The sequence below is a fragment of the Sphingomonas rhamnosi genome (assembly GCF_036663615.1).
GTDB lineage: Bacteria > Pseudomonadota > Alphaproteobacteria > Sphingomonadales > Sphingomonadaceae > Sphingomonas.
This window is the reverse complement of sequence record NZ_JAXOJJ010000001.1, coordinates 901,769-957,106: the sequence shown is the minus strand read 5'-3', so window position 1 is coordinate 957,106 and position 55,338 is coordinate 901,769. Positions and strand designations below refer to the sequence as shown.

The following is a 55,338-nucleotide window of genomic DNA, read 5'->3' as shown; positions in this document are numbered from 1 at the left end:
GCCAGGCGAGCGCCGAGGGCGACGTGCTGACAGGCACCGTCGGCGCCGGCGCGTTCGGCAGCTTCCCGATGTCGGGGACGCGCCAAGCGTAAGCTTGTCGTCCGTCCGACATGACGGATAGTTACAAAAGGCTCGTCCTCTCGATCCGAGGGCGGGCCTTTTGCATGTCCATAGACCCGTAACGGGTTTTTAGGATGCGTTGACTTAAGACGGCGATCACAAGATTTGGATCGCCCGATGAACCATCTTCCCTTGATTGCCCCGAACCCGCCGCGACTGAGCGAGCATTTGAATGCGTTGCGGCGCGTCGAGGCATCGGGCACGTTCAGCAACAACGGCCCCGAAGTCCAGCGGTTCGAGGCGGAGGCGACGCGCGACCTGTTCGGCGGGCATGGTGCGAGCCTGGCGGTGGGCAATGCCACGCTGGGGCTGATGATCGCGATCCGTGCAGCGGCGGGGATGAACCCGAAGCCGGGAACGCTGGCGCTGATGCCCGCAATGACCTTTGCCGCGACCGCGCATGCCGCCGCCTGGGCGGGGCTGACGCCGCTGATCTGCGACATCGACTCCGACGACTGGGGCGTCTGCGCCGCCGCCGAGGAACGGCTGTTGCAGGCGCATGGCGACCGCATCGGCGTCGTCGTTCCCTATGCGACGTTCGGCAACGCGATCGACCTGGAGCGCTATGCGGACTATCGGCGGCGGTTCGGGGTCGGCGTGGTGGTCGACGCGGCTTCGTCGCTCGGCACGCGCGACGCCGCGGGCGAGGGGTTCGGCGCACGCGCGCCGTTCGCGGTGGTCCATTCGATGCACGCTACGAAGACCTTCGCGGTCGCCGAGGGCGGGCTGATCCACAGCGGCGACGAAGCACTGATCGCGACGCTGCGCGCGATGGCGAATTTCGGGTTCGACGGCAACCGCAGCGCGGCCCTGCCCGGGATCAACGCCAAGCTGCCCGAAGTGTTGGCGGTGATGGCGCAGGCCAAGCTCGCCGAGATCGAACGTGTGGCCGACCATCGCGCCGCGCTGGAGGTCGCGTATCGTGCGGCGCTGGATGGCCTGCAACTGCAGCGTGTAGCGGGCACGCGCCGCGCGACTCAGTTCATGGCGGTGCTGCTGCCGCCGCACCTGGCGCACGCGCGCGACGCGGTCGCGGCGCGGATGGACGACGAGGGCGTGGCGACCGGCCGGTATTTCAGTCCGCATCTCGGCGAACAGCCGTGGTTCAAGGCTACCGCGACGATCGATCCTACGCCGGTCGCGGATGCGGTCAGCGCGCGGATGATGTCGCTGCCGATCACCGACGCGATGACGATCGACGACGCCGTGCGCGCCGCCGAGACGCTGCAGCGAGCCTGCCGCATGGTGGAGGGCCGCGCTCCGGCGCGCGCGGCAGCACCGGGCATCGCCTCGGTGATCGTCATCGGCGGCGGGCCCGCGGGCACGGCGATGCTTACGTCAGCGACCAAACGCGGTCAGTTGCCCGCGCTCGCCGCGTCGGGACTCGTCATGGTCGAGCGCGGCGATGCGATCGGCGGCGGGCAGCTCGGCCGCTACGCGATCACCTCCGATTCCACCGCGCAGACCTTCCTCACCGCGGTTCGCGACAATGCACATCCCGAACTCGCAGGGCTGGTCGAGCATCCGGCCGGGCGCGCGGTCATGGCACACGCCGATTCGCTCGGCGTGCCGCTGACCGAGGTCGGGCCGTTGCTGCGCGCGACGGGCGACCGGCTCGCCGATATCGTCCGCGCGAACGGCGGGACCGTGCTCACCGGCCACGAGGCGATCGCGGCGCGGCGTGTCGGCGGCTTGTGGAGCGTGCAGCTGCGGCGATTGTCCGACGACCATGTCTTCGACCAGATCGCGCATCATGTCGTCGTCGCGACGGGCGGGCACCAGCCGATCGATCGGCTCGCCGCGCAGCAGGTCGGCGGCGGCGTGCTGGCCGAACTGGCCGAGGGACGGCTGCTGCAGTCGGACGAAGTGCTGACGCTGGGCGGGTTCGAGCGCGTCACCGATCTGCTGGCGACCACGCGCGCGCCGCGCATCGCGGTGGTCGGCGGATCGACCAGCGCGCTGACGACGATCGCGCTGTTGCTGAAGAGCCGCCCTGCCCTGCCGCTCGGCGCCGGCGCGGTCACCCTGCTGCACCGCCGGCCGCTGCGGCCGTTCTACCCCTCGGTCGAGGCCGCGCACGCAGAGGGGTTCACCGACTTCGGACCCGACGATATCTGCCCGGTCTCGGGGTTCGTGTATCGGCTCGCGGGATTCCGGCTCGAGGCGCGCGATCTGGTGGTGCGGATGCTGGGGATCGACGGGCGCGTTCCCGATCCGCGGGTCGCGCTGCACCGGATCGTGGGCGACGACGATCCCGCGGCACGCGCGATCATCCGCGACGCCGATCTGGTGATCGCGGCGCTCGGCTACCGCCCGCGCGCGTTGCCGATCCTCGACGCCGCCGGCGCCCCGCTGGTGCTCGCCGCGGACCAGGGCCTGCCGATGGTCGACCGGCACTGCCGAGTCGTCGATGCCGAGGGCACCGCGATCCCCGGGCTGTTCGGGATCGGGCTGGCGGCGGGGTTCGTACCGTGGGGCGCGCTTGGCGGTGAGACGAGTTTTTCGGGGCAGGCCAATGGCTTGTGGCTCTGGCAGAACGATGTCGGACAGATGATCGTTGACCAAGTGCTGGCGCAGGAGGCACGAGCGGCGGCGTGACCGCCCCGACCATCAGCGTTATCATCGCCGCGTACAACGGCGCTGCCCTGATCCGCGAGACGCTGGCGACGCTTGACGCACAGACGTTCGCCGATTTCGAAGTGATCGTCGTCGACGATTGTTCAACCGATACGACGCGCGAAGTGGTCGCGGCCTGGCCCGATCCGCGCGTCCGGCTGGTCGCGCTCGAACAGAATGGCGGCCCGGTCCGCGCGCGCAACCGGGCGGTTGCCGAGGCGCGCGGGCGCTATATCGCCGCGCTCGACCATGACGATCTATGCCACCCGCAGCGGTTCGCGCGGCAGCTCGCGTATCTCGACGCCCATCCCGACACCGTCCTGCTCGGCACCGCCGCCGACATCCTGGAGGATGGCGTCACCACGCCGTCGAGTTATGCGCCGGTGACCACGCCGCATCTGATCGCCTGGCTGACCCGGATCGAGAACCCGCTGGTCTGGTCGTCGGTGATGGTCCGCGCGGACGCCGCGCGGCGGCTCGATCCGTTCACCCGGCCCGACATTCTCTATGCCGAGGACTTCGATCTCTACCACCGCATCCAGCCGCTCGGCCGGATCGCGCGACTCGACACGCCGCTGATCGTCTATCGCAGCCATCCCGGTGGCATCTCGAAGCGCTTCATGGACACGATGGAGGCGAACACGCTGCGTGTGCTCACCGACGCCTATGCGCCGCTGTTCGGCGACCGGGCGGGTGCGACCGCGGCATTGATCGCGCAGCATATGATGGCGAAGCGGCCGGTCCCGGACCGCGCCACGCTCGCCGCGCTGGGCCAGGCACTCGCCGCGCTGCAGGCCAATTACCTCGCCACCCATGACTGCGACGCGCAGGATCGGCGACTGATCAAATGGGAAACCGCGCGGCGCTGGGCGCAGGTCGGGCGGACCGCGCTGCGGGCCGGGACGATCGGCGTTGCCGACGTGGTCGCGGTGCGGCCCGAGCATCTCGGGCTCGGCTATGCCGGGGTCGAGGCGCTGATGTGGTCGGGGCTGGTCGGCGGCGCGCGGCGGTTGGGTGCTCAGACCTTGGCGGCGAAGATCATCCGGCCCGGTCCCAGTCGCGCGAAGACCTGATCGAGGTCACGCTCGCCGACCGCGAAACAGCCCTGGCTGCGGCCGAGCATGCCGTGCGTCGCGATCATGTCCTTGTTGGCATACCACGCCGCATGCACGACGATCGCACGGCCGAGTGCGTTGTCGTTGGTCGGATCGAGCCCGATCAATCGCTGCGACCGGCCATGCTTGCCGACATAATAATCGTCGGTGACGAACGCGCCCTGCGACGAGGCGTTCGAGCCGAAATCGTTCGAGAAGCGGCGCAGATAGCCGCTGTGAGCAGGATCGGACCCGCTGCCGTGCGAGACCAGCAGCGACGTGCTGCGGCCGCTGACGAGATCGACGAAGTGGAAGCGCGGTTGGGAGGACGAGGCGGAGAAATCGGCGATCGCGATCCGGTCATGCCGGGCGACGCGGCTGCCATGGCGGCTCAGCGAGGCCAGCGCCTGACGAAGCAGTTCGGGGCGGACGACCCGCGAGGAAACGATCGGTTCGGCGGCAACACGCGGCAGCGGCGGCTGGGTCAGCGGGCGCAGATCGCGCGAGGTGAGGCGCGGGGTTGCCGAGACGACGCCGGGGATCACGAGGGCACCGGCAAGGATCAGACCGTTCTTCAACATCGCGCGGCGGTCGCGTGTGGTGTCATACTCGTCGTTCATCGAAATTCCCGAAAAGCCCCTGCCCTCACGTCTTCGTATAGCGTGTTTTTGATGAAAATTCCGCAACCATCTCTACCAGTTCCGGCCGCCACGTGTCGTTCCGGCGCGAGTCCCGCCCGGTTCGTCGAGACTCGACAGCACCGGCTCCTTTGACGATCATACCCGCCTCAGCCGCCGGAACCGGAGATTCCATGAATCGCGCAACGTCTTTCGCCTTCGCATTGATGCTCGTGGCCGCCGCGCCACCGGCTGCTGTGTCGGAGACGATCGAGGAGGACGCGACCGCGCTGCCCCGCAACCGGTTCGTCTGGAACGACACCGGCACCGGCGAGCCGCTGAGCATCGTCATCAGCCTGTCGGCACAGCGCGCGTTCGTTTATCGCGGGGCGCAGATGATCGGCGCTACCACCATCTCCAGCGGCCGGGACGGCAAGGTCACGCCGCTCGGCACCTATCCCATCCTGCAGAAGAATGCCGTGCATCGCTCCACGATCTACGGGTCGTCGATGCCGTACATGCAGCGGCTGACCTGGGACGGGATCGCGATCCATGCGGGCAACAATCCGGGGTTTCCCGATTCGCACGGATGCATCCGCGTGCCGGCGGCGTTTGCGAAGAAGTTGTTTGCGGTGACCGGGCTGGGCACGCCCGTGACCGTGACGAACGATTTCGAAGATCGTCCAGCCGGGGCGGACGTGCCGTGGGTGGGCCCGTCAGGCTGACGGGGCAGCCGCGATCGGCAGGCCAAGCTCCACCAGGCGCGCACGAAAGGCGGTGGCATCGGTGAACAGGATCGCGTGCATCCCCACGGCGTCGGCGCCCGCGACATTGTCCGCATTGTCGTCGACGAACACCGCGTGCTCGGCCCGCAACCCGAATCGGTCCAGCGCGAGATGGTAGATCGCCGCATCCGGCTTCACCATCTTCTCTTCGCCCGACACGACGACGTCGCGGAACCGGTCGAACAGCGCGGCTTCGCGCGCGCGGAACGGTGGCCAGAATTCGTGGCTGAAATTGGTGATCGCGAACAGCGGTACGCCGGCCGCGTCCAGCTCGCGGACGATCTCCTGCATGCCGGGCACCGCCCCGCCGATGCTGTCGACGAAGCGCGGGCCCCATAGGGCGATCAGATCGGCATGCTGTGGATACAACGCGGCCAGCTCCGCCGAGGTCTCGGCGAAGTCGCGACCAGCATCATGCTGGAAATGCCAGTCGACCGTGACGACATCGCGCAGGAACGCATCGAGCGCCCGATCGTCCTCGATCAGGCGCTCGTAGAGAATCCGCGGATCCCAGTCGTACAGGACGCGACCGACGTCGAAGACGACGGCGGTCGGCGCGGGGCTGCTCAGCCCTGGCGCGCCTTGAAGCGACGGTTCGTCTTGTTGATGACGTAGGTACGGCCACGACGACGGATCACGCGGTTATCGCGGTGACGATCCTTGAGCGACTTCAGGGAATTGCGGATCTTCATGATCGATTCGCTTCTTTTCAATTCTAGGTGTGCGGAAAGACGGGATCGCCTAATGGCGGGGGGTGTTCAAGTCAAGCAAACGGACGCGAGAGCCGCCAACGGAACCCTCCGCGGCGATTCGAGCGTTACCGATGCGCAACAATAGAATGGGAACCGCCCGATGACCATGCGTTCAATCCTCGCTCTGGCCCTGACCGGAGCCGGTCTGGCGGCTTGCTCAACCGTATCGCTGCCGCCGACCGAGGTGCTGCGCTATCATCTGGGCAACCCGATCGACCGCGGCACGGTGGCGGTGCAGCCCCTGTCGGCGGGTCCGGCGAGCCTGGAGTTCAAGAGCTATGCCGCCGCGGTGCAGGGCGAGTTGCTCAAGTCGGGCTACGGCGTGCCTGCCACCGGCGCCAAGCCGCAGTTCATCGCGACGGTCGCGTTCACGCGGACGACGCAGGCCGGCCCGCCGCGCCAGTCGCCGATCAGCATCGGCATCGGCGGCGGCGGGTTCAGCGGCGGGCGGCGCGGCGGCGGCGTGGGCCTGGGGGGCGGGGTCGGCTTCCCGATCGGCGGCGGCGGGCGCAGTGCGATCCTCGTCACCGAGCTATCGGTGACGATCAAGCGCGCCGCCGATCAGTCGCCGGTATGGGAAGGCCGCGCCCAGAGCTTCGCCGATGCGCGCAAGGCCGACGCCACGACCGATATCCAGGCCGGAAAGCTGGCGCGCGCGCTGTTCACGGGGTTCCCCGGCGAGTCCGGGCGCACTATCCAGGTGAAATGACCATCACGCTCAACGCCGCGTTCGACAGCGGCAACATCCGACTGCTCAAGATCGACGGCGATGCCGTCGATCTCGAGATCGTGCGCGACCGCGATTCGGACTTTTTCCAGTGGTTCTATTTCCGCGTCGCGGGTGCGGTCGGGCGATCGGTCACCTACCGGATCGTCAATGCGGGCAGCTCGGCCTATCCCTTCGGCTGGCCGGGCTATCGGGTGCGAGCAAGCGCCGATCGGCTCGACTGGCGAATGATACCCACGCGCTATGTCGACGGCGTGCTGGAGTTCGAGTGGACCGGCAGCACGGACCTGGTCTGGTTCGCCTATTTCGCGCCCTACACGATGGAGATGCACGAGGCGCTCGTCGCGCGCACCGCGCTGTCGCCGGTAGCCACGCACCGCGAACTGGGCACCTCGCTCGACGGGCAGGCGATCGATTGCTTCACGATCGGATCGGGCCCCAAGCAGGTCTGGATCTATGGCCGCCAGCATCCCGGCGAATCGATGACCGAATGGTGGATGGAAGGCGCGCTGGAGCGGCTGACCGACACGTCCGATGCAGTCACCGCGATGTTGCTGGAGAAGGCGACCTTCCACGTCGTGCCGAACATGAATCCCGACGGCACGCGGCGCGGGCATCTGCGCACCAATGCGGCGGGCGTGAACCTCAACCGCGAATGGCATACGCCGACCGCCGAGCGCAGCCCCGAAGTGCTGTGCGTGCGCAATGCGATGGACGCGACCGGAGTCACTGTGGCGATGGACGTGCACGGCGACGAGGCGATCCCGGCGAACTTCCTGGCGGGGTTCGAGGGGATCCCGTCCTGGACCGACGCGCTCGGCGAGAAATATTACGAGTATGGCCGGCGGCTCGCGGCGCACACGCCCGACTTCCAGACCGAGAAGGGCTATCCCAAGTCCGCGCCCGGCACCGCCAATCTGTCGATGTCGACCAACCAGCTCGCCGAACGCTTCGGCGCGGTATCGATGACGCTGGAAATGCCGTTCAAGGATCACGATCCCAACCCCGATCCCGAATTCGGCTGGTCACCCGAACGCTCGAAGCAGCTCGCGCATGCGATGCTCGAGACGCTCGCCGACATGATCGACACCTTCTGATTTTCCTGGAGTTCCGATGCCCAAGCTCGTCCTGATTCGCCACGGCCAGTCCACCTGGAACCTCGAGAACCGTTTCACCGGATGGTGGGACGTCGACATGACCGCCAAAGGCGAGGCCGAGGCCAAGGCCGCTGGCGAGCTGATGGCCGCCAAGGGCCTGGATTTCGACCAGAGCTTCGTCAGCCTGCAGACGCGCGCGATCAAGACGCTGAACATCGCGCTGGAGGCGATGGGCCGGCTGTGGCTGCCGGTCGAGAAGGACTGGCGGCTGAACGAGCGGCATTATGGCGGGCTGACCGGGCTCGACAAGGCCGAGACCGCGGCCAAGCACGGCGAAGCGCAGGTCCATACCTGGCGGCGCAGCTTCGACATCCCGCCGCCGGTGATGGAGGACGGGTCGGCGTTCGATCTGTCGCAGGACCGGCGCTATGCGGGGATCGCGATCCCCAAGACCGAAAGCCTGAAGGACACGATCGCCCGCGTCCTGCCCTATTGGGACGCGCGGATCGCGCCGGCGCTGAAGGACGGGCAGCGCGTGCTGATTTCCGCGCACGGCAATTCGCTGCGCGCGCTGGTCAAGCATCTGTCGGGGATTCCGGACGACGAGATCACCGGGCTTGAGATCCCGACCGGGCAGCCGATCGTGTACGAGCTGGATCAGGATTTGAAGGCGCTCGATCGCTATTATCTGAGCGAGCGCTAAGCCTTCCACCACCCCGGCGAAGGCCGGGGCCCAACTGGGGGACGGCAGTGACGACCGACGCCCCTCTGCTACTGCGACCTTCCCAATTGGGCCCCGGCCTTCGCCGGGGTGGAGACGCTGCGGACGCAACAGGCGTTGCCCTCCCTCCCTCGCCTCGCTAGGCACGGGCGTTTCTCGACTTCAGGGGGCGAAATGGCGCTGGTCGGCATCATCATGGGTAGCACCTCCGACTGGGAGACGATGCGCCACGCCGCCGAGACGCTCGACGCGCTGGGCGTGGCGTACGAGACCAAAGTGGTGTCCGCGCACCGCACACCGCAGCGGCTCTACGACTATGCCACCACCGCTGCGGACCGTGGCCTGAAGGTCGTGATCGCGGGCGCGGGCGGCGCCGCGCATCTGCCCGGCATGGCCGCCGCGATGACGCATCTGCCGGTGCTGGGGGTGCCCGTCGAATCCAAAGCGCTGAAGGGCATGGATAGCCTGCTCTCGATCGTGCAGATGCCAGGCGGTATTCCGGTCGGCACGCTGGCGATCGGCAAGCCCGGGGCGATCAATGCGGGGCTGTTGGCCGCGGCGATTCTCGCGACGTCGGACGATGCGCTGGCCGAGCGGCTGAAGGCGTGGCGCGCGGCGCAGACCGACGCCGTCACGGACGAACCCACATGATGCTCCCCCCCGGCTCGACGATCGGTATTCTGGGGGGCGGACAGCTCGGCAGGATGCTGGCGATCGCAGCGGCGCAGCTCGGCTATCGCAGCCATGTCTATGCGCCCGAGGCGACCGGCCCCGCGACCGAGGTCGCCGCGGAGTGGACGCAAGGGCGGTTCGAAGACGCCGATGCGATGCGCACATTCGCCGCGCGCGTCGACATCGCGACCTATGAGTTCGAGAATATCGACCCTGCTGCGGTCGCGTTCCTGTCGGGCCGGGTCGCGGTGCATCCGCCGGTCCGCGCGCTGGACGTCGCGCGCTATCGCCCGAACGAGAAGGCGCTGGTCGTCGAACTCGGCGGCCGGACCGCACCGTACCGCGAAGTCGCGAGCGCCGCGGACCTGGCGCGTGCGCTTGGCGAGATCGGCGCGCCGGCGATCCTGAAGACGACCCTGTTCGGCTATGACGGCAAAGGCCAGGTGCGGATCGACGACGCGGGCGATGCCGAGGCGGCGTGGGACGCGCTGGGCAAGCCCCCTGCCCTGTCCGCCGGCGCGGTGCCGGCGATCGTCGAGGGTCGGGTCGACTTCCTCGCCGAATTCTCGGTGCTTCTCGCGCGCGGGCGCGATGGCCAGACGGTGGCCTGGGATACGCCCGAGAACGTGCACCATGACGGCATCCTCGCGACCTCGACGGTGCCGGCGCGTGGCGTGATCGTCGAGCAGGCCGCCGAGGCGATCGGCGTAGCGCGCCAGATCGCCGAACGGCTCGACTATGTCGGCGTGATGGCGGCGGAGTTTTTCGCGACGGCGGACGGACCGGTGTTCAACGAGATCGCGCCGCGGGTGCACAATTCGGGGCATTGGACGATCCAGGGCGCCGAATGCTCGCAGTTCGAGAACCATATCCGCGCGATCTGCGGGCTGCCGCTGGGGTCCACCGCGCTCACCGGGAGCCGCGTGACGATGCAGAACCTGATCGGCGACGAGGCCGATGCCTGGCCGCAACTGCTCGCCGAACCGGGCGCGCACCTGCACCTCTACGGCAAGGGCGATTCGCGGCCGGGGCGCAAGATGGGCCATGTCACGCGGGTCATGCGCTGACGCCCGTCACGAACCGCTCCCATGCCTTTCACGTGCGCCCGATATCGGCGCCCGCACGTTTGCGCGTTGCAGATAAAAGGAGGGAACGGCCATGACGACATATCCATTGAGCGAGCCGGCGACGATCCATGGTGGCGACGCGCAGGACGGCGCGTCCGGGCGCGGCACGTTGGCCGACTGCGTGGAGATCCTCCAGGGTTTGCCTGACGCCAAGCGGGCCTCCGCGAGTATCGTCATGGACGAGTTGGACCTCCGCTTCGGTCCTGGCGAGATCGACGAGCTGCTGCGCTTCCTGCATGAGGAAAGCGCGGGTCTATCGAACAATGAGATATCGGCGATCGCGGATTCCGACCGCTGATCGGGCCGGCGACGATCACGCATTGCGGCAATAGGCGACGTCTAACGCGAGGTTGAGGGAATGGTGCCCGGAGACGGGGTCGAACCGCCGACACTGCGATTTTCAGTCGCATGCTCTACCAACTGAGCTATCCGGGCATCGTCCGACCGGGGTCGGAACAGCGCCGATCTTTCGACCGGAGGTGCGCGTTTAGTCGGCGTCCTCGTCGCTGTCCAGCCCGCTTGGCGAAATCGGTCGGCCGGGAATGCGATAGCCTTCGCCGAGCCATTGCAGCAGGTCGCGGTCGCGGTGGCGGCTAGTGCAGAAGGGAGTGGTGTCGGGCGCGGCGGGCTTGCCGCAGATCGGGCATTTGACAGGCATTATGCGCTCTCCAGTTCGTGGACGACGCCCGTACGCCGGGCGAGCTCCGCCAGCCAGTCCGGCTGCGCCATCAGGCGGGCGTGGACCGCCGCGGTCACGCGGTGGCGGCGCGAGGCGGTGGGGGGCGTGCGCTCGAGGCTGCGCAGCGCAGCGCGGGCGGAGGCGCCGACCGGATCGGCGCGGAGCTGTTCGGGCAGCGAGGCGCGCGGGCGGGGGCGGACGATCTGGAGGAAGCCGAAGCCGTTCATCGCGGTGCGCTCGAACGGCGGCGGCAGCGCGTCGTCGATCGCGGTGGCGACGGCCTGGCGCTGCGCCTTGCCCTGCAGCGTCGGGAAGTCGATGCCGATCGAGCCGCCGATGCCGTGGCGGCGGATCGCGGCGGCGACTTCGTGCGCCGCGGCGATGGCAAGCGCGTCGAGCGGGGGGGCGCCGTCGACGTCGAACAGCGTCATCGCCGGGGTCGGCGACATCCGCAGCGCGCCAGCGGGGAAGAGGATCTCGCCGGTCAGCGCCTCGTCGAGCAGTTCGGACCAGCCGGCGGCCTCTAGCGCGTCGGGTTCGTGGGGGCGGAGCTTGCGCACTGGGTGGCCGGTGGCGGCGAGGCGGGCGAGCAGGTCGGGGGCGGCGGCGGGTACTGCGTCGGTGGCGACGGCCTTGGCGAGTTTCGCGCGGCCGGATTCGGGGATGGCTTCGCGGACGATCTCGACGGTGAGCGCCGCGCCTTCGGTGATGCCGGCGGGGAGTTGCATCAGCGCCTCGCCGCCCTCCAGGGCCACGCGGCCGCGGCGACCGGGGAGCAGGGCGACGAGGCGGGCTCTGGCGACTGTGCCGACGCGGAGGGTGGCGTCGGCCAGTTCGATCGCGGCTTCGATGATGCGGTCGTTATCGACCAGCGCCGCGCGGGCCTCGCCGATACCGGCTTCGTAGAGCCATTCAGGCAAGCGGCACGCCTGCGGTCTTCAGAAGCGCGCGGGTTTCGAACAGGGGGAGGCCGATGACGCCCGAATGACTGCCCGACAGGAAGCGGACGAACGCCTCTGCCCTGCCCTGGATCGCGTAGCCGCCGGCTTTGCCGAGGCCTTCGCCGCATTCGATGTACGCGTCGATCTCGGCTTCGGAGAGCGGCTTGAACGCGACGATGGTGTCGGCGATGCGGGTGCGGGCCTTGCCGGTCGTGTCGATCACGCAGACCGCGGACAGCGCGTGGTGGCGGCGGCCCGAGAGTTTGGCCAGCAGGTCGCGCTGCACCGCCTCGGTCTCTGCCGGGGGCAGGATGCGGCGACCCAGCGCGATGCAGGTGTCGCCGGCGAGGACGATCTCGCCCGCGCCACGCTCCACCGCTTGCGCCTTTTCGACCGCCAGGCGCAGCGCATAGTCGCGGGGCGGCTCGGCCTTGCGGGGGGTCTCGTCGATGGCGGGGGCGGCGACGCGGGTCGGCACGACCCCGAGCCGGGCGAGCAGGTCGCGGCGGCGGGGCGAGGAAGAGGCGAGTACGAGCATGACTGCCTCGAGATTCGAACGGGTTACTTGAAGCGGTAGGTGATGCGACCCTTGGTCAGGTCGTAGGGCGTGAGTTCGCACAGCACTTCGTCGCCGACGAGCACGCGGATGCGGTTCTTGCGCATCTTGCCGGCGGTGTGGCCGAGGATCTCGTGGTCGTTTTCGAGCTGGACCCGGAACATCGCGTTGGGGAGCAATTCCACCACGCGGCCGCGCATCTCGAGCAGTTCTTCCTTGGCCAAACAAAACCTCTGATCTTTTGGGATTAGCGAACGCGGGCCCTTAGCCGCAAAGCGGCGAAAAGGGAAGCGTTGCCCGGATATGGGGCGTGGAGGCGCGGGTTTCCAGCGGGGTGGAAGGTCACGAAGGTCGTGCCCGAGAGGGTGTTTTTGGGGGCGGCGGGGTGGGGCGAATGTTGTGAATGTTGAGACGCTGGCGCGATTTTGCGGGAGTCTCAACTTTCGACGATGGCCGCTCAGTGGCGGTGTCGCGCGATCGCGAGCCGGATGTGGACGTTTCAAAGAGCGAGTCGGGCGGGAACATAGTGCGAACGAGGTTTGTAGGACAGGGATTTATGTGACCCAGAGTTGCGATGCTGCCTTTGTGTAAGCTCCCGGTCGGCTGTGGTCCAATCTCCGTGATCCGAATGGCCGCGACATTACCAGAAGCGTCATGCGTTCGGAATAATGCCGCTCACTTAGCTTGCAGATGTCGAGTTAATTCCCACGCCAGCCATACGATCGATTATCGGACGCAGCGAAGGCATGCCACGGATGTCCACCTCGTGTTCGTTCGCCGCGATCAAATCACGATTGTCGTTCGCGACATATCCTTTCCACTTGGCGGGCAATCTTCGTCGATCAGTAAGAAGGTAAAATTCGAACTCGTGCAGCACAAAACGCCATGCCGTTAACCCCATGAATTTCACACGGTATGGGTTCAGGGCCATGTTGATCGGTCCAAGCTCTCGCAGCATCATGCCGGATCGCGCCACGATGGCCTGAAAATCATAAGGCCCGCTGTTCATTAGCCGAGCTTGTAATTCGTCCCGATAGGGCCCGAGCTTCAAAGGCTCGCCGCGACGTGCGCCACTTACGACATGGCGCCATACCGTACCGTAGATGAAATGGAGAAGAAGATTTGGGTGAGGATTATTCACCTTAACTGCCCGCCCATTCATTATGATAGGGGCTTCGGGCGCGCGCTTGAGAAGCTTTACGGCGTAGTCATCGCCAAGCCCAACTTGCTTCTCGTGCGCATCACAGAGAATCAGGTCATCCCAATCTCCGTTCTGCGGCAGGCGAATGCCGTCTTCAAACCGATCGCCTTGGACCAGTGATCTTGCATCTCCTCGCATTGCGAGCATAAGTGCGCGCGGAAACAAGTGCGACTTTACGGTGGGCCCCGCCCCGCAAACAACACACCGCCCTTTAACGTTCGCCATGCTTATGAGTATCGCTGACCTGAACGATATCACAAGCTGAGCTGCCATTACCCCTCGACGACAGCTTACCAGCCCCGACCCCGCCTGGCCGCATACGCCGGTGCGCGGGCGTCGACCCACCCCCGACCCCTCCCTTTCAGGGAGGGGAGCTGAGGGTCCGCTTTCCACTAGGTGGCGTCTTCCTGACGAGCGTCGGGAACCAGAGTTTTGGGCGACACCTCTGCCGCTATTCGCTCCCCTCCCTGAAAGGGAGGGGTTGGGGGTGGGTGGACGCTTGCGAACCGCCAATTATGGTGGCGATCGATGCAGCGCATTCCGCCCGAGCTGACCTTGAACGCGCGACGGCTTCGGCGTGAGGCTACGCAGGAGGAACGCGATCTCTGGGGCGTGCTGAAGGCGGTGCGGCCGCGGTTCACGCGGCAGTTCGTCGTTGATCGGTACATTCTCGATTTCGCGTGTCGGAGCTTGCGGCTGGGGGTCGAGCTGGATGGTGGGCATCATGCGGTGCAGGTGGAGGAGGATGCTATCCGGACGGCGTATCTGGAGCGTTGCGGCTGGACGGTCATGCGGTTCTGGAATGGTGATGTTCGGGAGAATATCGATGGGGTGTTCGAGGTGATACTCGCCGGCGTTGCGCGGGCGTCGACCCACCCCCGACCCCTCCCTTTCAGGGAGGGGAGCTGAGGTCGGCGGTTCGCCTAGTCCTCGTCATCCCGGCGAAAGCCGGGACCCATGGACTTGGCGAAAGCGAGGTCAGCATACTCCCCTGACCGCCCGCAACCATGGGTCCCGGCTTTCGCTGGGATGACGGATGTGGGGGCGAATCAGCCTACCCCTGCCCCGGCCAGTGCTGCGAGCAGCAGCAGCGCGACGATATTCGTGATCTTGATCATCGGGTTCACCGCCGGGCCGGCGGTGTCCTTGTACGGGTCGCCGACGGTGTCGCCGGTCACCGCGGCCTTGTGCGCTTCGGATCCCTTGCCGCCGTGATGGCCGTCCTCGATGTATTTCTTCGCATTGTCCCAGGCGCCGCCGCCGCTGGTCATCGAGATCGCGACGAAGAGCCCCGAGACGATCACGCCCAAGAGCATCGCGCCGAGGCTGGCGAAGCCGCTTGCCTGGCCGGCGACCGCAGTGATGATAAAATAGACCGCGATCGGGCTGAGCACCGGCAGCAGGCTGGGCACGATCATCTCGCGGATCGCGGCCTTGGTGACGAGGTCGACGGTGCGGCCGTAATTGGGGCGGCTGGTGCCGAGCATGATGCCGGGGTTTTCGCGGAACTGGGTGCGGACTTCCTCCACCACCGCGCCGGCGGCGCGGCCGACGGCGGTCATGCCGAACGCGCCAAAGAGGTAGGGGAGCAGCGCGCCCAGGAGCAGCCCGACGATGACATAGGGGTTGGAGAGGCTGAAATCGACCGTCACGTCGGGGAAATAGGTGGCGAGATCGGTGGTGTAGGCGCCGAACAGCACGAGGGCTGCGAGCCCGGCCGAGCCGATCGCATAACCCTTGGTCACCGCCTTGGTGGTGTTGCCGACCGCGTCCAGCGCGTCGGTGCGCAAGCGGACGTCGTCGGGGAGGCCCGCCATCTCGGCGATGCCGCCGGCATTGTCGGTGACAGGACCATAAGCATCCAGCGCGACGACCATGCCGGCCTGGGCGAGCATCGCGGTGGCGGCAAAGGCGATGCCGATAATGCCGGCGAGCTGATAGGCGACGATCACCGCGACGACGATGACGAGGGTGGGGAGCGCGGTCGATTCGAGGCTGATCGCCAGCCCCTGGATGACGTTGGTGCCGTGGCCGGTCTCCGACGCCTTGGCGATGCTCTGGACCGGGCGGTGGTTGGTGCCGGTGTAATATTCGGTGATCCAGACCAGCAACGCGGTGACGACCAGGCCGATCATCATCGACCAGAACAGGTCCATGCCGGTGAAGCTCTGCGTCAGCGAGGGAGCGGTTTGCGTGGTCAGGTCGTCGGTGGCGGGGTCGAGGAAGCCGGCGCCGCCGATCGTCGCGTTCAGGTCGCCGAGCACATATTTGGTGGCGAGCCAGATGCCGGGGATCGAGAGGATCGCCGAGGTGAAGAAGCCCTTGTAGAGCGCGCCCATGATGCTGCCGCGACCAAGCCGGACCATATAGGTGCCGATGATGCTGGTGACGATGCAGACGCCGCCGACGAGCAGGGGGAGGCTCATCAGGCGCATGAGGTCGGCGGGGTTCGCCTGGATCAGCAGCGCGATCGAGATCATCGTCACGCCCAGCGTCACGACGTAGGTCTCGAACAGGTCGGCAGCCATGCCGGCGCAGTCGCCGACATTGTCGCCGACGTTATCGGCGATGACCGCGGGGTTGCGGGGGTCGTCCTCGGGGATGCCGGCCTCGACCTTGCCGACGAGGTCGGCGCCGACGTCCGCCGCCTTGGTGAAGATGCCGCCGCCGAGACGCGCGAAGATCGAGATCAGCGACGCGCCGAACGCGAGCGCGGTGAGCGCCTCGACGATGATGCGGTCGTTGGGGGCGTGGCCGGCGGGACCGGTGAGGTACCAGAAGAAGGACGCGATCGCGAGCAGGCCGAGTCCCGCGACGAGCATGCCGGTGACCGCGCCCGAGCGGAACGCCATGGTGAGGCCGGCCTGCAGCGAGGTGCGCGCGGCCTCTGCGGTGCGGACGTTGGCGCGGACCGAGATGTTCATGCCGACATAGCCGGCTACCCCCGAGAGCACCGCGCCGATGACGAAGCCGATCGTCGAGGTCAGGCCCAGGGTGACGGCGAGGATCGCGGCGACGATGACGCCGACGATCGCGATGGTGGTGTACTGGCGGCCGAGATAGGCCTTTGCGCCTTCCTGGATGGCGGCGGCGATGTCCTGCATCTTGGCGTTGCCGGGGCTGGCGGCGAGGACCTGTCTGCTGGTGATGAACCCGTACAGCACGGCGATGACGCCGCAGAGCATCGACAGATAGACGGTCGTCATAGGCCCGCGATCCCTTTTCCAGTTCCTCTCGCGCCCGCGCTTTGTCGGGTCACGGGGGCGAGCGTAACAGCCTGTCGCGGTTGCGCAAGTTATCGCGCGTGGGCGTAACCGAGGCGCGCGGGAAGCGGGACGGGCGCGCCGTTGCGGGTGAGCGTGAGGCCGCCTCCGGGGGCGAAGCCGCCGATCCGGCTCGCGGGGAAATCGCCATCGGCGGGAGCGGCGAACAGGAGCTCGTAATCGTCGCCCGCGGTCGCGGCGGCGAGGATGTCGTCCGAAAAGGCGCGACAGGCTGGCGAGAGGGGGATTTGGTCCAGGTTTATGGTGACGCTGAGGCTGCTCGCGGCGGCCATGCGCTGCGTGTCGATGAGCAAGCCGTCGGACACGTCCATCATCGCATGGGCGTGGCGGGCGATCGCCCGGCCCTCGGCGAGACGCGGCTGCGGACGGCGATAGGCGGCGAGAAGCTCGGCCGGGCCGGTCGCGCCGAGCGCGATCACGAGGCCTGCGGGATCGCCGGCCAATCGCTGCGCGATCGCCAATCCAGCTCCCCCGTCGCCGATCGTACCGGTGACCCACAGCGCGTCCCCTGCCCGCGCTCCGCTGCGCGGCGGGGCGGCGGCGTCGCTGCCGAACGCGGTGACGGTCAGGATCCGCGGCGCCCGCGGCGGCAGCGTGACGGTGTCGCCGCCGAGCAGCGGGGTGTCGAACGCGGCCAGCACGGCGCGCAGGCCCTCGAGGAACGCGGCGTCCCAGTCGTCGTTGCCGAGCGGGTAGTTGAGCAGGATGCCTGCCGGGACCGCGCCCTTGGCGGCGAGATCCGACAGGTTGGTCGCGACCAGCTTCCATGCGACGTCTGCCGGCGCGTCCGAGGACAGGAAATGCACGCCCTCGACCAGCGTGTCGGTGGTGACGACGTGGCCGCCGAGGGTCGCGGTGTCGTCGCCAAGCCCGTGCGCGCCGGGATGGAGCGGAAGCGTGCGCAGCGCGGCGAGGAATTGGTCTTCGGTCACCCCGATCGGGTAGCGCGCGACGCGGCGCGTGTCGCGTCTAGTCGAGCGGTCGCCAGGGATCGGGCTTGGTCGCCGGCCGGGAGCCGGCGGTGCGCAGATGTTCGAGCCCGGCATAATTCTCGCGCACCACCGCGAGCGGATTGACCGCGCGGAGGAACCGCACCCCGACGCCGCGCGCCGCGGCGCGCACGACGATCGCGACGACATCGAGCGAGCGTGCCTGGACGACGAACTCCTGCCCCTTCGCCAACGATGGCAACCCGCGGATCATCGCGCCCTCCGCCGAGATGTCGGCGATGACGATCGGATAGCGCATGCTGTGGACGATGGCGGTGCCGTCGATGTGAGTCGGATAGCGCTGCGACTTGCGCTGGTCGATCGGCGACGGTGGGTCCCTGGTGGCCATTATTCGGTATCCCTCCCCTGGTTACCGCGCCCGGCGTATGAGACGCGATAGGGTATGGGAAGGGATAAAAGCGGTTAACCCGGCGGACAGACCGCGCGGGATCGCCCTATGCAAGCGTTTGGATGCGCACCGAATTTCGTGCAGCGCCTCAAATGTCGCGCTTGGCGCCGTCGAGCGTGCGGTCGTGGCGGGCGGCCTCGGCCTTGGCGACGTCCTTCTCGGCCTTGGTGCGGCCGAACGCGGCGCGGTTGGCGTCGGCGGTGGTTTCCGCGGTGGCGCGGGCCTTGGCCTTGCGGGCGCGGCGGAGGTTGACGATCTCCGCCATGCGCGTCAGCCGCGCACGTCCTTGGCGATCGCGTCGAGCAGGCCGTTGACGAAGCCCGATTCGCGCTTGTCGTAGAAGGCGTGCGCGACGTCGACATATTCGCTGATGACCGCGCCGACGGGGACGTCCGCGCGCGCGAGCAGTTCGTAGGTGCCGACGCGGAGGATCGCCTTCATCGGCTTGTCGAGGCGTGCGAGGCTCCAGCCTTTGGCGAGCTTGGCGGCGACGAGGGTGTCGATCTCGTCGGCGCGAGCCTGCGCGCCACTGACCAGATCGTCGAAGAAATCGACGTCGGCCTCGGCATATTCGACGTCCTCGATTGTGGCGCCGAGGCGATGCTGGTGGAATTCATTGAGCAGCACGGGGATGGCGGTGCCCTCCATCTCGTGCTGGTACATCGCCTGGACGGCGGCGAGTCGGGCGGCGGCGCGCGCCTTGGTGCGGGGGGCTGTGCGAGACATAAGCGGTTGCCCTTAGGCTCTGGGGGGGCGCGTGTCAGCCCTTTGAAGGGGGAAGGGGGTTTTCACGCTAAGACGCTAAGGCGCGAAGAGAAGGAGTTTGGTTCGCGCAGAGGCGCGGAGACGCTGAGATGTCGCGTGCGGCGCAGCCGCTTTGACTCGATCGGCCGGTGCGTGCGGGACGGTCGAGATGGGAGGCCGCTGCGCGGCAGGCGCTACATCTCTGCGTCCTCTGCGCCTCTGCGCGCCCCCCCTTCTTCTTCTCTTCGCGTCTTCGCGGCTTTGCGTGAATCCTATCAGGTGTTGAGGCGAAGGCGGAGCGCGACCGAGCGGGCGTGGGCGGGCAGCCCCTCCGCCTTGGCCAGCGCCACCGTCGCCGGGCCGAGTTCGCGCAAGCTGTCCTCGTTGAGTTGCAGGAAGCTGGTGCGCTTCATGAAGTCGAGCACCGAGAGGCCGCTGGCGAAGCGGGCGCGGCGGCCTGTGGGGAGGACGTGGTTGGGGCCGGCGACGTAATCGCCGATCGCTTCCGGCGTGTAGCGGCCGAGGAAGACCGAGCCGGCGTGGCGGATGCGGTCGAAGAACGCCTGCGGATCGTCGATCGCGAGTTGAAGGTGTTCCGGCGCGAGGCGGTCGACCAGCGGGACTGCGTCCTCCAGACGTTCGACGACGATGATCGCGCCGTTGGTGTCCCAGGCGACGCGGGCGACGGCTTCGGTGGCGAGCGTGGACAGCTGGCGCTCGACCGCGGCGGTGACCGCGTCGGCATAGGCGGCGTCGTCGGTGAACAGGATCGACTGCGTCGTGGTGTCGTGCTCGGCCTGGCTGAGCAGGTCGGCGGCGGTCCATTCGGGGTCGTTCTGCGCATCGGCGACGACGACGATCTCGGATGGCCCGGCGACCATGTCGATGCCGACGACGCCGAACAGCTGGCGCTTGGCCTCCGCGACCCAGGCGTTGCCGGGGCCGGTGATGACGTCGACCGGGGCGATCCGCCCTGCCCCGTACGCGAGCGCCGCGACGCCCTGCGCGCCGCCGACGCGCCAGATCTCGTCGATGCCGGCGAGGTGCGCGGCGGCGAGGACGAGGTCGTTGATCGCGCCGTCGGGGGTTGGCGTGACCATCGCGAGGCGCTTCACGCCCGCGACCTTGGCGGGGATCGCGTTCATCAGCAACGACGACGGATAGGCCGCGCGGCCGCCGGGGACGTAGAGGCCGGCGGCATCCACCGGGGTCCAGCGCGCGCCGAGACGGACGCCGGCGGAATCGACGCCGTCGGTGTCGAGCGGCTTCTGCTTTTCGTGATACGCCCGGATCCGCGCGGCGGCGAGTTCGAGCGCGGTGCGCAGATCGGGGTCGAGCGCCTCGAACGCTGCCGCGCAGACCGCGGGGTCGATGCGCCAGCCGGTTTGTTCCAGGTCGTGGCGGTCGAGGCGGAGCGTGAGGTCGCGCAGACCCGCCTCGCCGCGGGTGCGGACGTCGGCGATGATCGCGGCGACGTCGCGGGTGACGTCGGCGGAGGATTCGCGGCGCGCGTTGACGAGGGTGTCGAACGCGTCGGCGAAGGATGCGTCGGTGGTGGTAAGGCGGATCATGCGGCCAGCTCCACGGCGCGGCGGAAGGCTTCGACGAGGGGTACGACCTGCGGGCGGGTCTTCATCGCGGCGCGGTTGACGATGAGGCGGCTGGTGACCTGCATGATTTCCTCGACCTCGACGAGCCCGTTTTCCTTGAGCGTGCGGCCCGACGAGACCAGGTCGACGATGCGCGGCGCGAGACCAAGCGTCGGGGCGAGTTCCATCGCGCCGTTGAGCTTGACGCATTCGGCCTGGACCCCGCGCGCAGCGAAATGCGCGGCGGTGACGTGCGGGTATTTGGTGGCGACGCGGACATGGCTCCAGCCGCGCGGGTCGTCATGCTCGGCCATTTCGACGGGCTCGGCGACCGACAGGCGGCAATGGCCGATGCCGAGGTCGACCGGCGCATAAAGTTCGGAATAGCCGAATTCGGCGATCACGTCGGAGCCGACGATGCCGAGCTGCGCGGCGCCGTGCGCGACGAAGGTGGCGACGTCGAACGCGCGGACGCGGATGAGCGAGATGCCGGGGTCGTCGGTGGCGAAGCGAAGCGCGCGGCTGTCTTCGTCGGAGAACGCGGCTTCGGGGACAATGCCGGCGCGTGCCAGCAGCGGCAGGGCTTCGGCGAGGATGCGGCCCTTGGGGACCGCGATGATGAGGGGTTCGGACACGTCGCGGCTTTACGGGGCCGGTCGAGCGCGTGCAACAACACTGCATTACTCTGCGACGCTGCCAGAGACTTACCGCCCCTGCCCCGCCCCACCCGTCACCCCAGCGAAGGCTGGGGTCTCCCTGGGGCGGGTGCTGTGGCCCGAACCGGGAGATGCCAGCCTGCGCTGGCATGACGGATTTGTGCGAATCTCAGCTCAGTAGAAGAAGCTGTTGTAGACCTGCACGGTGCGGCCCGACCGGGTGTCGACCAGCACGACGTCGCGGCCGTAGCGGATCCAGCGCTGATAGCCGAAGCCCGGACGCGGCAGGCGATAGGTCTGGTAGTCGTTGATCCAGTAGTTGCGGCCGTAATATTCGGGCGCGAAGCGATAGCCGACGCTCACCGGGCGATAGCGATAGCCGCGCGGACCGGCATAGTTGCCGCGGCGATAGACGTTCTGATGCGACTGGCGGTAATCGCGCCAATCCTCGCGACGCTCCTGGCGATCCTCGCGCAGTTCGCGGCGCGCGTCGCGGACGTCGCCGCGGTCGCCGTAGCGTTGCGCCTGGCGCAGGTCGCGCTGGCTCTCGCGCACTTCGCGGTTGTCACGGCGGACTTCGCCAGCACTCTGCGCCTGCGCAGCGACCGGGGTCAGGACGGTGGCGGCAAGTGCTGCAATGATCATCATCTTCATGATTGCTCTCCTCTATTCGACGCCGGGTCAGCGGCATGGCCCCCTTTTCGACCCGCCGCGCTGAACGATGCCGGAATGGCGCGGTCAGGAAACCGACAGGTTTCGCCGCAACGCCGCGATCACCGCCCGCGGATTCTCCCAGGGGACGAAATGGCCGGCGTCGACGCGTTCGATGGTCAGGTCGGGGACATGCGCCGCGAGGCCGTCGAGCTGGATCGGCAGCAGCGCCTTGTCGTGCAGGCCCCAGATCACGAGCACCGGCCTTTGCGTTTGCGGGAACGGGGCGTCGAGAAAGGCGGGGCGTTCGGGCGCCCCATCCGTCGAGGCGTCCATCGGCGGGACGACGATCGCGCTGGCGCGGTACCAGTTGAGCATCGCGGTCAGCGCGCCCGGCTGGGACCATTGGTCGAGATAGATGGTTTTTTCGTCGGCGATCGCTTCCCGGGGGACGTGGGCGGCAAAGCTGGTGTCGAAGAAGGTTTCGAGGCCGATGCGATCGACATGCCGTTCGATCTCGGGATTGCGGAACGCGGTGATATACTGGCTGGCGGCGCGCTGCGCGGGGTCGTCGAACAGGCTGCGCTGGAAGACGAAGGGGTGCGGCGCATTGATGATCACGAGCCGCGCGATGCGGTCGGGATGTTTCAGCGCCGCCATCCACGCCACCGCGCCGCCCCAGTCGTGACCGACCAGCGTGAAGCGGGTCAGGCCGAAATGGTCGGCGAGCGCGAGCAGATCGGCGACGATCTTGTCGGGGGTGTATTCTGCGACGCCTTCGGGTTTGGACGAGCTTGCGTAGCCGCGCTGGTCGGGGGCGAGGACGAAATGGTCCTGCGCGAGATCGGGAACGATGTGGCGCCAGGTGCGGTGCGATTCGGGGAAGCCGTGGAGAAGGACTATCGGCGGGTGGGAGGGGTTGCCGGCGACCTGGACGTCGAGGGTTACCCCGGTGGGAAGCGCGATGCTGTGCAGGTCGTCCATGCTCTTCTCCTGTTGCTTCTCACGTCGCTTCCCCGGCCTTCGCCGGGGGAGGCTCTTATTCCCCTTCGTGGCGTTTTTCGACCGGCCTATGGATAGCTCACCGTCTTCGGAATCGCCGGAATCTCGATCCGCTCCTTCTCGTCGCCGGGCACCGTCGGAAACTCGCCCGCCATCCACGCCCGCTTGGCTTCGTCGATGCGGTCGCGGCGCGAGCTGACGAAATTCCACCAGACGTGGCGGGGGGTGGTGAAGGCGTCGCCGCCGCACAGCATTGCGCGGCCGCCGCTGGCCGAGCGCAGCGTCGCGGCGATGCCGGGGCGCAGAACGTAGAGAACCTGCGGCTCTAGGCTCACGCCCTCCAGCGTCGCCTCCCCCATCGCGAGATAGATCGCGCGTTCCTCGGCGGCGGCGTCGATCGGGACGCTGGCGCCGGGATCGAGCGCGATGTCGGCGTAAATCGTCCCCGAATAGGTGGTGGTCGGTGCGCTCTGCCCCCAGAGCGACCCCATGATGATCCGCGAGCGCGCGCCGTGCGCTTCGATCATCGGCAGCTGCGCCTTGGTGACGTGTTCGAACGCGGGGTCCATTTCCTCGTAGCGTTCGGGCATGGCGAGCCAGGTCTGGATGCCCGACAGATCGGGACCCTGCGCGCGCTCGTCGCCGGGCGAACGTTCGGAATGGACGATGCCGTGGCCCGCGGTCATCAGGTTGACCGCGCCGGGTTCGATCCGTGCCTTGGTCCCGAGCGAATCGCGGTGGTCGATCGCGCCGTCGAACAGATAGGTCACGGTCGAAAGGTTGATGTGCGGATGCGGGCGCACGTCGATGCCGCCGCCGACCGGCAGGTGCGCGGGGCCCATCTGGTCGAAGAACAGGAACGGGCCGACCATCGTGCGCGCCTTGTTGGGAAGCGTGCGGTGGACCTTGAAGCCGCCGAGATCGTGCGTGGAGGGCAGGATCGTCTGGAGGACGAAATCATCGAGCATCAGTGCGGCTCCGTGGCGTCGAGGAGTTCGACCAGGTCCGCGGGATAGATCACTTCGTCATGGGCGACGATATCGGATCTGGAAAACCAGCGGTGACCGACGAGCAACTGCTGTTCCTGTTCGGTGAGCCTGCCCGCCGCGACGTCGAGCGTGTCGACGTCGACGCGGAAATAGCGTTCGTCGGCGGTCACTTCGGTGCCCTCGAAGGTGCGGAAGTCGATGGTTCGCTGCGCGACTTCGGGGCCGCAGTCGATGTCGAGGCCGACCTCCTCCCATAATTCGCGGCGCGCGGCGGCGGCATAGCTCTCGCCGGGATCGACCGCGCCGCCGGGGGTGCACCACAAGGGCGGGCGGTCGTCGGGGGTGAAGCGGAACAGCAGCGCCCTGCCCTGTCCGTCGACGAGGAGGATGCGCGCGGCGGGGCGCGGGGTTCTCATCGCATACCCACCCACTCCGTCACCCCGGACTTGGTCCGGGGTCCATCGCGCCGCGAGATCAACGGCCGGGGAGTTTGCGGCACCATGGATGCCGGACCAAGTCCGGCATGACGGGAGAGTTTTGACGCGCGCGGCCTCATTCGCCGTCCAGCTCCGGATAGTGCCGGAAGATGCCGTCGGTGTTGAACGGGATCCGCCGGTCGCTCTTCAGATAGGCGCGGATGCCGGGCAGGTCGGCGACCTGGTCGTGGATGCGGATCAGGTTGGGATAATCGGGTTCCAGCGTCTTCATCCGGCGCGGGAACATGTAGCGCAGGCCCTCGACCAGCTGGAACAGCGAGGTGTCGCAATAGGTCCAGCGATGATCGATCAGCCATTCGCCGGGATTGGCCTGAACCGCGTCCTCGAAATGGCCGAGGAATTTTGGCATGCGGTCTTCGCGGAACTGCTTGGCGGCGCGCGCGGCCTCGGGTTTCTGGTCGTCGTAATAGTCCATCATCGCGACGGGGTGGTGGACGTTGTGAACCTCTGCGACCACGTCGGCGATCGTCAGCTGCAGCTGGTTGAGCCACAGCCGGTCGGCCATGTTCGACGGCGCGATATCGTGGCGCTCGCCCAGATACATGAGGATGTTGGCGACCTGCGCGATGACGATGCCGTCGAGCGCGAGATAGGGCGGCGCGAACGGCGTGCGGCCCGCGCGCGCGTTGAGATCGGCGAGCAGGCCCTCTTCGCCGACGTCACGCGCGCGGTCGACATAGGGAATCTCCGCGGCTTCGAGCGCGAGGCGGACGAACTCGCCGCGGCCCTGGAGCGAGGGCCAGTACCAGAGGTCATAGGCCATCGATTACTCTCCCGGGGCGCGGGCCTGGATGGCGAGCGCGTGGATCCGGTCCCTCAACAGATCGGCGAGCGCTTGGTTCACGAGGCGCTGGCGCGCGACGCGGCTGAGGCCGGTGAAGGCGGGGCTCTCGACCTCGACGCGGAAATGCGATTCGCCGGTGCCGTCGTCGCCCATATGGCCGGCGTGGCTGGCGCTTTCGTTGAGCACGACGAGGCGGGTTGGGCTGAGCGCCGCGGTGAGGCGGGCGGTGATCTGGTCCTGGACGGAGCCGGTGGCGAGCGTGGTCATCCTTCCTATATAGCCCGTTTGGCAAGCGCGGGGAGCCGGTGGCGAACAAAGACAGACCTAGCCCGAGATTTCACGGGCGCGTCGAGAATACCGGCCGGGCGTGCATGTATGGCGGCTGCGAGGAGCCGGGCGAATTCCGCGCGCCGCCGCTGGAGGGTGCGAGCGAGGGTGGCCCGCCGCAGTTCCGCTGGTTCTGCCTGGAGCATGTCCGCGCGTTCAATTCTCGGTATAATTTCTTCGAGGGAATGACCGCGGACGAAATCCATCATGCGCAGCGCCCGATGGCGGGATGGGAGCGCGAGACGCGCGCGTTTGCGCACGCAGGCGGCGATGCGCCGCCGAAATGGGCGGATTTTTCGGATCCGATCGATGCGATCGGGGCGCGGTTCGGGGAGCGGGTTGCTGCACGCAAGGACGGACGGGCGCTGAGCGATGGCGAGCGTCGGGCGCTGCGCGTGCTGGGGTTAGGGACGGATGTCGACCGGACGGGATTGCGCAAACGCTACAGCGAGCTGGTGCGGCGGTTTCACCCCGATCGCAACGGCGGCGACCGCGCGCATGAAGGGGAATTGCAGAAGGTGATCGCGGCGTATCAGCAGCTCAAGGGCGCGAAGGCGTTCGCGTAAGTTCCTGCACGTAACCACCCCGGCGGAGGCCGGGGCCCAATTGGGGGACAGTGGTAACTGAGGGCGGCCCTACATTACAGCGGCCTTCCCATTTGGGCCCCGGCCTTCGCCGGGGTGGTGTGCGCGGCTTAGCGCAGGACCTGCGACAGGCCGTCGATCACGAACTGGACGGCCAACGCCGCGAGCAGGACGCCGAGCAGGCGCGTGATCACGGCTTCGATCTTCGCGCCCAAAATGCGCATGATCGGGCCCGCGGCAAGCAGGGCGACCAGCGTCAGCAGCAGGATCGACAGCATCGCCGCGAGCACCACGGCGGTGCGCTCCCACCCGTCGTTGCGGCTCATCAGCAGCATCACCGACGCGATCGATCCGGGGCCGGCGATCATCGGCATCGCCATCGGGAAGATCGAGACGTCGTCGGCCTCGGGATCCTCGGCGACCTTGGCGGCGCGATCCTCGCGGCGCTGGGTGCGCTTTTCGAACACCATTTCCAGCGCGATCAGGAACAGCATGATGCCGCCGGCGATGCGGAAGCTGGCCAGGCTGATGCCGAGGCCGCGCAGCAGATCCTCGCCGAACAGCGCGAACACGAGCAGGATCGCCGCCGAGACGCCGACCGCGCGGATCGCCATCGCGCGCTTCTGCACCGGAGGAGCGGCGGAGGACAGGCCGGCATAGATCGGCGCGCAGCCCAGCGGATCGATCACCACGAAGAAGGTGATCAGCGACGAGATGAAGAGTTCGATCACAGCGCGGCTTCGTCGATCTGGAGGTTTTCGCGACGGCCGGCGGAGACGAGCGTGTTGCGCAGCAGGCAGGCGATCGTCATCGGGCCGACGCCGCCCGGTACCGGGGTGATCGCGCCCGCCACGTCGACCGCGCCCGCGAAGTCGACGTCGCCGACCAGCCCCGCATCGGTGCGGTTGATGCCGACGTCGATCACGGTCGCGCCTGGCTTGATCCAGTCGCGCTTGATCATCTGGGGAATGCCGACCGCGGCGACGACGATGTCGGCGGCGCGGACATGCGCCTTCGCGTCGCGGGTGCGGCTGTGGACGATCGTGACGGTGCAGCTCTCGGCGAGCAGCAGCTGCGCCATCGGCTTGCCGACGATGTTCGAACGGCCGACGACGACCGCTTCGAGGCCGGACAGGTTCGGGTGGATGCTTTTGAGCAGCATGATGCAGCCGAGCGGGGTGCAGGGCACGAACCCCGGCAGCCCGGTGGCGAGGCGTCCGGCGTTGATCGGATGGAAGCCGTCGACGTCCTTGTCGGGGTCGATCGCCGAAATCACCGCCTGCGCATCGATATGCGGCGGGAGCGGGAGCTGGACGAGGATGCCGTCGATTGCGGGATCGGCGTTGAGATCGGCGACCAGCGCGAGCAGCGTGTCGGCGGAAACGTCCGCGGGCAGGCGATGCTCGATGCTCTCCATGCCGGCTTCGCGCGTCGCCTTGCCCTTGGACCGGACGTAGACCGACGAGGCGGGGTCTTCGCCGACCAGTACCACGGCCAGGCCCGGCGCGCGGCCCGCGCGGGTGGTGAATTCGGCAACGCCCGTGGCGATGCGGTCGCGGAGGCCGGCGGCGAACGCCTTGCCGTCGATGATGGTCGCAGTCATGGCCGCATTCCATAGAGCGCGGCTTCGGCTTTCGCCAGTATCGCGTCAGTATCCCACGGGGCCGATCTGCTGCTGGAGCAGCGCAGTGTCCACCAAACGCGTCAAGATGCCCACCGCGAGCAGGACAACGAACGGAGACAGGTCGAGTGCGCCGAAGTCGGGCAGGATGCGACGAATAGGATTGTAAAGCGGGTCAGTCATCCGCTGCAGGGCGGTCCATATGGTGCGGACGAAATCGCTGTGCGTGTTGATGACGTTGAACGCGATCAGCCAGGACAAGATGGCCTGCACGATGATAATCCACCAGACGACGTTCAGTAGGATTTGGGCGATCTGGAGCAGGTAGATCAAGTGCGGTCTCCGCGAGTGCTTAGATAGAGTATAGGGTGCGGAGGAGGTTGGGAGAAGACCCTCGCCTTCGTCATGCCGGGCTTGGTCCGGCATCCACCGTCAGGCAAACTCTCGGGCCGGGGAGTGTGCGGCACGATGGGCCCCGGAACAAGTCCGGGGTGACGGGGGGAGCGAGGCACCGTCCCCTCCCCTCCCCATCCGTCATGCCAGCGCAGGCTGGCATCTCTCGCGGCGAGCGCGGGACGCTGCAACGGGAGACCCCAGCCTGCGCTGGGGTGAAGATAAGGGGGCGGAGCCTAGCGCGGCCGGGGCTTGCAGCTGACCAGTGTCCCGGCCCCCTGCCTGGTGAAGATCTCGAGCAGCATCGCATGCGGCACGCGGCCGTCGATGATCACCGCGGCGTCGACGCCGGACTGGACCGCGGCGACGCAGGTTTCGAGTTTGGGGATCATGCCGCCGGTGATCGTGCCGTCGGCACGCAGTTCGGCGACGCGGGCCGGATCGAGATCGGTGAGCAGCTCGCCCTGCTTGTCGAGCACGCCGACGATGTCGGTGAGCAGAAAGAAGCGTGCCGCGCCCATCGCCGAGGCGATCGCGCCCGCCATGGTGTCGGCGTTGATGTTGTAGGTCTGGCCGTCGGCGCCGATCCCGATCGGGGCGACCACGGGGATCATGTCCGCCTTCAGCAGCGTATCGAGAATCTTGCGGTCGACTGCGATCGGCTCGCCAACGAAGCCCAGGTCGACATGGCGCTCGATACCCTGCAGCCGGTCCGGCTCGCGCGCGCTACCCACCTTCTGCGCGAGGACGAGCCCTGCATCCTTGCCTGAGATGCCGACCGCGCGGCCGCCGGCCTGGCCGATCCAGCCGACGATTTCCTTGTTGATCGATCCCGCGAGCACCATTTCGGCGATCTGCGCGGTCTCCGCATCGGTCACGCGCAGGCCGTCGACGAAGCGCGATTCGACGCCGAGGCGCTTGAGCATCGCGCCGATCTGCGGACCGCCGCCATGCACCACGACGACGTTGATGCCGACCGCCTTCAGCAGCACCATGTCCTCGGCGAAATCGCGCTGCAGCTCGGGGTCGCCCATCGCGTGGCCGCCATATTTCACGACGAAGGTCTTGCCGGCGTAGCGCTGAAGATAGGGGAGCGCTTCGGTCAGCGTCTCCGCCTTGGCGAGCAGGGCGGGATCGGGGGCGTGATCGGTCATGGCCGCGCTTTAGCCAGTCGTTCCGCGCGCGTCATCCGCTGTTGCGGAGCGCGGTGGCGATCGCGTTGATCGACAGCAGGATGCCCTCGCCGATCCGCGGATCCTCCTCGCCAGCGCGGCGGCGCTTGATGAGCTCGATCTGGAGCAGGTTGAGCGGCTCGATATACGGCAGCCGGAGGCGGATCGAGGCGTCGAGCGCGGGGTGTTTTTCCAGCAAATGCGACTGGCCGGTGACCTGCAGCAGCCCGTCATGCGTCTGGTGCCAGCCGTCGCGGATCGTGTCGAAGATGCCGCGGAGCGCAGGGTCCTCGACCAGCTCGGCATAGCGCGCGGCGATACCGATGTCGGATTTCGCGAGCACCATTTCGAGATTGGCGAGCGCGGAGGCGAACAGCGGCCAGCCCTGCGCCATCTCGGCGAGCAGCGCCTTGTCGGGATAGGCGGCGATCGCCTGCCCGACGCCGTACCAGCCCGGCAGCATCACGCGCGCCTGCGCCCAGCTGAACACCCAGGGGATCGCGCGCAGATCCTCGATGCGGTCGGACTTGGTGCGGCTGGCGGGGCGGCTGCCGATCTTCAGGCCCGCGATCTCGGCGATCGGGGTCATCTGGCGGAAGAACGTGCGGAAGCCTTCGGTGCCGTAAACCAGGTCGCGATAACTCTTGAACGCGGTGTCGCTGAGCGCGTCCATCGCGGCGGAGAATTGCGCGTTGTCGGCGTTGGACAGACGGTCGGGTTCGAGGCTGGCGAGCAACGTCGCCGAGGCGATGGCCTCGAGATTCGTCATCGCCGCGTCGCGCGTGCCGTATTTGGCGGCGATCACCTCGCCCTGTTCGGTGATGCGGATGCGGCCCTGCACGGTGCCGGGCGGCTGCGCGCGGATCGCGGTGAACGCCGAACCGCCACCACGCCCGACCGCGCCGCCGCGGCCGTGGAACAGCTGCATGCCGACACCGGCGCCGGCGAACACCGGCTTCAGCGCGGTCGACGCCTTCGACAGCGACCAGGTCGAGGTCAGATAGCCCCCGTCCTTGTTGCTGTCCGAATAGCCGATCATCACCTCCTGATGCCCGCGATGGCGCGCGATCGCGGCGATTTCGGGGAGCGCGAACCACTCGGTCATCACCGCGGGGGCGGCTTCCAGATCGCCGATCGTCTCGAACAGCGGCACCGCCATGATCGCTGCGGACGGCACTTCGCCTGGCCGGTAGAGCCCGGCCTCCTTGAGCAACAGATTGACTTCGAGCAGGTCGCTGACCGACTGCGCCATCGAGACGATATAGTTGACGATGCACGCCGGGCCGTAGGTCGCGTGCGCATCGGCGGCGGCCTGGACGATCGCGAGTTCGCCGGCGGTTTCGTCGCTGTAGGTGGCGAAGCGCGAGGTCAGCGGGCGGGCGTTGGCGAGTTCGCGGCGGAGCAACGCGATCCGTGCCGCCTCGTCGAGCGACAGATAGTCGGGCTCGACGCCCGCGACCTGGAGCAGTTCGGCGACGACGCGTTCGTGGACCGCGCTGTTCTGGCGCATGTCGAGCGTGGCGAGGTGGAAGCCGAACGTCTCGACCGCGCGGATCAGCCGGCCAAGCGCGCCCCCGCTGGCGAGCGTGCCGCTGCCGACCGCGGCAAGGCCGTGCGCGATCGCGACGAGATCGGCGCGCAGCGCCTGCGGGTCGGGATAGGCCGCGCCGGCCAGGCTGCCCGGGCGCGGCGCGGGCTTGCCGATCAGCGCGCGGTGCGTCGCGGCGAGGCGCGCGTAGATGCCGCTGAGCGCGCGGCGATAGGGTTCGTCTGCACGGCTGGCGGCGGTGTCGCCGCTCGCCTCGGCCAGTGCGGCGACTGCGGCGTCGGCGAGGGTGTGTTCGGTCGAGATCGACAGTTCGGCGCCGAGTGCGTGGACCGCGTCGAGATAATAGACGAGCACGGCTTCGCTCGCCTTGCCGAGCGCGGCCTTGAGCGAGTCGGCGGTGACATAGGGGTTGCCGTCGCGGTCGCCGCCGATCCAGCTGCCGGGCCGCAGGAAGCTCGGTACGCGCGCCCCGAGTGCGCGGTCCCAGCGCTGATAGAGCGCGGGCAACGCGGGCAGGAACACGTCGCGCAGATAGCTGAGCGCGGTGTCGACCTCGTTGGCCACATAGAGCCGGTCGCGGCGCAGCACGCGGGTCTGCCACAGCAGCGCGATCTGGCGACGGATACCGTCCTCGACGCCGTCGCCGTCCGGCGTGGTCTCGCGGCCGGCATCGCGCATCAGCATCAGCTCGGCGATGCGGTTGCGGTGGTCGATCATGCTTTTCCGGCGCACCTCGGTCGGGTGTGCGGTGAGCACGGGGGCGATCAATGCGTGGTCGAGCAGCGCGCGGACCTGCGCGCGGTCGATCCCCTCGGCTTCGAGCTGCGCGAGCGCGGAGGCGAGATCGGCGCCCTGTTCGGCAGTGATACCCTGGCGGTCCTCGGCCAGATTGGCGAGCATGCTGAACAGCATGAAGCCGCGGACGAAATCGAGCGTCTCGTCGAGATCGAGCTTTTCGAGGCTGAGATCGACCGCCTCGTCGGAGCCGTTGCCGCGGTGGCGCTCGACCGACGCCTTGCGGATCGCCTCGGTCGCAGCGAACAGCGGCTCGCCGCCATAGGCGCGGATGACATCGCCGAGCAGCGTGCCGAGGAAGCGGATGTCGGAGGTATTCGCGATGTGGGGAAGACTGGCCATGGTCGGATGCTGCGCTGCGGTAGCTGTGAGGTCAACCGGGCGATGCCGATCTATCGCGCTTCCCTTGCCCCCCAACCGTCACCCCAGCGCAGGCTGGGTGACGGTTGCAGCGCCCCGCCCTCACCACACGAGATGCCAGCCTGCACTGGGATGACGGGTTGCAGGGGGAGACGCCGTCAGCGCTGGCGCGAGGCCTGGCGTTCCTCGGTGGTGACGGTGCCGTCATGGTTGAGGTCCATCGCGTCGAACCGCGCGAGGCTGCCCTCGCTGAATTCGATCGCGGAGATGAAGCCGTCCTTGTTGCGGTCATAGCCCTGGAGGCGTGGCGCGGTCTTGGCGGGGAGCTCGTCCTTGCCGATCTTCTCGTCGCCGTCGCGGTCGAGCGCGCGGAAGCGGCGCTCCATCGCGCCGCCGTAATCGAGCCGCGACGTGACCGACGGCGGCACGAATCCCGCCGCACGCGCATCGGCCTGTTCGCGCGCCGCCTGTTTGTCGGTGCAGCCCATCAGCGCCAGCCCCGCGGCCAGCGCCGTTCCTATCATCACCCGCATGTTTCGTTCTCCCGAAGCAGGCGGTTACGCCTCCAGCTCGACGTCCCAATAGAGCCAGTCGTGCCAGGTTTGGTGCAAATAATTGGGCGGGAAGCGGCGACCATGTTCCTGCAGGTGCCAATTGGTCGGCCGGATCGGCTCGATATGCAGCGGCATCGCCGCCTGTTTCGGCGTCCTCCCGCCCTTTTTTAGGTTGCACGGCGCGCACGCGGTAACCACGTTTTCCCAGGTGGTGCGGCCGCCTTGCGCGCGGGGGACGACATGGTCGAAGGTCAGGTCCTTGGGCTTGCCGCAATATTGGCAGGCGAACTTGTCGCGCAGGAACAGGTTGAAGCGGGTGAAGGCGGGAAATTGCGACGGACGCACGAATTGCTTGAGCGCGATCACCGAGGGCAGCTTCAGCGAGAAGTTGGAGCTGCGCACCTCGCGCTCATAATTGGCGACGATGTCGACGCGGTCGAGGAACACCGCCTTGACCGCAGTCTGCCAGGGCCACACGCTGAGCGGATAATAGGAGAGCGGCGTGTAATCGGCGTTGAGCACAAGCGCCGGACACCCATCCGGATGGCGCATAAGGTCGGGGTGAAACACGGCTTCTCCCACTCAGGCTTCGCTGGACGCGCCAATGACGCACCGCGATGACAGGAGCATGACAGCACGGAGCGGGAGTCGGGGTCAACCCTTTGGACGTGGGGTCGTCACGCGGTTCGCGCCGAGCCCGACCGGACGGCTGCATCTTGGCCATGCGGTCTCGGCGATCCGTGCGCATGATTTCGCGCGGACGTGCGGCGGGCGGTTCGTGCTGCGGATCGAGGATATCGACGGGACGCGGAGCAGACCGGAACATGTCGCGGGGATTTTGGAGGATCTGCGCTGGCTGGGGCTCGACTGGGACGAACTGGTGATCCAGTCGGAACGGCTGGCGACCTATGCCGACGCACTGGAACGGTTGCGCGCGATGGGGCTGGTCTATCCGTGCGTGTGCACCCGCGCCGAAATCGCCGCGAGTGCGTCGGCACCGCAGGGCGACATGCCGCAGGCCTATCCGGGGAGCTGCCGGATCGCCCCGCCCGCGCTCGACAAGCCCCATTGCTGGCGGCTCGATATGGCGGCGGCGCTGGCGGCGACTGGCCCCGTGACGTGGCATGACGCGACCGCGGGGACCGTCGTCGCCGATCCGCGACCGCAGGGCGACATCGTGCTCGCGCGCAAGGATGCGCCGTCGAGCTATCATCTCGCGGTGACGCTGGACGATGCCGCGCAAGGCGTGACCGACGTGGTTCGCGGCGTCGACCTGTTCGCGGCGACCCATGTCCACCGCGTACTGCAGGCGCTGCTGGGGTTGCCGGTGCCAGCCTATCACCACCATCCGCTGGTGACCGGGCCTGACGGCCGGCGGCTCGCGAAGCGCGACGGCGCGCCGACGCTAGAGGCGCGGCGGCTGGCTGGGGAGGATGGGCTGTCGCTCGCCGAGGACCTCCGGGTGCTTCATCCTCCCCTGGCAGGGGAGGTGGCTGGCGCAGCCAGACGGAGGGGTGTCCACACCAAGTGACGGGCGACACCCCTCGTCAGTCCTTCGGACTGCCACCTCCCCTTGCAGGGGAGGATGTCGCGCGACGATTGCGCGGCCGGGCGCAGCCGCTACATAGCCCGGATGCGTATCCTGCTCCTCTGCCCGCTTCTGTGTCTCGTCGGTTGCGGCCAGCCGGGCGTCGACGACGCGATCGACGCGGTGCGCGGCGAGGTGATCGAATCTCCCTCCGCGCAGTTTCGCGACGTGAAGCCGTGTCCGTCGGGCAATGGCTATTACGGCATGGTCAACAGCAAGAACGTGAAGCGCGAGTATATGGGGTTCCAGCCCTTCGTCTATGCCGAGGGCAACGCGGCGCTGTACGAGAGCCAGATGGAATATCAGCAGCTGCGGAAATTGTGCGCGGTGAAGAAGGGCTGACCTGTTGTTCTCCCGCGAAAGTGGGAGCCCAGGAGTCTCGGACGGCGCCGTCTGTAACCCTGGGTCCCCGCTTTCGCGGGGGAACTGTTCATGGGCGCCCACCCCCATTGCTACCCCACCCCGCCGCGCCTAGATTATGGCCATGAACACCTTCCTCATCATCCTCCTGGTCGCGGCGATGATCGCGACCCTCGTGGCCCTCGTGCGCGGGATCGTGTCGTTCCTGCAGGAGGGGACGCAGGCGGTGAAAGACGGCAACGGGCCCAGCACCGCGCAGCTGAAATCGAACCGGATGATGCAGCAACGCATCTTCTTCCAGGCGCTGGCGATCCTGATCGTCGTGGTGATCCTGTTCGCCGCCGGCCGGACGTAAATTGGTCAAGCTCAACAGCATCTACACGCGGACCGGCGACGACGGCACCACCGGCCTGGTCGACGGATCGCGCGTGTCGAAGACCGATCCGCGGATGCAGGCGATCGGCGACGTCGACGAGGCGAACAGCGCGCTGGGGATCGCGAGCGTGGCGCTCGCCGACCACCCGATCGCCGCCGAGCTTCAGCGGATCCAGAACGACCTGTTCGACCTGGGCGCCGACCTCGCCACGCCGGGCACCGAGTTCGAACCGTCCGAGATGGTGCTGCGGATCGTCCCCGCGCAGGTCGAGCGGCTGGAACGCGCGATCGATGCGATGACTGCGCAGATGGCGCCGCTGCGCAGCTTCATCCTGCCCGGCGGGTCGGCGGGCGCGGCGGCGCTGCATCTGGCACGCGCGATCACGCGGCGGGCGGAGCGCGCCGCGGTGGCGATTCCCGAGCCGGTCAACCCGGCGGCGCTGCGCTATATCAACCGGCTGTCGGACTTCCTGTTCGTCGCCGCGCGGCATGTGAACCAAAGCGGTGCCGGCGACGTTCTGTGGCAGCCGGGGGCAACCCGGGGCTAGGCCGCCGGTCGAGCTTGAAGGAGCCCGGATGTCCGACCACCCCCGCCTAGCGCCAGATCGCCCGTCCGATCTGGCCGCCCGCTTCACCGCTGTTCGCGACCTGTCGCTGGCACTCGCGGCACCGCTGTCGGATGCCGATGCGACCGTCCAGTCGATGCCCGATGCGTCGCCGACGAAGTGGCATCTGGCGCATACCAGCTGGTTCTTCGAGACGTTCGTGCTGCGTGATCACGTGCCGGGATACCAGTTGCACGACGCGCGCTTCCCGTTCCTGTTCAACAGCTATTACGAGGCCGAGGGGCGCCGTCATGCGCGCGACCGGCGCGGGATGGTGACGCGGCCGACTTTGGACGAGGTGCGCGCCTACCGTGCCGCGGTGGATGCCGCGCTGGTCGCAGCGCTGCCGTCGCTCGCACCCGAGGTGCGAGACCTGGTCGCGCTCGGCTGCCATCACGAGGAGCAGCATCAGGAGTTGCTGATCACCGACATTTGCCACCTGCTCTCGGAAAACCCGCTCGAGCCAGCGATGTGGCCAGCGGCGCGGAAAGTGCCGGTCGCGATGCCGGGTCCGATCGGCTGGATCGCGCATCCCGGCGGCATCGTGCAGGTCGGGCATGACGGAGACGGCTTCGCGTTCGATTGCGAGGGGCCGCGGCACGACGCGCTGCTGGCGCCCCACGCGATCGCCGACTGCACCGTTACCAACGGCGAATGGGCCGCGTTCATCGCCGATGGCGGCTATGCCGAGGCACGGCACTGGCTCGCCGACGGCTGGGCGTGGGTGAAGGCCGAAGGCATCACCGCGCCGATGTATTGGGAAGAGCGTGACGGGAGCTGGACACGGTTCGGGCTCGACGGACGGCGCGCGATCGACCCGGCGGCGCCGGTGACGCATGTCAGCTTCTTCGAGGCCGACGCCTATGCTGCATGGGCCGGCGCGCGGCTGCCAACCGAGTTCGAGTGGGAGGCAGCGGCGTCCGCGCACGATTCGAACGGCGGCAACCAGCTCGACGTCGCGGGCCCGTGCGAACCGCGACCTGCAGGCGGCTTTTTCGGCGATGTCTGGGAATGGACCGGCAGCGCGTACCGGCCCTACCCCGGCTTCAAGGCGGCCGAAGGCGCCGTCGGCGAGTATAACGGCAAGTTCATGAGCGGGCAGTTCGTGCTCCGTGGCGGCAGCTGCGCGACGCCCCGTGGCCATGCGCGCGCCAGCTATCGCAATTTCTTCTATCCGCACCAGCGCTGGCAGTTCACCGGCGTTCGGCTCGCAAAGGACATCTGATGCTGAAGCCCGAGATCGAGGACGGCGAACAGACGCTCGCCGACCCGCAGTTCCGTGCCGACGTGCTCGACGGGCTCACCCGCCGCCCGCGCGCGATTCCCGCTCGCTGGTTCTACGACCGGCGCGGATCGGAACTGTTCGAGGCGATCACCGACCTGCCCGAATATTATCCGACGCGGACCGAGGCGGGCATCCTGCGCACCGCGTCGCCCGAGGTCGCCCAGATCGCCGGCGCGGGCCGCGCGGTGGTCGAATTTGGATCGGGATCGTCGACCAAGACGCCGATCCTGCTCGATGCGGTGGCGCCGTCAGTCTATGTGCCGATCGACATTTCGGGCGATTTCCTGCGCGATTCATCGCGGGTGCTGTCGGCGCAGTTCCCTGATCTGCTGGTGCTGCCGTTCGAGGCGGATTTCATGCGGCCGCTGAGCCTGCCCAAGACGATCGCCGAGACGCCCAAGCTGGGGTTCTTTCCGGGCTCCACGATCGGCAACATGATCCCGCTGATGGCGGTCGACCTGTTGCGGACGATGCGCACGTCGCTCGGGCTTGGCGCCATGCTGCTAGTGGGGATGGACCGGATCAAGGATCCCGACATCCTCGTGCCGGCCTATGACGACGCGGCGGGGGTGACCGCGGCGTTCAACCTCAATCTACTCGCGCGGATCAACCGCGAGCTGCGCGGCACAATTCCGGTCGACGCGTTCCGCCACCGCGCGATCTGGAACGACGACCGCGCGCGGATCGAGATGCATCTGGAAGCGACGCGCGACGCCGATTTCACGATCGACGGGCGACCGTTTTCGATCGCCGCGGGCGAGAGCATCCACACCGAGAACAGCCACAAATACGGGCTGCGCGATGCAAAGATCCTGTTGCGATCGGGCGGATGGACGCCGATCGCGGAGTGGAGCGATCCGGATGGGTTGTTCTCGCTGTATCTGGCCGAGGCGCAGGCGGAGCGGCCGGCGCCGTAACAGGATCCCGTCACCCCAGCGCAGGCTGGGGTCTCCCGTTGCAGCGCGGCGCCCTTACCGCGCGAGATGCCAGCCTTCGCTGGCATGACGACATTGGAGCGGCCGACGCCCCGAGCTGCTCGTCAACCCGGGCCTGACCCGGGGTGACGATGTGAAAGATTACCGCCGCACCACCTGCGCCCGCCAGGTCATGATGTAGTTGGGATTGCCACGGCACTCGCCCATCGCGCTCTGTTCCGACAGCCGAAGCTTGGTGCCGTCCCAGACGAAGCTCTGCTGCACGCCGCAATCGCCGATGCCGCGGCCCTTGGCGTAGCTGCCCAGCACGCCGTCCGCGAAGCTGCCGTTGACGACGCTGCGCACCGCAGCCGGCGACTCCGCGCCGCTTTCGTCGAACCCCGATGGTGCGTCGACCTTGGCGGGCAAGACGGATTTCCCGTCGATCACGAACAGCGCGCCGGTCATGTTATACGCGCCGGTCGAGCACGGCAGGATCACCAGCGTCTTGCCGCCGCCGACCGCATGCGCCTCGGGCGAGAACACGCCAGTCTTGTCGTCGAGCAGGTCGCATTTGGCCTGTTTGCGCATCGTCGCCAGCTGCGCCGCGGTCGGTTTCGCGGCATCCCCCGTGATCGCGGGCGCGACGATGACCGGCAGCGGCGGCGCTTCGACGACGCGGGTCGCCCTGCCCTTGGCGACCAGCGCGTCGGGGGTTCCGGCGCGGCCCTGCACCGCATCGGCATAGCGCATCGCCGCCGCCGCACCTTTGAGCGAAATCGTCGCGACCGCCTTGTCCTCGCGGCCGCGCAGTTCGAGCCGGCGCCCCGTGGGCAGCGCCTGCGCGATCGCCAGCGACGATTCGCGGGTCAGCTTGGTCGCGATCTGCTTGCCGTCGACCCACAGGCTCGCGGGGCGGATCGCCTCGTCGCGCGAATCGATATAGACCTTGGTCTCGCCGTCGCCTTCGCGGACGATGTTGAGCGTGACGTTGTCGGCCTCGCCCTGTTCGGGCAGCAGCGATGCGAACGTGCAGCGCAGCCCGTTGTCGCAGCCCACCGTCCAGTCGCCGAACGTCTTCAACACGCCCTGCTTGGGCACCGCGCCGGTATCCGTGACGACGGGACCGGGTTCGGACACCAGCATGGGATCGGTCGCATTCTCCATCGACGTCTCGGCTGGCGTGGATTCGGCCGGGGGCGTCGCCACGGGTGTGGGCGACGGCGTCGGCTTCGGATCGGGCACGATGTCCGCGCTCGGCGGCGAGCAGGCGGCGACGGATAGCAGGAGCGGCAGAGCGAAACGGATCATGACACCCCTTTTAGCGGACTGCACAGCCGCGCCAAACCCGCTATCGGAGCCGCACACGATAAATCGAGAGGATCGAAATGCAGACGATAGGCGTGATCGGGGCGGGGCAGATGGGCGCGGGGATCGCGCAGGTGTCGGCGCAGGCGGGCTACCGGGTGCTGCTCGCCGACGTCTCGCGCGAGCGCGCCGAGGCCGGCAAGGCGGGAATCGCCAAGGCGCTGGCGCGGCTGATCGAGAAGGAGAAGATCACCGCCGCCGCGCGCGACGCGACGCTGGCCAACATCGAACCGGTCGATGGCGTCGCGGCGATGGGCGCCTGCGCCATCGTCGTCGAGGCGGCGACCGAGCGGGAGGCGATCAAGCGCGCGATCTTCGCCGAGGTCGCCAAGGTGCTGGGGCCGGACGCAATCCTGGCGTCGAACACCTCGTCGATCCCGATCACCCGCCTCGCCCAGGCGGCCCATGACCCGGCGCGGTTCATGGGGGTGCATTTCTTCAACCCTGTCCCCGTGATGCGGCCGATCGAACTGATCCGTGGCCTCGCCACGTCGGACGCCACCGTCGCCGCGGTCGAGGCCTATGCGCAGACGCTCGGCAAGCAGGTGGTGCACGCCAACGACGCGCCCGGCTTCATCGTCAACCGCGTGCTGATGCCGATGATCAACGAGGCGTGTTTCGCGCTCGGTGAGGGTGTCGCGACGGTGCAGGACATCGATCTGGCCTGCCAGCTTGGGCTCAACCATCCGATGGGGCCTCTGACGCTCGCCGACTTCATCGGGCTCGACACCTGCCTCGAAATCACGCGCGTGCTGTTCGAGGGAACCGGCGATCCGAAATTCCGGCCGGCGCCGGTGCTGGTGAAATATGTCGAGGCGGGCTGGTTCGGGCGCAAGACCAAGCGCGGCTTCTACGATTATTCGGGTGCCGAGCCCGTGCCGACCCGGTGAGCGGACCGAGCCGATGACCGATTCGCGAGGCTGGCCGTCGCTGCTCGGCGGCACCCTGCCCCCCGCCGCCGGGCGTACCGAACGCGCGCGGTTGCGGGAGGCCGCGCGCGCCGAGAGCGCACAGGCACGCGCCGAGGCGGCGCTGGCCCGTGCCGAGGAACGGGCGGCGCAACGGCAGGCGCAGGTCGAGGACCGCGAACGCGCGCGGCAGGAGCGCGCCGTGGCGGAGACCGCGGTACTCGGCCTGCGCGCGTCGCAACTCGGGATCGACACCGGCGTCAAGCTGACCACCGGACGGCGGCGGCGGACCGGCAAGGAGGAGAAGGGTACCGGACGGCACGAGGAGCGCGACACCTCGGCCTATCGGACGGTCGTTGAACCCGAGCGCATCCGGGCGTTTGCCGGGCGCGGGGTGTCGGTGGCGGGAATCGCCGCGGCGTTCGGGCTGAGCGAGGCGGAGGTCGAGGCGGCGTTGGACTACCGGGACTGAGGAGGCGTGGACTGGGTCCGGCTTCGCCCCCGCGCTCTTGCCCCCAATTCCGTTTCGCCCTGAGCGCAGTCGAAGGGCCCGTGTTCGTGTCGGGTGCTTCGACTTCGCTCAGCACGAACGGGTTGGGGGGTACGGCGCCGTCTGCACCGACGGTGGACAGGAGCGGCTAGGGCTTCCGGAACTTATACACGAACTGATCGGTCCGCCCGCGGATTGCCGGGTCGAACACCGGCTTGCTATGGTCGTCCGCCGGATTGGCGAGCACGCTCGATTGGCCCACGAACCGGAAGCCGACCGATTCGATCTGGCTCTTCACGACCGTCGGATCGATCCGGTGGCGCGTCTCGGTGCCGGCGAGCCCGGTGCCCGCGGCGTCGGCATGGTCGATCACCACATAGGTGCCGCCCTTTTTCAGCAGCTTGAACACTGCGGCGTCGAGCGCGCGCAACGCAGGCTCGCCCGCACCCTTGTTCGGGATGTCGTGATAATTCTGCACGGTCCAGAACAGGTCAACCGGGCGGGTCGACGTGGGCAGGTTGGTGGGCGTGGCGACGAAGCGCATATTCGCTGTCATCATCGCATTGAAGGCGGGCATCGTCTTGATCGCGCGCTCGCTCATCGCGGCGGGCCACACCGCATCGACATGGCCCTTCGGCCCGACGATCCCGGTGAAGATCCGCGTCCAGTAATATTTCGCGCCGGGCAGGAAATCGATCACCGTGTCGCCGGGCTTCACGCCCGAAAACGCGAGCACCGCGGCTGCCTTGCGCTTGGCGTCGTCGCCCTGCTGGTCGGCGCGCGCGGGGTTGGCGAGCGCCTTGGTCACCGCCGGCGACGCGGTCTGCGCGCTGGCCATACCGCTGGTGGTCACGCCGCTGGTGGCCACGACCGCGAGCGCGATCAGACTCGAACATGCCTTCATCGTCCGTCTCCCAAACGGCCTCGGACACGACGCCAGGCCATAGGAACGATGATCGCGCCTCGCGGGCCGTCAGTCCAGATCGTTCTCGCTGATCACCACCAGGTCCTGATCCGGATCGCGCGCAAGCGCGGTGACGGCAAGGCGCGCGATGGTGTCGGCGTGCTGGCGGACAATCGCGAGCGCACCCGAATCGGGCACCACCGTGCTGAGCGCTTCGAGCACGTCATACTGCACCGCGAACGTGTAGCGTGTGCCGCTCACCTCGCCCTCGAACTCGACCTGCCGCCGGTCGACATTGTCGTCGAGGGTTCGGGAATCGATCGTCACGCGGTCGTCGGCCATGCTATCCTCCGTTATAGCGACTCAACCCCGCGGCGCAGGGCGGTGTTCCGTCGCATGACGCTCTTGTGGCACCGACGGCATCGATCTGGCAGTACCGCGCGATGACCCACACAGACCGCCTCGCCGCATTGCGCGACCAACTCGCCCGCCAAGACCTCGACGGCTTCGTCGTACCGCTGACCGACGAGCATATGAGCGAATATGTCGGCGGCTATGCGCAGCGGCTCGGCTGGCTGACCGGGTTCGAGGGCTCGGCGGGCAGCGCCGCGGTGCTCGCCGACCGCGCCGCGATCTTCACCGACGGCCGCTACACGATCCAGGTCCGCGAACAGGTCGACGGCGCGGACTGGGAATACGCGCCGGTGCCGCAGACCAGCGTGTCGGCCTGGCTCGGGACCTACGCGCCCGAAGGCGGGCGGATCGGCTATGATCCCTGGCTGCACACCGGCGCCTGGGTCGCGGAGGCGACCGCCGCGCTGGCCGATCGCGGCGCCACGCTGGTCGCGGTCCAGGCCAATCCGATCGACGCGATCTGGCCCGACCGTCCCGCCCCGTCCGACGCGATGCTGACGGTACAGGACGATGCGCTGGCGGGCGAGTCGTCGTCCGCCAAGCGCGCGGCGATCGCCGAATGGCTTGGCCAGCACCGCGCCGACGCGGTGGTGCTGTCCGCGCTCGATTCGATCGCCTGGGCGCTGAACGTGCGCGGGGAGGACGTCGCGCACACGCCGGTCGCGCTGTCCTATGCGATCGTCAACGCCGACGGCACCACCGACCTGTTCGTCGCGACCGAGAAGCTCGACGATACGGTCCGCCAGCATCTCGGCAACGCGGTGCGCGTGCACGATCGCAGCGCCTTTGCCGAGGCGCTCGGGGGCCATGCCGGCAAGCGCATCGCCGCCGACCCCGAACGTGCGGTCGCCGCGATCACGCAGGCGCTGGAGGCGGGCGGCGCCAAGGTGCTGGCGCTGCGGGATCCCGTGGTGCTCGCCAAGGCGTTGAAGAACCCGGTCGAGATCGCCGGGCACCGCGCGGCCTCGGCGCGCGACGGCGCCGCGCTCGCGCGCTTCCTGCGCTGGGTCGAGATCGAATGCGTGAAGGGCGGGCAGACCGAATTGTCCGCCGCCGCGAAACTGCTTCAGTTCCGCCAGGCCACCGGGCGGCTGTTGGACACGTCGTTCGACACCATCTCTGCGACCGGCGCGCATGGCGCGAGCCCGCATTACCACTGCACCGAAGAATCGAACGTGCCGATCGAGCGCGGCCAGCTCTATCTGGTCGATTCGGGCGGGCAATATGCCGACGGCACCACCGACGTGACCCGAGTCATGCCGATCGGCGAGCCGACCGACGAAATGCGCGACCGCTTCACCCGCGTGCTGAAGGGCCATATCGCGATCGCCACCGCGACATTTCCCGATGGCACGATGGGCGGCCAGATCGACGCATTCGCCAGGCGGCCGTTATGGGAGGCCGGACTCGATTTCGCGCACGGCACCGGCCACGGCATCGGCGCGTACCTGTCGGTGCACGAAGGGCCGCAACGGATCGCCGCGCCCAATTACCCCGGGGGCGCGGCGATGGAACCCTTACGCGCCGGCATGATGCTGTCGAATGAGCCCGGCTATTACAAGGCGGGCGAATACGGCATCCGCATCGAGAACCTGCTGCTGATCGAGGAGCGCGCGATTCCCGGCGCGGACCGCGCGATGCTGGGATTCGAGACGCTGACCTTCTGCCCGATCGAGCGCACGCTGATCGAACCGGCGCTGCTCACCCCGTCCGAACTGGCATGGTTGAACGCCTATCACACGCAGGTGCTGGCGGTACTGGGCCCGCAAATGGAGGGCGACGATCTCGCCTGGCTGCGCGCGAAATGCGCGCCGATCGGCTAGCGGTCGGGGACCGGTTCGGGGACGGGGTCGGATGTCGCCGCGGACGCTTCGCCGCGTGCCTGAACCTTGCGCTTGCGCAGGTTGGCGCGCAGCGCGGCGGCCATCTTCGCGGCCTTGTCGGCGGCCTTTTTCTCGGCATCGGTCATGCCGATCGGCCTACCAGCCGCCGACATCGCTTGACAACCGCGCCGCCCTCGTCTCTTAGCGCCACTCCGCCGGCAGCGATGCCGGCGAGTGCTGCCGTAGCTCAGTGGTAGAGCGCATCCTTGGTAAGGCTGAGGTCGTGAGTTCAATCCTCACCGGCAGCACCATTTTCCCCTTCCGACGCAACGATGGTCGGCCCGTCGGCTGCCCGATTGCGTTTTGTGCATTCGCACGCGCAGTCCTTGCGTTTGCGGCGATCGGGCGTGGGGTTCAGAAGACGGCATGTGCTGGGTTGCAGCAAAACCATGCGAGATTTTCGATGTTCAGCCTGATCGCTCTTTACCTGACCTATCGCCGCCAGCCTGTCGCCTCGACCGCGGCCACCGTGGCACCGGTCCCCGTCCGCGCCGGTAACGACACCCACGCCGTGTCGGCCGCCCGCGCCGCCTGAGCACTGCGGTGCGCACGACTGATGGTGGCGCACGCAACCTCGTGAAGACAGGGGCTTAGACCCCGTTGCACTTGCTCGCCGCGCCCGACATGAGGGCGCGCGGGCGATCGGCTCGACCGTTTCGAGACCGCGCCATGAGCCTTCGGCCCCCGCCTCTGACCGCCCGTCCGTCCGTCGTGGTCATCAGCGACCGGGTCGAAGACGGGCGCACCGCATCGGGCGACACGCCGCCGCCACGCTACGCTGAGCCCGTGCGGCGGCAGGACGGCGGCCCCGTCGCGGTGGCGGGCAGCTATCTCGAACGCCTGCCGCTCGCGCTCGTCGCCACCGGTATCGTCGAGCAGGCCGAGATCTGGCATCACTGGTGCGGCGACGGACCGGCGCCTTACGAGCGCGACTCCGACGTCCTTGCGCGCCGCGCGTTCCGCCTCGACCATGACGCAGCGCCGTTCGCCTCCGCCGCGATGGAGGATTTCGTCCGCCGCTACGGCGCGCCGCATATCCTGGTCGTCTATGGGCTGGGGGTGGCACCCGCGCTGCTCGCGCTGTGCGCGAACAGCGTCATCATCTACAATTCGATCGACGCGCCCGCGTTGCGCGTCCCGCCCGAGTGCAGCGCGCATTTCGATCTCGTGCTGACCGGCGCGCCGTGGCAGTCGGACGTGGTCGGAGCGCGCCACCCCGGCATCGCCACCGCGATCCTGCCGGTCGGGCCCGAGTTCGCCGCCGTCGACCAGTTCCGCCCGCTCGGCACGGCGAAGGACGTCGACCTGATCTACGTCGCGGCGGCGCAGGCCTATAAGCGGCACGACATCCTGTTCGACGCGTTGGCCAAACTACCGCGCGACGTCCGCGCGCTCTGCGTGTTCGGATACGGCGAGATGGCGGACGACTTGCGCCACCGCGCCGCCGAGCAACAGCTGTCGGTCGAGTTCGTCGGGCCGCCCGGGGTGGCGATCGAGGCGGTCAACCGGCTGATGAACCGCGCGCGGTTCGGCGTGGTCTGCGGCGTCGACGACGGCGCGCCGGCGATCCTGACCGAATATATGCTGGCCGGGTTGCCGGTGCTCGCCAACGCCGATCTGTCGTGCGGGCTGCAATATATCCTGCCTGAAACCGGGATCACCGCCACCGCGACGGAGTTTGCCGAGGCGATCATGCAGCTGCGCGCGACCGCATCCGAATACGCCCCCCGCGCGGTCGTGCTCGACCGCTGGACCTGGCCCCACAGCGTGGCCCGGCTGTCGCGCGTTATCGAAACCATCATGACATAGAGCAAGGACAGGCGGGGAACGTCGCCGTACCCGAAGCGCGAATCGCGGGCGACCGCTCACTCTCGCGGATCGGACCGACGTGACCGGGACTGCCCCATTCCCCACCCAAACCGACCCCCAGTCGCGGCCGCCGCTGATCTGCTTTTCGCACCTGCGCTGGGATTTCGTCACCCAGCGGCCGCAGCATCTGATGACCCGCTTCGCGGCGACCGCGCCGGTGTTCTATTGGGAAGAGCATATTCCCTGCGATCATCCGCTGCCGTTCCTCGAATATCATCCCTTCCCCGCCAACGGCGTGATCGCGCTGCGTCCGCGGCTGCCGCACTGGTGGTCGCGCGAACAGGTCGAGGCGGGTCTGCGCGATCTGCTCGACATGCTGGTCGGCTCCAGCGTGGCGGGGAAGCCGATCTTGTGGTTCTACACGCCGGCGATGATCGACGTCGCGCGCGACGTCGACGCCGCCGCGGTGGTGTACGACTGTATGGACGAGCTGTCGGCGTTCCGCTTCGCCGACCCGGCGCTGCTCGACCAGGAAGCGCGGCTGCTGGCGCGCGCGGATCTGGTCTTTACCGGCGGCTACAGCCTGTACGAGGCGAAGCGCGACCGGCATCCCGACGTCCACCCCTTCCCCTCCGCGGTCGATGTCGCGCATTTCGCGCAAGCCCGCGCGACGGTTGCCGAACCCGACGACCAGCGCGCCATCGCGGGGCCGAAGCTCGGTTTCTACGGCGTGATCGACGAGCGGATCGACCTGGCGCTGATCGACGCGATCGCGGTGGCGCGGCCCGACTGGTCGCTGGTGATGATCGGCCCGGTGGTGAAGATCGACCCCGCCGATCTGCCGCGGCGCGCGAACATCCATTGGCTGGGATCGCGCGGGTATGGCGAGTTGCCTGCCTATCTGTCTGGCTGGGACGTCGCGCTGATGCCGTTCGCGATCAACGCCGCGACGCGGTTCATCAGCCCGACCAAGACGCCCGAATATCTGGCGGGCGGCTTGCCGGTGGTGTCGACGCCGATCGTCGACGTGGTGCGCCATTATGGCGATCTCGACGCGGTCGCGATCGCACGCGACGCGGCAGGCTTCGTCACGGCGTGCGAGGCTGCGTTGGCGCTGCCCGCCGAAGGGGCGTGGCGCGACCAGGCCGACGTCGTCCTCGCGGGCCAGTCGTGGGACGATACGCAAGGAGCGATGGCGCGCGAGATCGGCCGCGTCCTGCGCGGCGAGGCGCGCACCGCCCCGCGCCCGCATTACGACACGCTGATCGTCGGCGCGGGGTTTGCCGGCGCGGTGCTCGCCGAGCGACTGGCCGCGGACTCGGGCCAGCGCGTGCTGGTGATCGACCGGCGCCCGCATATCGGAGGCAACGCCTATGACGAGCATGACGCCGCCGGCGTGCTGGTCCACCGCTATGGCCCGCACATCTTCCACACCAATTCGCAGGACGTGTTCGCCTATCTGTCGAACTTCACACAGTGGCGGCCGTACCAGCACCGCGTGCTGGCGGACGTGGCCGGTGACCTGGTGCCGATCCCGATCAACCGCACCACGCTCAACCAGCTGTACGGCCTGTCGCTCGAGACCGACGAAGCCGCCGCGGCGTTCCTCGCCACCCGCGCGGAACCGGTGGCCGAGATCCGCACGTCGGAGGACGTCGTCGTCTCCGCGGTGGGGCGCGAGCTCTACGAGACGTTCTTCCGCGGATATACCCGGAAGCAATGGGGGCTCGACCCGTCCGAACTCGACCGCGCGGTGACGGCGCGCGTGCCGACGCGGACCTCGACCGACGATCGCTATTTCGCCGACCGGTTCCAGGCGATGCCGGCGCAAGGCTATACCAAGATGTTCGAAGCGATGCTCGATCATCCCGGCATCGCGACCGAGCTGGGCGTCGAATATCGCGACGTCATCGCGCGCGTGGATTGCGACCACATCGTCTTCACCGGGCCGATCGACGAATATTTCGATTTCCGCTTCGGCAAGCTGCCCTATCGCAGCCTGGAATTCGTTCACGAGACGCACGACGTCGCGCAGTTCCAGCCGGTCGCGGTGGTCAACTACCCGCATGAAGCGGTGCCGCACACGCGGATCACCGAATACAAGCATCTGACCGGTCAGGTGCATCCGCAGACCAGCATCACCTATGAGATTCCGAGCGCTGAGGGGGACCCCTATTACCCGATCCCGCGGCCCGAGAATCAGGCGCTGTTCAAACGCTACGAGGCGCTGGCGGATGCAGAACCGGGCGTGACGTTCGTCGGGCGGCTGGCGACCTATCGTTATTACAACATGGACCAGGTGGTCGGGCAGGCGCTGGCGACCTATCGCCGGATGCGCGACCGCATGACCGTAGGTCAGATCCGCGAAGCCGCCGAATGACGCGGCTCTGTCTGCTGACCGACAGCGCCGCGCCGTCGGGCGTCGGCGAACACATGCTGACGCTGGCGGCGGGGATGCGCGATCTCGACATCGTCGTTGCCGGGCGTGCGGGCACCGGACTGCTCGATCGCGCCGCGGCGGACGGGCTGGCGGTCAAGGCGCTGGACGACGATCACGCCGCGCTGACGCGGTGGCTGAAGCGGACAGCCCCCGACCTCGTCCATGTCCATGCCGGGATCGGCTGGGAGGGCAATGCCGCGGTACGCGCCGCCGCCGAGGCCGGCGTTCCCGTGATCCGCACCGAGCATCTCCCCTATCTGCTGACCGACGACGCGCAGCGCGCCGACCACCGCGACGCCGCGACCGGCCTCGCAAGGCTGATCTGCGTTTCGGATGCGGTCGCCGCGAGCCATCACGATGCCGGGATCGACGCGGGTCTGGTCCAGACGATCCACAACGGCGTTCCTGCGCGCACGCCGACCCGGTCGCGTGAAGCGCTGCGCGCCGAATGGGGCGTCGGCGACGCGCCCGTATTGCTGATGATCGCGCGGTTCGCCGAACAGAAGGGCCACCGTCGCCTGCTCGACGCGCTGCCGGCGATCCGCGCCGCGCATCCGGACTGTATCGTCCTCTTGGCGGGCGACGGGCCGCTGTTGACGCCGATCGCGCGCGCGGTTGCCGCCAACGGACTGGCGGGCACGGTGCGGATGCTCGGCAACCGCCGCGACGTCGCCGACCTGATGGCGATGGCCGATCTGCTGCTGTTGCCTTCCGCGTTCGAGGGTCTGTCGCTCGCCGCGCTCGAGGCGATGGCGGCAGGGCTGCCGATCGTCGCGACCGACGCGCCGGGCAATGCCGAGGCGATCGAGGACGGCGTCACCGGACGGCTGAGCGCCGCCGATCCCGCGAGCTTCGCCGCAGCCGTGGTGGCGACGCTCGACGACCGCGCCGCGCTGGCTGCGATGGGCGATGCCGCGCGCGACCGGCACGCGCAGCTTTTCACCGCCGATCGCATGATCGCCGATACCCGCGCGGTCTATGCCGCCACTCAAGATACAACACAGGGAACACGCGTGGAGCGGACACGGATAGGATTCATCGGCGCGGGCGGGATCGCGCATCGCCACTTCGGCGTGCTCGAACAGTTTGACGACGTGACGATCGTAGCGGTCGCCGATGTCGATTTTGCCCGCGCGACCGACGCCGCCGCGCGGTTCGGCGCGCGGGCGTTCGACGATGCCGCGGCGATGCTCGCGGACGTCGAACTCGACGCGCTGTTCATCTGCGTGCCGCCGTTCGCGCATGGCGAACCCGAGCGTCTCGCAATCGACGCCGGTCTGCCCTTCTTCGTCGAGAAGCCGGTCGCGCTCGACCTCGGCACCGCGGAGGACGTCGCGGCGTCGGTTGAGCGGCTCGGGCTGGTCACCGCGGTCGGCTATCACTGGCGTTATCTCGACACCGTCGACGAAGTCCGCGCGCTGCTCGCGGCGACGCCGGCGCGGTTGCTATCGGGCTATTGGCTCGATTCGACCCCGCCGCCGCGCTGGTGGTGGAAGAAGGACGCGTCGGGCGGGCAGATGCTCGAACAGACCACGCATCTGGTCGATCTCGCGCGCTATCTCGTCGGCGACGTGGTGCGTGTCTATGGCCAGTCAGGGCATGTCGACCGCGCCGCCTTCCCCGGGCTCGACGTCGCGACGACCAGCACGGCGATGATCACCTTTGCGAGCGGCGCGATCGCCAATTTCGCCTCGACCTGCCTGCTCAACTGGAACCACAAGGTCGGGCTGCACCTTTACGGCGAGGGGCTCGCGATCGAGCTGACCGACCGCGACGTGATGATCGACATCGGTCGCGGCCGCCCGGTGCGTGGCAACGGCGCCGATCCGGTGATGCTGGAGGACCGCGACTTCATCGATGCGGTTCAGGGCAAGGAAAACCGGATTCGCTGCCCCTACCCCGCCGCGCTGGACACGCTTCGGCTTGCGCTGGCGATCGAACAATCGGCCGCCGAAGGCCGGGCGATCACGCTCGCCCCGACCCAGGCGGTGGCCTATGTCTGAGTGGCGCCACGTCCGCTCGCTTGGCGTCGAACGCCCGGGCCAGGCCTATTTCTTCGGCTATGACGAGGCCCCGCCCGCCGAGGGTCAGGTCCGGCTCGACCTGCTCTACACCGGGTTTTCCGCCGGGACCGAACTCACCTTCGTCAAGAACAGCAACCCGTATCTGCATTCGCGCTGGGACGCGGGGCGGGGCGTGTTCGTCGAGGGCGAGGCGAGCGCGCACTATCCGGTGCCGTTCCTCGGCTACATGGAATGCGCGCGCGTCAGCGACAGTCGGGTCGACGACTTTTCGCAGGGTGACGTCGTCGGCGCCGTGTTCGGGCACAAGACCGGGCACACCGCCGATCCGTTCAACGACCTGCTGGTGAAACTGCCGGCGGGGATGGACCCGATCCTGGGAATTTATGTCGGGCAAATGGGGCCGATCGCCGCCAACGGCATCCTCCACGCCGACGCCGAACTGCTCGGCCCCAACGTCGTCGGCCTCGGCGACGGCATCCGCGGCCGCCCCGTGCTGGTGATCGGCGCGGGCGTGGTCGGCATGCTGACCGCGCTGTTCGCGCAAGGCGCCGGCGCGAGCGAGGTCGTGATCGCCGATCCCTCCCCTTTCCGCCGCCTCCGCGCCGAATGCCTGGGGCTGACCGCGATGACCGAGGACCAGGCGTGGAACTACGCCAAGTCGCGCTGGCATCATGGCGGCGACGATCGTGGCGCCGACGTCGTGTTCCAGACACGCGCGGATGCGGCGAGCCTGCATGCCGCGATGCGCGCGCTCAGGCCGCAGGGCACGGTGATCGACCTGGCGTTCTACCATGGCGGCGCCGACCGGCTGCGGCTCGGCGAGGAGTTCCATCACAACGGGCTCAACCTGCGGTGCGCGCAGATCAACCGCGTACCGCGCGGGCTGGCGCAGCAATGGGACAAGCGGCGGCTGGCCAACGAGACCGTCAAGCTGTTGATGGCGCGCGGCGCCGAGATCCGCGCGCAGCTGATCACGCACGTCGTGCCCTATCACGACGCGCCCGGCTTTATCGCGCGGCTGGTCGGCGAGCGGCCGGAATTCCTGCAGATCGTCTTCAAGGTCGCCGACTAGCCGCCCGTACCCGTCACCCCGGCCTTGAGCCGGGGTCCCGCTTCTTCTTCGTCGCACAGAAGCGGGACCCCGGGTCGAGCCCGGGGTGACGGGTTCATTCGTACGTCTCGCACCGAAGAGAAAACCACTGCTTCCACACGCTCCACACGACGCTGAACGCCCGATCCGTATCTTGTTCGTCTTCGCCTGGCTGGTGGTCGGCGGCGAGGAGACCGAGGTGCGGCTGCTTGCACAGACGCTAGACCCGGCGCGCTACACGCTCGACGTCGTCGCCTGCTTCCGCAAGGAGGGCATGCCCGAACAGACGCATGCGCAGCTGGAGGCGGCCGGCGTCCCCGTCGACCGCACGCCGTACGCGCTCGGCTATGACGAGACCGTCGCGTATCTGGCCAGCAAGATCCCGGCGTACGATCTGATCGTATCGTGCCAGAACGTCGCCGACATCTATCCGGCACTGGAGCGGCTGCACCTACGCCCGCCGCTGATCGAGCATGGCGGGCTGGTGTCCGAGGCGCTGGCGGGTCCCAAGCATTTCACCGCGCGCTATGTCGGCGTGTGCGCGTCGATCCGCGATGCCGCCGCAAGTCGGATGCCCGACCGTCCGCATCATGCGGTCGAGATCCCGTCGATGGTCGATACCGCCGCGTTCGATCCGGCGATGCGCGCACCGACGCGCGCCGCGCTCGGCATCGCCGATGGCGTCCCGCTGATCGGCTGGCTCGGACGGCTCGACCCGAAGAAGCGCGTCGAGGATTTCATCGACGCCGCCGCGTTGGTTCATGCGCGACGCCCCGACGCACGCTTCGTCGTGATCGGCGGCCCCGACGCGTTCCTGCCGGACTATGCGGTCGCGTTGCGCACGCGGGCGACGGCCCTCGGCCTCGACCGAGTCCTGACCTTCCTCGGCGACCGCGCCGACGTGCCGGCCTTGCTGTCGGCACTCGACGCGTTCGTGTGGCTGTCGCGCGGCGAGGGCATGCCGCATGTCATCGCCGAAGCGGGCGCAGCCTCGCTTCCGGTCGTTGCGACCTGTGACAACGGGTCGGCCGAACAGATCGTCGACGGCGTCAGTGGGCTGTTCGTGCCGCATGAGGAACCACCGGCCGTCGCGGCCGCGCTTCTGCGGCTGATCGCCGACCCGGCCTATGCCGCGCGACTGGGCGAAGCGCTGCACGCGAAGATCGTCCGCGAATACGGGGTCGACGTCGTCGTGCCGCAATGGGAGACGCTGTTTGCCGCGGTCCTGGCCGAACGTCCACCGCTGCCCCGCCCGACCGGCCTGTTCCGCAGCGTCATCCAGGGCGGGTTCGAATGCTCGACGCACCGCCGCGCGCACGACCATGCGCGTGTCGACGTGATCGCCGCCAGTCATCACGACGTCCACGCCGAGCATGATTATCGCGCCCTCGCGGGCCACGGCATCCTGACCGTCCGCGACGGCCTGCGCTGGCACCTCATCGAGCGCGAACCCGGCCGCTACGACTGGTCGAGCCTCGAACGCCAGCGCGCCGCCGCCGCTGCGGTGGGGACCGAAGTGATCTGGGACCTGCTCCATTATGGCTGGCCGGACGATATCGATGTCTGGACCCCCGCCTTCGTCACGCGCTTTGCCGCCTTTGCCGCCGCCGCCGCGCGGCATTTGGGGCCGGCGGAGCCGAGCGCGCGCCGCTTCTACGCACCGGTCAACGAAATCTCGTTCCTCGCCTGGGGCGGCGGCGACGCGGCCTATCTCAACCCGTTCGCACGTGGACGCGGGCATGAGCTCAAGGTCCAACTGGCGCGCGCCTCGATCGCGTCGATGGAGGCGATCCTCGCGGTCGACCCCGCCGCGCGGTTCGTCCACGCCGACCCGGTGATCAACGTCGTCACCGATCGCTCACGCCCGCACGATGCCCCGGCCGCCGAAGGCCATAGGCTCGCGCAGTTCCAGGGCTGGGACATGATCGCAGGGCGTGCCTGGCCGCAGATCGGCGGGCGGCCGGAGCTGCTCGATATCGTCGGCGTCAATTTCTACCACAACAACCAGTGGATCCACGGCGGGCCGCCGCTCGCGTACGGCGATTCCCGCGGCCGGCCGTTCCGAGAGATCCTGGCGGACACCTATGCGCGCTATGGCCGCCCGATCTTCGTCGCGGAAACGGGAATCGAGGGCGACGCGCGCGCACCATGGCTGCAGTCGATCCTGACAGAGGTGCAGGCGGCGATCGCGATGGGCGTGCCGGTCGAGGGGGTGTGCCTGTACCCGGTGCTCGACCATCCCGGCTGGGACGACGACCGCTATTGCCCGAATGGGCTGCTGACCCACGCGCCGCACGCCGCGGGCCGCATTGCCGACCCGGCGCTGGCGGCCGTGATCGACGCGTTCACGGCGGCGACCGCGTAGGCGCGCGCCGCCCGCCGCACCCTGCCCCCACCCGCGCCGTGGTTGCGTCGTGTCACAAAGGTTTCAGATACGACGCCTAGCCGCGTATCATGGATATTGGTTCGCTAACGAAATGGTCGCGCAGCATCGTTGCGCGGATGATGATCCCGGTCGTGCTGATGCTGGTGCTCGTGTGTCTGCTCGGGCTGGTGGGGATAGGCACGCGGTCGCGGCTGCACCGGTCCTATGCCGATCTCGCGCGGACCGAGCTGGTCCGCAACGACCTGACCGAAGTCCGCTCGCTGAGCCGGTCGTTGCAGCGCGACGCGCTCAATTTCCTGATCGAGGCCGATGCCGCCGAACTGCGCGTTCTCCACGGCAAGTTCACCGGGCGATCGCATGACATGCGCGCGCGACTGCGGATGCTCGCGGCGTCGCCCGATTTCGCGCACGCGCCCGAAGCGCGGCGGTACATGCAGACGCAGTATCGCGTTCTCGACCGGCTGGCGGCGGTGGCGCGCGAGGTCCGGCGGGGCGCACCGAGACAGGCGCTGCAGACCTTCCGCACCGACGTGCGGCCCAACGAACGCGAAGCGTCGACGATCGCGGATCGCCTGATCGCCGCGCAGGACGCCGCGGTCGCGCGGCTGACCCGGCGCACGCAGGCGGTCGAGCACGAGGAGCTCGTCATCAACCTGGTGGCGAGCCTGTCGCTGTTTCTGGCCGCGGCGATCGCCACGTTCCTGATCGCGCGGCGATGGGTGGTCCGCCCGCTGACCGATATCGAACACGAGATGGCCCGGGTGGCGCGCGGCGAGACCGATGGCGGCACGCCGCACGTCGATCGCCAGGACGAGCTGGGCCGCATGGCGCGCGCGATCGATGTGTTCCGCAGCTCGATCGCCGACCGCGAACGGCTGCGCGGCGACCAGGAACGGCGCCGCGCCGCGGATATGGCGGCAGAGGCGCACCAGCATGAGCTGCGGCGCGCCGGCGAGGCACGCGATGCCGCGCGGAGCGAGGCGATCGCAGCGGCGGCCCGCAGTTTCGAGGCGCAGATCGCCGAGGTGCTCAGCCGGCTGCGCAGCGCGGCAGGCGACCTGTCGGCGACTTCCGTCGAGCTTGCCGGGCATTCGCGCTCCGCGATCACCGTGATCGCCGACGTCGAAGCCGCGGTCACGCGCGCGGCGGGCGGCGCCGCCGACATCGCCACCGCGACGCACCAGTTCATGACCGCGATCCAGCAGGCCAGCGTCGGCACGCGGCGCTCGGCGGTGCTAAGCGCGCAGGCCGCCGAACAATCGGCCGCGGTCGCCGATCGCATGGCGCGGGTCCGCGCGCATGCGCTGACGATCGGGACGGTCGCCGAGCTGATCGCGGGGATCGCCAAGCAGACCAACCTGCTGTCGCTCAACGCGACGATCGAGGCGGCGCGCGCCGGCGAGGTCGGGGTCGGCTTTGCGGTCGTGGCGGGCGAGATCAAGGCGCTGGCAGGGCGCACCGCGCGCGCGACCGACGAGGTCGCCGGGCAGATCGCCGAATTGCAGAGCGCGGCGCACGATGCCGCCGACAGCCTGGCGGCGATCGCCGCGATGATCGCCGAGATGGCGCAGAGCTCGGACACGCTTGCCGCCAGCATCGACGAACAGATCGAAAGCGGCCAGGTCATCGACCGCAACATCGCCGGCGCGGCGCGCGACCTCGACGTCGTCGACCAGAGCGTCGCCGAGGTCGCCTCCGCCGCGGCGGGCGTCGACGGCCTGGCGACGGGCGTCAAACGCGATGCCTCGGCGTTGGAAACCAGTGCCGCGGAAATCGACCGCGCGCTTAGCGCGTTCTTCGCAGCGCTGCATCTTGCGGATCGCGCGGCCGCGGCATGACGC

The 55,338-nt window shown here is 68.3% G+C and carries 60 protein-coding genes and 2 tRNA genes (1 of these 62 running past the window's edge); 29 read left to right on the top strand and 33 right to left on the bottom strand.

The genetic code is table 11. The features are described 5' to 3' along the window. The 3 genes from U1701_RS04745 to U1701_RS04735 form a co-directional block, all read left to right on the top strand. Positions 1-92 carry the 3' end of a hypothetical protein gene (locus U1701_RS04745; protein ID WP_332781360.1) on the top strand. Its footprint begins 208 nt before the window's first position, so only the last 92 of its 300 coding nucleotides appear in the window; the start codon falls outside the window, past its left edge; it ends in the stop codon at positions 90-92. Positions 93-237: 145 nt separating this feature from the next. Continuing rightward, complete coding sequence (locus U1701_RS04740) at positions 238-2,718, top strand: DegT/DnrJ/EryC1/StrS family aminotransferase (protein WP_332781359.1); 2,481 nt, start codon at positions 238-240, stop codon at positions 2,716-2,718. Next, positions 2,715-3,809, top strand: a complete 1,095-nt coding sequence (locus tag U1701_RS04735; protein ID WP_332781358.1) for a glycosyltransferase family 2 protein — start codon at positions 2,715-2,717, stop codon at positions 3,807-3,809. Before U1701_RS04740 ends, U1701_RS04735 begins: the two co-directional genes overlap by 4 nt. On the opposite strand, the gene U1701_RS04730 is transcribed toward U1701_RS04735, so the two are convergent. Continuing rightward, positions 3,755-4,450 carry a murein L,D-transpeptidase catalytic domain family protein gene (locus U1701_RS04730; protein WP_332781357.1) on the bottom strand — a complete coding sequence of 232 codons (696 nt, stop codon included), beginning with the start codon at positions 4,448-4,450 and terminating at the stop codon, positions 3,755-3,757. The genes U1701_RS04735 and U1701_RS04730 overlap by 55 nt on opposite strands. Positions 4,451-4,641: 191 nt before the next feature. Here U1701_RS04730 and U1701_RS04725 point away from each other — a divergent pair, with 191 nt between their 5' ends. After that, entirely contained in the window at positions 4,642-5,172 is a 531-nt protein-coding gene (locus U1701_RS04725) for a L,D-transpeptidase family protein (RefSeq protein ID WP_332781356.1), read from the top strand. Here U1701_RS04725 and U1701_RS04720 read toward each other — a convergent pair. Then, the gene (locus U1701_RS04720) at positions 5,164-5,802 is read right to left on the bottom strand and encodes an HAD family hydrolase (RefSeq protein WP_332781450.1); all 639 of its coding nucleotides are present in this window, start codon (positions 5,800-5,802) and stop codon (positions 5,164-5,166) included. The genes U1701_RS04725 and U1701_RS04720 overlap by 9 nt on opposite strands. Further along, positions 5,799-5,924: a type B 50S ribosomal protein L36 gene (ykgO, locus tag U1701_RS04715; RefSeq protein ID WP_003046794.1), complete on the bottom strand. Its 126-nt coding sequence runs from the start codon at positions 5,922-5,924 to the stop codon at positions 5,799-5,801. The genes U1701_RS04720 and ykgO overlap by 4 nt, the downstream gene beginning before the upstream one ends. Positions 5,925-6,084: 160 nt before the next feature. Between ykgO and U1701_RS04710 the strand changes: the two genes are divergently transcribed. The 6 genes from U1701_RS04710 (at position 6,085) to U1701_RS04685 (ending at position 10,626) form a co-directional block, all read left to right on the top strand. Further along, complete coding sequence (locus U1701_RS04710) at positions 6,085-6,693, top strand: DUF4136 domain-containing protein (RefSeq protein ID WP_332781355.1); 609 nt, start codon at positions 6,085-6,087, stop codon at positions 6,691-6,693. Continuing rightward, the gene (locus U1701_RS04705) at positions 6,690-7,808 is read left to right on the top strand and encodes a M14 family metallopeptidase (RefSeq protein WP_332781354.1); all 1,119 of its coding nucleotides are present in this window, start codon (positions 6,690-6,692) and stop codon (positions 7,806-7,808) included. The genes U1701_RS04710 and U1701_RS04705 overlap by 4 nt, the downstream gene beginning before the upstream one ends. A 16-nt stretch (positions 7,809-7,824) precedes the next feature. Further along, positions 7,825-8,511, top strand: a complete 687-nt coding sequence (gpmA, locus tag U1701_RS04700) for a 2,3-diphosphoglycerate-dependent phosphoglycerate mutase (protein WP_332781353.1) — start codon at positions 7,825-7,827, stop codon at positions 8,509-8,511. A 192-nt stretch (positions 8,512-8,703) separates the two neighbouring features. Then, positions 8,704-9,180, top strand: coding sequence for a 5-(carboxyamino)imidazole ribonucleotide mutase (purE, locus tag U1701_RS04695; RefSeq protein WP_332781352.1), 477 nt, complete (start codon positions 8,704-8,706; stop codon positions 9,178-9,180). Then, a complete protein-coding gene (locus U1701_RS04690) occupies positions 9,177-10,268 on the top strand; it encodes a 5-(carboxyamino)imidazole ribonucleotide synthase (RefSeq protein ID WP_332781351.1) in 1,092 nt (363 codons plus the stop codon). The genes purE and U1701_RS04690 overlap by 4 nt, the downstream gene beginning before the upstream one ends. Positions 10,269-10,359: 91 nt before the next feature. Beyond that, positions 10,360-10,626, top strand: coding sequence for a hypothetical protein (locus U1701_RS04685; protein WP_332781350.1), 267 nt, complete (start codon positions 10,360-10,362; stop codon positions 10,624-10,626). A 61-nt stretch (positions 10,627-10,687) separates the two neighbouring features. Here U1701_RS04685 and U1701_RS04680 read toward each other — a convergent pair. The 6 genes from U1701_RS04680 to U1701_RS04655 form a co-directional block, all read right to left on the bottom strand. Next, positions 10,688-10,763 (bottom strand) — tRNA-Phe (locus U1701_RS04680). A 52-nt stretch (positions 10,764-10,815) separates the two neighbouring features. Beyond that, positions 10,816-10,986, bottom strand: a complete 171-nt coding sequence (locus U1701_RS04675) for a DNA gyrase inhibitor YacG (RefSeq protein ID WP_332781349.1) — start codon at positions 10,984-10,986, stop codon at positions 10,816-10,818. After that, a complete protein-coding gene (locus tag U1701_RS04670) occupies positions 10,986-11,927 on the bottom strand; it encodes a ribonuclease (protein WP_332781348.1) in 942 nt (313 codons plus the stop codon). Before U1701_RS04670 ends, U1701_RS04675 begins: the two co-directional genes overlap by 1 nt. Continuing rightward, complete coding sequence (locus tag U1701_RS04665) at positions 11,920-12,486, bottom strand: Maf family protein (protein WP_332781347.1); 567 nt, start codon at positions 12,484-12,486, stop codon at positions 11,920-11,922. Before U1701_RS04665 ends, U1701_RS04670 begins: the two co-directional genes overlap by 8 nt. 23 nt (positions 12,487-12,509) lie before the next feature. Beyond that, positions 12,510-12,728: a translation initiation factor IF-1 gene (infA, locus tag U1701_RS04660; RefSeq protein WP_031441079.1), complete on the bottom strand. Its 219-nt coding sequence runs from the start codon at positions 12,726-12,728 to the stop codon at positions 12,510-12,512. A gap of 455 nt (positions 12,729-13,183) precedes the next feature. Then, a complete protein-coding gene (locus tag U1701_RS04655; RefSeq protein WP_332781346.1) occupies positions 13,184-13,930 on the bottom strand; it encodes a hypothetical protein in 747 nt (248 codons plus the stop codon). 303 nt (positions 13,931-14,233) lie between these two features. On the opposite strand from U1701_RS04655, the gene U1701_RS04650 reads away from it, so the two are divergent. Next, a complete protein-coding gene (locus U1701_RS04650; protein WP_332781345.1) occupies positions 14,234-14,614 on the top strand; it encodes an endonuclease domain-containing protein in 381 nt (126 codons plus the stop codon). A gap of 140 nt (positions 14,615-14,754) precedes the next feature. Here U1701_RS04650 and U1701_RS04645 read toward each other — a convergent pair whose 3' ends face one another. From U1701_RS04645 to U1701_RS04585, 13 genes are all read right to left on the bottom strand, one after another. Next, positions 14,755-16,911, bottom strand: a complete 2,157-nt coding sequence (locus U1701_RS04645; RefSeq protein WP_332781344.1) for a sodium-translocating pyrophosphatase — start codon at positions 16,909-16,911, stop codon at positions 14,755-14,757. Positions 16,912-17,000: 89 nt separating this feature from the next. Then, a complete protein-coding gene (gene thiL, locus U1701_RS04640; RefSeq protein WP_332781343.1) occupies positions 17,001-17,921 on the bottom strand; it encodes a thiamine-phosphate kinase in 921 nt (306 codons plus the stop codon). Between the two features lie 37 nt (positions 17,922-17,958). Beyond that, on the bottom strand, positions 17,959-18,327 hold the full coding sequence (locus tag U1701_RS04635) for a PilZ domain-containing protein (RefSeq protein ID WP_332781342.1): 369 nt from the start codon (positions 18,325-18,327) through the stop codon (positions 17,959-17,961). Positions 18,328-18,475: 148 nt separating this feature from the next. Next, complete coding sequence (locus tag U1701_RS04630; protein ID WP_332781341.1) at positions 18,476-18,652, bottom strand: DUF4169 family protein; 177 nt, start codon at positions 18,650-18,652, stop codon at positions 18,476-18,478. 5 nt (positions 18,653-18,657) lie between these two features. Beyond that, complete coding sequence (nusB, locus tag U1701_RS04625) at positions 18,658-19,113, bottom strand: transcription antitermination factor NusB (protein ID WP_332781340.1); 456 nt, start codon at positions 19,111-19,113, stop codon at positions 18,658-18,660. A 293-nt stretch (positions 19,114-19,406) separates the two neighbouring features. Further along, entirely contained in the window at positions 19,407-20,702 is a 1,296-nt protein-coding gene (gene hisD, locus U1701_RS04620; protein ID WP_332781339.1) for a histidinol dehydrogenase, read from the bottom strand. Beyond that, positions 20,699-21,355 (bottom strand): ATP phosphoribosyltransferase, encoded by a 657-nt coding sequence (gene hisG, locus U1701_RS04615; protein ID WP_332781338.1) that lies wholly within the window; start codon positions 21,353-21,355, stop codon positions 20,699-20,701. Before hisG ends, hisD begins: the two co-directional genes overlap by 4 nt. Before the next feature lie 195 nt (positions 21,356-21,550). After that, positions 21,551-22,030 carry an RcnB family protein gene (locus U1701_RS04610; RefSeq protein ID WP_332781337.1) on the bottom strand — a complete coding sequence of 160 codons (480 nt, stop codon included), beginning with the start codon at positions 22,028-22,030 and terminating at the stop codon, positions 21,551-21,553. Positions 22,031-22,114: 84 nt separating this feature from the next. Beyond that, positions 22,115-23,011, bottom strand: a complete 897-nt coding sequence (locus tag U1701_RS04605; RefSeq protein WP_332781336.1) for an alpha/beta fold hydrolase — start codon at positions 23,009-23,011, stop codon at positions 22,115-22,117. Positions 23,012-23,097: 86 nt separating this feature from the next. Beyond that, a complete protein-coding gene (locus U1701_RS04600; protein WP_332781335.1) occupies positions 23,098-23,997 on the bottom strand; it encodes a pirin family protein in 900 nt (299 codons plus the stop codon). Next, positions 23,997-24,434, bottom strand: a complete 438-nt coding sequence (locus U1701_RS04595; protein WP_332781334.1) for an NUDIX hydrolase — start codon at positions 24,432-24,434, stop codon at positions 23,997-23,999. The genes U1701_RS04600 and U1701_RS04595 overlap by 1 nt, the downstream gene beginning before the upstream one ends. 136 nt (positions 24,435-24,570) lie before the next feature. After that, positions 24,571-25,278, bottom strand: coding sequence for a glutathione S-transferase (locus tag U1701_RS04590; protein WP_332781333.1), 708 nt, complete (start codon positions 25,276-25,278; stop codon positions 24,571-24,573). Positions 25,279-25,281: 3 nt separating this feature from the next. Next, positions 25,282-25,566: a BolA family protein gene (locus U1701_RS04585; RefSeq protein ID WP_332781332.1), complete on the bottom strand. Its 285-nt coding sequence runs from the start codon at positions 25,564-25,566 to the stop codon at positions 25,282-25,284. 104 nt (positions 25,567-25,670) lie between these two features. Between U1701_RS04585 and U1701_RS04580 the strand changes: the two genes are divergently transcribed. Further along, positions 25,671-26,192, top strand: a complete 522-nt coding sequence (locus U1701_RS04580) for a J domain-containing protein (RefSeq protein WP_332781449.1) — start codon at positions 25,671-25,673, stop codon at positions 26,190-26,192. A gap of 128 nt (positions 26,193-26,320) precedes the next feature. Here the strand turns inward: U1701_RS04580 and U1701_RS04575 are convergent, their stop codons facing one another. The 7 genes from U1701_RS04575 to U1701_RS04545 form a co-directional block, all read right to left on the bottom strand. Next, positions 26,321-26,941: a MarC family protein gene (locus U1701_RS04575; protein WP_332781331.1), complete on the bottom strand. Its 621-nt coding sequence runs from the start codon at positions 26,939-26,941 to the stop codon at positions 26,321-26,323. Continuing rightward, positions 26,938-27,813 carry a bifunctional methylenetetrahydrofolate dehydrogenase/methenyltetrahydrofolate cyclohydrolase FolD gene (gene folD / locus U1701_RS04570; protein WP_332781330.1) on the bottom strand — a complete coding sequence of 292 codons (876 nt, stop codon included), beginning with the start codon at positions 27,811-27,813 and terminating at the stop codon, positions 26,938-26,940. The genes U1701_RS04575 and folD overlap by 4 nt, the downstream gene beginning before the upstream one ends. A gap of 45 nt (positions 27,814-27,858) precedes the next feature. Continuing rightward, complete coding sequence (locus U1701_RS04565; RefSeq protein ID WP_332781329.1) at positions 27,859-28,164, bottom strand: YggT family protein; 306 nt, start codon at positions 28,162-28,164, stop codon at positions 27,859-27,861. Positions 28,165-28,460: 296 nt separating this feature from the next. Then, entirely contained in the window at positions 28,461-29,378 is a 918-nt protein-coding gene (gene argB, locus U1701_RS04560; protein ID WP_332781328.1) for an acetylglutamate kinase, read from the bottom strand. A 31-nt stretch (positions 29,379-29,409) separates the two neighbouring features. Then, a complete protein-coding gene (gene ppc, locus U1701_RS04555) occupies positions 29,410-32,082 on the bottom strand; it encodes a phosphoenolpyruvate carboxylase (protein ID WP_332781327.1) in 2,673 nt (890 codons plus the stop codon). 176 nt (positions 32,083-32,258) lie between these two features. Next, entirely contained in the window at positions 32,259-32,633 is a 375-nt protein-coding gene (locus U1701_RS04550; protein ID WP_332781326.1) for an EF-hand domain-containing protein, read from the bottom strand. A gap of 24 nt (positions 32,634-32,657) precedes the next feature. After that, positions 32,658-33,224 (bottom strand): HNH endonuclease, encoded by a 567-nt coding sequence (locus U1701_RS04545; RefSeq protein WP_332781325.1) that lies wholly within the window; start codon positions 33,222-33,224, stop codon positions 32,658-32,660. A gap of 58 nt (positions 33,225-33,282) precedes the next feature. Here U1701_RS04545 and gluQRS point away from each other — a divergent pair, with 58 nt between their 5' ends. From gluQRS to egtD, 6 genes are all read left to right on the top strand, one after another. Then, positions 33,283-34,185 (top strand): tRNA glutamyl-Q(34) synthetase GluQRS, encoded by a 903-nt coding sequence (gene gluQRS / locus U1701_RS04540; protein WP_332781324.1) that lies wholly within the window; start codon positions 33,283-33,285, stop codon positions 34,183-34,185. 102 nt (positions 34,186-34,287) lie between these two features. Next, positions 34,288-34,584 (top strand): hypothetical protein, encoded by a 297-nt coding sequence (locus tag U1701_RS04535; RefSeq protein WP_332781323.1) that lies wholly within the window; start codon positions 34,288-34,290, stop codon positions 34,582-34,584. Positions 34,585-34,726: 142 nt separating this feature from the next. After that, on the top strand, positions 34,727-34,957 hold the full coding sequence (locus U1701_RS04530) for a twin transmembrane helix small protein (RefSeq protein WP_332781322.1): 231 nt from the start codon (positions 34,727-34,729) through the stop codon (positions 34,955-34,957). 1 nt (position 34,958) lies between these two features. Next, positions 34,959-35,525 carry a cob(I)yrinic acid a,c-diamide adenosyltransferase gene (locus U1701_RS04525; RefSeq protein ID WP_332781321.1) on the top strand — a complete coding sequence of 189 codons (567 nt, stop codon included), beginning with the start codon at positions 34,959-34,961 and terminating at the stop codon, positions 35,523-35,525. A gap of 28 nt (positions 35,526-35,553) precedes the next feature. Next, a complete protein-coding gene (egtB, locus tag U1701_RS04520; protein WP_332781320.1) occupies positions 35,554-36,807 on the top strand; it encodes an ergothioneine biosynthesis protein EgtB in 1,254 nt (417 codons plus the stop codon). Next, entirely contained in the window at positions 36,807-37,784 is a 978-nt protein-coding gene (gene egtD, locus U1701_RS04515; RefSeq protein ID WP_332781319.1) for an L-histidine N(alpha)-methyltransferase, read from the top strand. The genes egtB and egtD overlap by 1 nt, the downstream gene beginning before the upstream one ends. A 159-nt stretch (positions 37,785-37,943) precedes the next feature. Here egtD and U1701_RS04510 read toward each other — a convergent pair whose 3' ends face one another. Then, positions 37,944-39,092: a DUF1176 domain-containing protein gene (locus U1701_RS04510; protein ID WP_332781318.1), complete on the bottom strand. Its 1,149-nt coding sequence runs from the start codon at positions 39,090-39,092 to the stop codon at positions 37,944-37,946. Positions 39,093-39,169: 77 nt separating this feature from the next. Here U1701_RS04510 and U1701_RS04505 point away from each other — a divergent pair, with 77 nt between their 5' ends. Together U1701_RS04505 and U1701_RS04500 are read left to right on the top strand one after the other, a co-directional pair. Continuing rightward, positions 39,170-40,039: a 3-hydroxyacyl-CoA dehydrogenase NAD-binding domain-containing protein gene (locus tag U1701_RS04505; RefSeq protein ID WP_332781317.1), complete on the top strand. Its 870-nt coding sequence runs from the start codon at positions 39,170-39,172 to the stop codon at positions 40,037-40,039. Positions 40,040-40,052: 13 nt separating this feature from the next. Further along, complete coding sequence (locus tag U1701_RS04500) at positions 40,053-40,529, top strand: hypothetical protein (RefSeq protein ID WP_332781316.1); 477 nt, start codon at positions 40,053-40,055, stop codon at positions 40,527-40,529. A 166-nt stretch (positions 40,530-40,695) separates the two neighbouring features. On the opposite strand, the gene U1701_RS04495 is transcribed toward U1701_RS04500, so the two are convergent. Both U1701_RS04495 and U1701_RS04490 read right to left on the bottom strand, forming a co-directional pair. Next, positions 40,696-41,451: a class I SAM-dependent methyltransferase gene (locus U1701_RS04495; RefSeq protein WP_332781315.1), complete on the bottom strand. Its 756-nt coding sequence runs from the start codon at positions 41,449-41,451 to the stop codon at positions 40,696-40,698. A 69-nt stretch (positions 41,452-41,520) separates the two neighbouring features. Then, positions 41,521-41,793, bottom strand: a complete 273-nt coding sequence (locus tag U1701_RS04490; RefSeq protein ID WP_332781314.1) for a DUF1488 family protein — start codon at positions 41,791-41,793, stop codon at positions 41,521-41,523. A gap of 101 nt (positions 41,794-41,894) precedes the next feature. Here U1701_RS04490 and U1701_RS04485 point away from each other — a divergent pair, with 101 nt between their 5' ends. Continuing rightward, complete coding sequence (locus tag U1701_RS04485; protein WP_332781313.1) at positions 41,895-43,688, top strand: aminopeptidase P family protein; 1,794 nt, start codon at positions 41,895-41,897, stop codon at positions 43,686-43,688. Here the strand turns inward: U1701_RS04485 and U1701_RS04480 are convergent. After that, entirely contained in the window at positions 43,685-43,834 is a 150-nt protein-coding gene (locus U1701_RS04480) for a hypothetical protein (protein WP_332781312.1), read from the bottom strand. The genes U1701_RS04485 and U1701_RS04480 overlap by 4 nt on opposite strands. A 90-nt stretch (positions 43,835-43,924) precedes the next feature. Between U1701_RS04480 and U1701_RS04475 the strand changes: the two genes are divergently transcribed. The 8 genes from U1701_RS04475 to U1701_RS04440 all read left to right on the top strand — a co-directional run bounded on the left by U1701_RS04475 (position 43,925) and on the right by U1701_RS04440 (position 55,335). Continuing rightward, positions 43,925-43,999: transfer RNA gene (locus U1701_RS04475), tRNA-Thr, on the top strand. Further along, a complete protein-coding gene (locus tag U1701_RS04470; protein WP_332781311.1) occupies positions 43,972-44,283 on the top strand; it encodes a hypothetical protein in 312 nt (103 codons plus the stop codon). Before U1701_RS04475 ends, U1701_RS04470 begins: the two co-directional genes overlap by 28 nt. 134 nt (positions 44,284-44,417) lie before the next feature. Next, the gene (locus tag U1701_RS04465; protein WP_332781310.1) at positions 44,418-45,557 is read left to right on the top strand and encodes a glycosyltransferase; all 1,140 of its coding nucleotides are present in this window, start codon (positions 44,418-44,420) and stop codon (positions 45,555-45,557) included. A 190-nt stretch (positions 45,558-45,747) separates the two neighbouring features. Then, complete coding sequence (gene glf / locus U1701_RS04460; RefSeq protein ID WP_443025994.1) at positions 45,748-47,937, top strand: UDP-galactopyranose mutase; 2,190 nt, start codon at positions 45,748-45,750, stop codon at positions 47,935-47,937. Next, complete coding sequence (locus U1701_RS04455) at positions 47,934-50,000, top strand: glycosyltransferase (RefSeq protein WP_332781308.1); 2,067 nt, start codon at positions 47,934-47,936, stop codon at positions 49,998-50,000. The genes glf and U1701_RS04455 overlap by 4 nt, the downstream gene beginning before the upstream one ends. After that, positions 49,993-51,093 carry a zinc-dependent alcohol dehydrogenase gene (locus U1701_RS04450; protein ID WP_332781307.1) on the top strand — a complete coding sequence of 367 codons (1,101 nt, stop codon included), beginning with the start codon at positions 49,993-49,995 and terminating at the stop codon, positions 51,091-51,093. Before U1701_RS04455 ends, U1701_RS04450 begins: the two co-directional genes overlap by 8 nt. Positions 51,094-51,265: 172 nt before the next feature. Continuing rightward, positions 51,266-53,476 (top strand): glycosyltransferase, encoded by a 2,211-nt coding sequence (locus U1701_RS04445; RefSeq protein ID WP_332781306.1) that lies wholly within the window; start codon positions 51,266-51,268, stop codon positions 53,474-53,476. Positions 53,477-53,565: 89 nt separating this feature from the next. Then, positions 53,566-55,335 (top strand): methyl-accepting chemotaxis protein, encoded by a 1,770-nt coding sequence (locus U1701_RS04440; RefSeq protein WP_332781305.1) that lies wholly within the window; start codon positions 53,566-53,568, stop codon positions 55,333-55,335. The last annotated feature ends 3 nt before the right edge of the window (positions 55,336-55,338 follow it).

Excerpts from the sequence above, each read along its gene's own strand:
- U1701_RS04740 (WP_332781359.1), top strand. The coding sequence starts at position 238 with ATGAACCATCTTCCCTTGATTGCCCCGAACCCGCCGCGACTGAGCGAG.
- U1701_RS04730 (WP_332781357.1), bottom strand. The coding sequence starts at position 4,450 with ATGAACGACGAGTATGACACCACACGCGACCGCCGCGCGATGTTGAAG.
- U1701_RS04725 (WP_332781356.1), top strand. The coding sequence starts at position 4,642 with ATGAATCGCGCAACGTCTTTCGCCTTCGCATTGATGCTCGTGGCCGCC.
- ykgO (WP_003046794.1), bottom strand. The coding sequence starts at position 5,924 with ATGAAGATCCGCAATTCCCTGAAGTCGCTCAAGGATCGTCACCGCGAT.
- U1701_RS04710 (WP_332781355.1), top strand. The coding sequence starts at position 6,085 with ATGACCATGCGTTCAATCCTCGCTCTGGCCCTGACCGGAGCCGGTCTG.
- U1701_RS04705 (WP_332781354.1), top strand. The coding sequence starts at position 6,690 with ATGACCATCACGCTCAACGCCGCGTTCGACAGCGGCAACATCCGACTG.
- gpmA (WP_332781353.1), top strand. The coding sequence starts at position 7,825 with ATGCCCAAGCTCGTCCTGATTCGCCACGGCCAGTCCACCTGGAACCTC.
- purE (WP_332781352.1), top strand. The coding sequence starts at position 8,704 with ATGGCGCTGGTCGGCATCATCATGGGTAGCACCTCCGACTGGGAGACG.
- U1701_RS04690 (WP_332781351.1), top strand. The coding sequence starts at position 9,177 with ATGATGCTCCCCCCCGGCTCGACGATCGGTATTCTGGGGGGCGGACAG.
- U1701_RS04685 (WP_332781350.1), top strand. The coding sequence starts at position 10,360 with ATGACGACATATCCATTGAGCGAGCCGGCGACGATCCATGGTGGCGAC.
- U1701_RS04675 (WP_332781349.1), bottom strand. The coding sequence starts at position 10,986 with ATGCCTGTCAAATGCCCGATCTGCGGCAAGCCCGCCGCGCCCGACACC.
- U1701_RS04665 (WP_332781347.1), bottom strand. The coding sequence starts at position 12,486 with ATGCTCGTACTCGCCTCTTCCTCGCCCCGCCGCCGCGACCTGCTCGCC.
- U1701_RS04655 (WP_332781346.1), bottom strand. The coding sequence starts at position 13,930 with ATGGCGAACGTTAAAGGGCGGTGTGTTGTTTGCGGGGCGGGGCCCACC.
- U1701_RS04650 (WP_332781345.1), top strand. The coding sequence starts at position 14,234 with ATGCAGCGCATTCCGCCCGAGCTGACCTTGAACGCGCGACGGCTTCGG.
- U1701_RS04645 (WP_332781344.1), bottom strand. The coding sequence starts at position 16,911 with ATGACGACCGTCTATCTGTCGATGCTCTGCGGCGTCATCGCCGTGCTG.
- U1701_RS04635 (WP_332781342.1), bottom strand. The coding sequence starts at position 18,327 with ATGGCCACCAGGGACCCACCGTCGCCGATCGACCAGCGCAAGTCGCAG.
- U1701_RS04630 (WP_332781341.1), bottom strand. The coding sequence starts at position 18,652 with ATGGCGGAGATCGTCAACCTCCGCCGCGCCCGCAAGGCCAAGGCCCGC.
- nusB (WP_332781340.1), bottom strand. The coding sequence starts at position 19,113 with ATGTCTCGCACAGCCCCCCGCACCAAGGCGCGCGCCGCCGCCCGACTC.
- hisD (WP_332781339.1), bottom strand. The coding sequence starts at position 20,702 with ATGATCCGCCTTACCACCACCGACGCATCCTTCGCCGACGCGTTCGAC.
- U1701_RS04610 (WP_332781337.1), bottom strand. The coding sequence starts at position 22,030 with ATGAAGATGATGATCATTGCAGCACTTGCCGCCACCGTCCTGACCCCG.
- U1701_RS04605 (WP_332781336.1), bottom strand. The coding sequence starts at position 23,011 with ATGGACGACCTGCACAGCATCGCGCTTCCCACCGGGGTAACCCTCGAC.
- U1701_RS04600 (WP_332781335.1), bottom strand. The coding sequence starts at position 23,997 with ATGCTCGATGATTTCGTCCTCCAGACGATCCTGCCCTCCACGCACGAT.
- U1701_RS04595 (WP_332781334.1), bottom strand. The coding sequence starts at position 24,434 with ATGAGAACCCCGCGCCCCGCCGCGCGCATCCTCCTCGTCGACGGACAG.
- U1701_RS04590 (WP_332781333.1), bottom strand. The coding sequence starts at position 25,278 with ATGGCCTATGACCTCTGGTACTGGCCCTCGCTCCAGGGCCGCGGCGAG.
- U1701_RS04585 (WP_332781332.1), bottom strand. The coding sequence starts at position 25,566 with ATGACCACGCTCGCCACCGGCTCCGTCCAGGACCAGATCACCGCCCGC.
- U1701_RS04580 (WP_332781449.1), top strand. The coding sequence starts at position 25,671 with ATGTATGGCGGCTGCGAGGAGCCGGGCGAATTCCGCGCGCCGCCGCTG.
- folD (WP_332781330.1), bottom strand. The coding sequence starts at position 27,813 with ATGACTGCGACCATCATCGACGGCAAGGCGTTCGCCGCCGGCCTCCGC.
- argB (WP_332781328.1), bottom strand. The coding sequence starts at position 29,378 with ATGACCGATCACGCCCCCGATCCCGCCCTGCTCGCCAAGGCGGAGACG.
- ppc (WP_332781327.1), bottom strand. The coding sequence starts at position 32,082 with ATGGCCAGTCTTCCCCACATCGCGAATACCTCCGACATCCGCTTCCTC.
- U1701_RS04550 (WP_332781326.1), bottom strand. The coding sequence starts at position 32,633 with ATGCGGGTGATGATAGGAACGGCGCTGGCCGCGGGGCTGGCGCTGATG.
- gluQRS (WP_332781324.1), top strand. The coding sequence starts at position 33,283 with ATGACAGCACGGAGCGGGAGTCGGGGTCAACCCTTTGGACGTGGGGTC.
- U1701_RS04535 (WP_332781323.1), top strand. The coding sequence starts at position 34,288 with ATGCGTATCCTGCTCCTCTGCCCGCTTCTGTGTCTCGTCGGTTGCGGC.
- U1701_RS04530 (WP_332781322.1), top strand. The coding sequence starts at position 34,727 with ATGAACACCTTCCTCATCATCCTCCTGGTCGCGGCGATGATCGCGACC.
- egtB (WP_332781320.1), top strand. The coding sequence starts at position 35,554 with ATGTCCGACCACCCCCGCCTAGCGCCAGATCGCCCGTCCGATCTGGCC.
- egtD (WP_332781319.1), top strand. The coding sequence starts at position 36,807 with ATGCTGAAGCCCGAGATCGAGGACGGCGAACAGACGCTCGCCGACCCG.
- U1701_RS04510 (WP_332781318.1), bottom strand. The coding sequence starts at position 39,092 with ATGATCCGTTTCGCTCTGCCGCTCCTGCTATCCGTCGCCGCCTGCTCG.
- U1701_RS04505 (WP_332781317.1), top strand. The coding sequence starts at position 39,170 with ATGCAGACGATAGGCGTGATCGGGGCGGGGCAGATGGGCGCGGGGATC.
- U1701_RS04500 (WP_332781316.1), top strand. The coding sequence starts at position 40,053 with ATGACCGATTCGCGAGGCTGGCCGTCGCTGCTCGGCGGCACCCTGCCC.
- U1701_RS04495 (WP_332781315.1), bottom strand. The coding sequence starts at position 41,451 with ATGAAGGCATGTTCGAGTCTGATCGCGCTCGCGGTCGTGGCCACCAGC.
- U1701_RS04490 (WP_332781314.1), bottom strand. The coding sequence starts at position 41,793 with ATGGCCGACGACCGCGTGACGATCGATTCCCGAACCCTCGACGACAAT.
- U1701_RS04485 (WP_332781313.1), top strand. The coding sequence starts at position 41,895 with ATGACCCACACAGACCGCCTCGCCGCATTGCGCGACCAACTCGCCCGC.
- U1701_RS04480 (WP_332781312.1), bottom strand. The coding sequence starts at position 43,834 with ATGACCGATGCCGAGAAAAAGGCCGCCGACAAGGCCGCGAAGATGGCC.
- U1701_RS04465 (WP_332781310.1), top strand. The coding sequence starts at position 44,418 with ATGAGCCTTCGGCCCCCGCCTCTGACCGCCCGTCCGTCCGTCGTGGTC.
- glf (WP_443025994.1), top strand. The coding sequence starts at position 45,748 with ATGACCCGCTTCGCGGCGACCGCGCCGGTGTTCTATTGGGAAGAGCAT.
- U1701_RS04455 (WP_332781308.1), top strand. The coding sequence starts at position 47,934 with ATGACGCGGCTCTGTCTGCTGACCGACAGCGCCGCGCCGTCGGGCGTC.
- U1701_RS04450 (WP_332781307.1), top strand. The coding sequence starts at position 49,993 with ATGTCTGAGTGGCGCCACGTCCGCTCGCTTGGCGTCGAACGCCCGGGC.
- U1701_RS04440 (WP_332781305.1), top strand. The coding sequence starts at position 53,566 with ATGGATATTGGTTCGCTAACGAAATGGTCGCGCAGCATCGTTGCGCGG.